Origin of the sequence: Saccharopolyspora spinosa NRRL 18395, assembly GCF_000194155.1 — a bacterium.
Classification (GTDB): Bacteria; Actinomycetota; Actinomycetes; order Mycobacteriales; family Pseudonocardiaceae; genus Saccharopolyspora; species Saccharopolyspora spinosa.
In genome coordinates this window covers 1,145,140-1,202,810 of sequence record NZ_GL877879.1, presented here as the reverse complement: position 1 = coordinate 1,202,810, position 57,671 = coordinate 1,145,140, and the positions used below count along the sequence as shown (strand labels likewise).

49 protein-coding genes and 4 pseudogenes (1 of these 53 running past the window's edge) are annotated in these 57,671 nt (G+C 64.2%); 32 read left to right on the top strand and 21 right to left on the bottom strand.

Features of this window, described 5'->3' with window-relative positions:
• Both SSPN_RS62910 and SSPN_RS45590 read left to right on the top strand, forming a co-directional pair.
• Positions 1-265, top strand: the 3' portion of a protein-coding gene (locus SSPN_RS62910) for a histone-like nucleoid-structuring protein Lsr2 (RefSeq protein ID WP_395475399.1). Its footprint begins 173 nt before the window's first position; only the last 265 of its 438 coding nucleotides appear in the window; the start codon falls outside the window, past its left edge; the stop codon is at positions 263-265.
• A gap of 32 nt (positions 266-297) precedes the next feature.
• The gene (locus SSPN_RS45590) at positions 298-984 is read left to right on the top strand and encodes an ISL3 family transposase (protein ID WP_010310223.1); all 687 of its coding nucleotides are present in this window, start codon (positions 298-300) and stop codon (positions 982-984) included.
• A 135-nt stretch (positions 985-1,119) separates the two neighbouring features.
• Here the strand turns inward: SSPN_RS45590 and SSPN_RS0124600 are convergent, their stop codons facing one another.
• The 5 genes from SSPN_RS0124600 to SSPN_RS0124585 form a co-directional block, all read right to left on the bottom strand.
• Positions 1,120-1,311, bottom strand: coding sequence for a hypothetical protein (locus tag SSPN_RS0124600; protein ID WP_010310221.1), 192 nt, complete (start codon positions 1,309-1,311; stop codon positions 1,120-1,122).
• 135 nt (positions 1,312-1,446) lie between these two features.
• The gene (locus SSPN_RS57015; protein ID WP_010310217.1) at positions 1,447-2,031 is read right to left on the bottom strand and encodes a CYTH domain-containing protein; all 585 of its coding nucleotides are present in this window, start codon (positions 2,029-2,031) and stop codon (positions 1,447-1,449) included.
• Positions 2,032-2,414: 383 nt separating this feature from the next.
• On the bottom strand, positions 2,415-2,846 hold the full coding sequence (locus SSPN_RS51850) for a response regulator transcription factor (protein ID WP_143539713.1): 432 nt from the start codon (positions 2,844-2,846) through the stop codon (positions 2,415-2,417).
• A gap of 112 nt (positions 2,847-2,958) precedes the next feature.
• Positions 2,959-4,785 (bottom strand): hypothetical protein, encoded by a 1,827-nt coding sequence (locus SSPN_RS0124590; protein WP_010310215.1) that lies wholly within the window; start codon positions 4,783-4,785, stop codon positions 2,959-2,961.
• 380 nt (positions 4,786-5,165) lie between these two features.
• On the bottom strand, positions 5,166-5,510 hold the full coding sequence (locus tag SSPN_RS0124585; RefSeq protein WP_010310213.1) for a hypothetical protein: 345 nt from the start codon (positions 5,508-5,510) through the stop codon (positions 5,166-5,168).
• On the opposite strand from SSPN_RS0124585, the gene SSPN_RS55335 reads away from it, so the two are divergent.
• Both SSPN_RS55335 and SSPN_RS0124570 read left to right on the top strand, forming a co-directional pair.
• Positions 5,509-5,784 carry a hypothetical protein gene (locus SSPN_RS55335; protein WP_143539712.1) on the top strand — a complete coding sequence of 92 codons (276 nt, stop codon included), beginning with the start codon at positions 5,509-5,511 and terminating at the stop codon, positions 5,782-5,784. The genes SSPN_RS0124585 and SSPN_RS55335 overlap by 2 nt on opposite strands.
• 1,086 nt (positions 5,785-6,870) lie before the next feature.
• The gene (locus SSPN_RS0124570) at positions 6,871-8,256 is read left to right on the top strand and encodes an NsdA family TPR-like regulatory protein (RefSeq protein WP_010310206.1); all 1,386 of its coding nucleotides are present in this window, start codon (positions 6,871-6,873) and stop codon (positions 8,254-8,256) included.
• A 1-nt stretch (position 8,257) separates the two neighbouring features.
• Here the strand turns inward: SSPN_RS0124570 and SSPN_RS0124565 are convergent, their stop codons facing one another.
• Complete coding sequence (locus SSPN_RS0124565; protein ID WP_010310204.1) at positions 8,258-9,157, bottom strand: phosphotransferase enzyme family protein; 900 nt, start codon at positions 9,155-9,157, stop codon at positions 8,258-8,260.
• Between the two features lie 89 nt (positions 9,158-9,246).
• Here SSPN_RS0124565 and SSPN_RS61775 point away from each other — a divergent pair, with 89 nt between their 5' ends.
• Positions 9,247-9,372 (top strand): hypothetical protein, encoded by a 126-nt coding sequence (locus SSPN_RS61775; protein WP_010310202.1) that lies wholly within the window; start codon positions 9,247-9,249, stop codon positions 9,370-9,372.
• Between the two features lie 76 nt (positions 9,373-9,448).
• Positions 9,449-9,712, top strand: a complete 264-nt coding sequence (locus tag SSPN_RS62905; protein ID WP_420188299.1) for an ATP-dependent DNA ligase — start codon at positions 9,449-9,451, stop codon at positions 9,710-9,712.
• On the opposite strand, the gene SSPN_RS45580 is transcribed toward SSPN_RS62905, so the two are convergent.
• Positions 9,643-9,975 (bottom strand): NUDIX domain-containing protein, encoded by a 333-nt coding sequence (locus SSPN_RS45580; RefSeq protein WP_010310201.1) that lies wholly within the window; start codon positions 9,973-9,975, stop codon positions 9,643-9,645. The two genes, SSPN_RS62905 and SSPN_RS45580, sit on opposite strands and share 70 nt — an antisense overlap.
• 5 nt (positions 9,976-9,980) lie before the next feature.
• On the opposite strand from SSPN_RS45580, the gene SSPN_RS58630 reads away from it, so the two are divergent.
• Positions 9,981-10,403 carry an ATP-dependent DNA ligase gene (locus SSPN_RS58630; RefSeq protein WP_083822094.1) on the top strand — a complete coding sequence of 141 codons (423 nt, stop codon included), beginning with the start codon at positions 9,981-9,983 and terminating at the stop codon, positions 10,401-10,403.
• Positions 10,404-10,653: 250 nt separating this feature from the next.
• On the opposite strand, the gene SSPN_RS0124535 is transcribed toward SSPN_RS58630, so the two are convergent.
• On the bottom strand, positions 10,654-10,920 hold the full coding sequence (locus SSPN_RS0124535; protein WP_010310197.1) for a hypothetical protein: 267 nt from the start codon (positions 10,918-10,920) through the stop codon (positions 10,654-10,656).
• The gene (locus SSPN_RS0124530; RefSeq protein WP_010310196.1) at positions 10,917-11,270 is read right to left on the bottom strand and encodes a hypothetical protein; all 354 of its coding nucleotides are present in this window, start codon (positions 11,268-11,270) and stop codon (positions 10,917-10,919) included. Before SSPN_RS0124530 ends, SSPN_RS0124535 begins: the two co-directional genes overlap by 4 nt.
• 98 nt (positions 11,271-11,368) lie before the next feature.
• Here SSPN_RS0124530 and SSPN_RS45570 point away from each other — a divergent pair.
• Positions 11,369-12,659: pseudogene (locus SSPN_RS45570) on the top strand (IS1380 family transposase); the annotation flags it as partial.
• Positions 12,660-12,692: 33 nt separating this feature from the next.
• Here SSPN_RS45570 and SSPN_RS0124520 read toward each other — a convergent pair.
• The 3 genes from SSPN_RS0124520 to SSPN_RS0124510 all read right to left on the bottom strand — a co-directional run bounded on the left by SSPN_RS0124520 (position 12,693) and on the right by SSPN_RS0124510 (position 15,795).
• A complete protein-coding gene (locus tag SSPN_RS0124520; protein ID WP_010310194.1) occupies positions 12,693-13,613 on the bottom strand; it encodes an IS3 family transposase in 921 nt (306 codons plus the stop codon).
• Positions 13,613-13,936, bottom strand: a complete 324-nt coding sequence (locus SSPN_RS0124515; RefSeq protein ID WP_010310192.1) for a transposase — start codon at positions 13,934-13,936, stop codon at positions 13,613-13,615. The genes SSPN_RS0124520 and SSPN_RS0124515 overlap by 1 nt, the downstream gene beginning before the upstream one ends.
• 749 nt (positions 13,937-14,685) lie before the next feature.
• On the bottom strand, positions 14,686-15,795 hold the full coding sequence (locus tag SSPN_RS0124510) for a glycosyltransferase family protein (protein WP_202798911.1): 1,110 nt from the start codon (positions 15,793-15,795) through the stop codon (positions 14,686-14,688).
• Positions 15,796-16,057: 262 nt separating this feature from the next.
• Between SSPN_RS0124510 and SSPN_RS57010 the strand changes: the two genes are divergently transcribed.
• The 9 genes from SSPN_RS57010 to SSPN_RS49240 all read left to right on the top strand — a co-directional run bounded on the left by SSPN_RS57010 (position 16,058) and on the right by SSPN_RS49240 (position 23,165).
• Complete coding sequence (locus tag SSPN_RS57010) at positions 16,058-16,219, top strand: hypothetical protein (protein ID WP_010310189.1); 162 nt, start codon at positions 16,058-16,060, stop codon at positions 16,217-16,219.
• 187 nt (positions 16,220-16,406) lie between these two features.
• Positions 16,407-17,552: a hypothetical protein gene (locus tag SSPN_RS0124500; protein ID WP_143539711.1), complete on the top strand. Its 1,146-nt coding sequence runs from the start codon at positions 16,407-16,409 to the stop codon at positions 17,550-17,552.
• Positions 17,549-18,232, top strand: coding sequence for a class I SAM-dependent methyltransferase (locus SSPN_RS0124495; protein WP_010310185.1), 684 nt, complete (start codon positions 17,549-17,551; stop codon positions 18,230-18,232). The genes SSPN_RS0124500 and SSPN_RS0124495 overlap by 4 nt, the downstream gene beginning before the upstream one ends.
• Positions 18,229-18,738 carry a glycosyltransferase family 2 protein gene (locus SSPN_RS49250; protein WP_049887662.1) on the top strand — a complete coding sequence of 170 codons (510 nt, stop codon included), beginning with the start codon at positions 18,229-18,231 and terminating at the stop codon, positions 18,736-18,738. The genes SSPN_RS0124495 and SSPN_RS49250 overlap by 4 nt, the downstream gene beginning before the upstream one ends.
• 26 nt (positions 18,739-18,764) lie before the next feature.
• Positions 18,765-18,998, top strand: coding sequence for a hypothetical protein (locus tag SSPN_RS0124485; protein ID WP_158309639.1), 234 nt, complete (start codon positions 18,765-18,767; stop codon positions 18,996-18,998).
• On the top strand, positions 18,995-20,026 hold the full coding sequence (locus tag SSPN_RS0124480) for a nucleotidyl transferase family protein (RefSeq protein ID WP_010310179.1): 1,032 nt from the start codon (positions 18,995-18,997) through the stop codon (positions 20,024-20,026). Before SSPN_RS0124485 ends, SSPN_RS0124480 begins: the two co-directional genes overlap by 4 nt.
• A 74-nt stretch (positions 20,027-20,100) precedes the next feature.
• Positions 20,101-21,498: a tyrosine--tRNA ligase gene (gene tyrS / locus SSPN_RS0124475; protein WP_010310177.1), complete on the top strand. Its 1,398-nt coding sequence runs from the start codon at positions 20,101-20,103 to the stop codon at positions 21,496-21,498.
• 18 nt (positions 21,499-21,516) lie between these two features.
• Positions 21,517-22,188: an HAD family hydrolase gene (locus tag SSPN_RS49245; RefSeq protein ID WP_049887661.1), complete on the top strand. Its 672-nt coding sequence runs from the start codon at positions 21,517-21,519 to the stop codon at positions 22,186-22,188.
• Positions 22,185-23,165, top strand: a complete 981-nt coding sequence (locus tag SSPN_RS49240; protein WP_010310173.1) for a zinc-dependent alcohol dehydrogenase — start codon at positions 22,185-22,187, stop codon at positions 23,163-23,165. The genes SSPN_RS49245 and SSPN_RS49240 overlap by 4 nt, the downstream gene beginning before the upstream one ends.
• Before the next feature lie 585 nt (positions 23,166-23,750).
• Here SSPN_RS49240 and SSPN_RS0124455 read toward each other — a convergent pair.
• Together SSPN_RS0124455 and SSPN_RS45550 are read right to left on the bottom strand one after the other, a co-directional pair.
• On the bottom strand, positions 23,751-25,403 hold the full coding sequence (locus SSPN_RS0124455; RefSeq protein WP_029535682.1) for a transposase: 1,653 nt from the start codon (positions 25,401-25,403) through the stop codon (positions 23,751-23,753).
• 264 nt (positions 25,404-25,667) lie between these two features.
• Positions 25,668-28,574: a DEAD/DEAH box helicase gene (locus SSPN_RS45550; protein ID WP_010310169.1), complete on the bottom strand. Its 2,907-nt coding sequence runs from the start codon at positions 28,572-28,574 to the stop codon at positions 25,668-25,670.
• A gap of 130 nt (positions 28,575-28,704) precedes the next feature.
• On the opposite strand from SSPN_RS45550, the gene SSPN_RS0124445 reads away from it, so the two are divergent.
• The 11 genes and pseudogenes from SSPN_RS0124445 to SSPN_RS0124395 form a co-directional block, all read left to right on the top strand.
• Positions 28,705-30,492, top strand: a complete 1,788-nt coding sequence (locus tag SSPN_RS0124445; protein ID WP_337466352.1) for a DUF2397 family protein — start codon at positions 28,705-28,707, stop codon at positions 30,490-30,492.
• A complete protein-coding gene (locus SSPN_RS45545) occupies positions 30,492-31,814 on the top strand; it encodes a DUF2398 family protein (RefSeq protein ID WP_010310163.1) in 1,323 nt (440 codons plus the stop codon). The genes SSPN_RS0124445 and SSPN_RS45545 overlap by 1 nt, the downstream gene beginning before the upstream one ends.
• Positions 31,807-37,191 carry an SbcC/MukB-like Walker B domain-containing protein gene (locus tag SSPN_RS0124435; protein ID WP_010310160.1) on the top strand — a complete coding sequence of 1,795 codons (5,385 nt, stop codon included), beginning with the start codon at positions 31,807-31,809 and terminating at the stop codon, positions 37,189-37,191. The genes SSPN_RS45545 and SSPN_RS0124435 overlap by 8 nt, the downstream gene beginning before the upstream one ends.
• The gene (locus SSPN_RS45535) at positions 37,191-38,489 is read left to right on the top strand and encodes a DUF2399 domain-containing protein (RefSeq protein WP_044574895.1); all 1,299 of its coding nucleotides are present in this window, start codon (positions 37,191-37,193) and stop codon (positions 38,487-38,489) included. Before SSPN_RS0124435 ends, SSPN_RS45535 begins: the two co-directional genes overlap by 1 nt.
• Before the next feature lie 50 nt (positions 38,490-38,539).
• Positions 38,540-38,857 (top strand): putative T7SS-secreted protein, encoded by a 318-nt coding sequence (locus SSPN_RS0124425; RefSeq protein ID WP_010310154.1) that lies wholly within the window; start codon positions 38,540-38,542, stop codon positions 38,855-38,857.
• 529 nt (positions 38,858-39,386) lie between these two features.
• Positions 39,387-39,662 carry an SseB family protein gene (locus SSPN_RS57005; RefSeq protein WP_158309637.1) on the top strand — a complete coding sequence of 92 codons (276 nt, stop codon included), beginning with the start codon at positions 39,387-39,389 and terminating at the stop codon, positions 39,660-39,662.
• Between the two features lie 28 nt (positions 39,663-39,690).
• The gene (locus SSPN_RS0124415) at positions 39,691-40,032 is read left to right on the top strand and encodes a hypothetical protein (protein WP_010310149.1); all 342 of its coding nucleotides are present in this window, start codon (positions 39,691-39,693) and stop codon (positions 40,030-40,032) included.
• Entirely contained in the window at positions 40,029-41,330 is a 1,302-nt protein-coding gene (locus tag SSPN_RS49235) for a putative T7SS-secreted protein (RefSeq protein WP_010310147.1), read from the top strand. The genes SSPN_RS0124415 and SSPN_RS49235 overlap by 4 nt, the downstream gene beginning before the upstream one ends.
• Before the next feature lie 30 nt (positions 41,331-41,360).
• Positions 41,361-41,768 carry an ankyrin repeat domain-containing protein gene (locus SSPN_RS0124405; protein WP_010310145.1) on the top strand — a complete coding sequence of 136 codons (408 nt, stop codon included), beginning with the start codon at positions 41,361-41,363 and terminating at the stop codon, positions 41,766-41,768.
• Positions 41,765-42,295, top strand: a complete 531-nt coding sequence (locus SSPN_RS0124400) for a suppressor of fused domain protein (protein WP_010310144.1) — start codon at positions 41,765-41,767, stop codon at positions 42,293-42,295. The genes SSPN_RS0124405 and SSPN_RS0124400 overlap by 4 nt, the downstream gene beginning before the upstream one ends.
• A gap of 180 nt (positions 42,296-42,475) precedes the next feature.
• Positions 42,476-43,288 (top strand): annotated as a pseudogene (locus SSPN_RS0124395) (transposase); the annotation flags it as partial.
• Between the two features lie 79 nt (positions 43,289-43,367).
• Here SSPN_RS0124395 and SSPN_RS51840 read toward each other — a convergent pair.
• Together SSPN_RS51840 and SSPN_RS45525 are read right to left on the bottom strand one after the other, a co-directional pair.
• Positions 43,368-44,257 (bottom strand): annotated as a pseudogene (locus tag SSPN_RS51840) (IS5 family transposase); the annotation flags it as partial.
• Between the two features lie 165 nt (positions 44,258-44,422).
• Positions 44,423-44,596 (bottom strand): annotated as a pseudogene (locus SSPN_RS45525) (helix-turn-helix domain-containing protein); the annotation flags it as partial.
• A 996-nt stretch (positions 44,597-45,592) separates the two neighbouring features.
• Here SSPN_RS45525 and SSPN_RS0124375 point away from each other — a divergent pair.
• Both SSPN_RS0124375 and SSPN_RS51835 read left to right on the top strand, forming a co-directional pair.
• Positions 45,593-47,359 carry an AAA family ATPase gene (locus SSPN_RS0124375; RefSeq protein WP_158309636.1) on the top strand — a complete coding sequence of 589 codons (1,767 nt, stop codon included), beginning with the start codon at positions 45,593-45,595 and terminating at the stop codon, positions 47,357-47,359.
• Positions 47,286-48,824: a UvrD-helicase domain-containing protein gene (locus tag SSPN_RS51835; protein WP_083822089.1), complete on the top strand. Its 1,539-nt coding sequence runs from the start codon at positions 47,286-47,288 to the stop codon at positions 48,822-48,824. Before SSPN_RS0124375 ends, SSPN_RS51835 begins: the two co-directional genes overlap by 74 nt.
• Before the next feature lie 729 nt (positions 48,825-49,553).
• Here SSPN_RS51835 and SSPN_RS0124365 read toward each other — a convergent pair.
• From SSPN_RS0124365 to SSPN_RS0124345, 5 genes are read right to left on the bottom strand one after another with little or no spacing between them, the layout of a single operon-like run.
• Positions 49,554-51,041, bottom strand: a complete 1,488-nt coding sequence (locus SSPN_RS0124365) for an SAVED domain-containing protein (protein WP_237710714.1) — start codon at positions 51,039-51,041, stop codon at positions 49,554-49,556.
• On the bottom strand, positions 51,038-51,958 hold the full coding sequence (locus SSPN_RS0124360) for an AAA family ATPase (RefSeq protein WP_010310127.1): 921 nt from the start codon (positions 51,956-51,958) through the stop codon (positions 51,038-51,040). Before SSPN_RS0124360 ends, SSPN_RS0124365 begins: the two co-directional genes overlap by 4 nt.
• A 30-nt stretch (positions 51,959-51,988) precedes the next feature.
• Positions 51,989-52,345 carry an HORMA-1 domain-containing protein gene (locus SSPN_RS62900; RefSeq protein ID WP_420188297.1) on the bottom strand — a complete coding sequence of 119 codons (357 nt, stop codon included), beginning with the start codon at positions 52,343-52,345 and terminating at the stop codon, positions 51,989-51,991.
• Entirely contained in the window at positions 52,342-52,482 is a 141-nt protein-coding gene (locus SSPN_RS58625; protein ID WP_010310123.1) for a hypothetical protein, read from the bottom strand. The genes SSPN_RS62900 and SSPN_RS58625 overlap by 4 nt, the downstream gene beginning before the upstream one ends.
• 2 nt (positions 52,483-52,484) lie before the next feature.
• A complete protein-coding gene (locus tag SSPN_RS0124345) occupies positions 52,485-53,483 on the bottom strand; it encodes a CBASS oligonucleotide cyclase (RefSeq protein ID WP_010310122.1) in 999 nt (332 codons plus the stop codon).
• A 345-nt stretch (positions 53,484-53,828) separates the two neighbouring features.
• Between SSPN_RS0124345 and SSPN_RS0124340 the strand changes: the two genes are divergently transcribed.
• A complete protein-coding gene (locus tag SSPN_RS0124340; protein WP_010310118.1) occupies positions 53,829-55,364 on the top strand; it encodes an SNF2-related protein in 1,536 nt (511 codons plus the stop codon).
• Positions 55,361-56,323 carry a Wadjet anti-phage system protein JetD domain-containing protein gene (locus SSPN_RS0124335; RefSeq protein ID WP_010310116.1) on the top strand — a complete coding sequence of 321 codons (963 nt, stop codon included), beginning with the start codon at positions 55,361-55,363 and terminating at the stop codon, positions 56,321-56,323. Before SSPN_RS0124340 ends, SSPN_RS0124335 begins: the two co-directional genes overlap by 4 nt.
• Positions 56,324-57,671: the final 1,348 nt, after the last annotated feature.

Here is a 57,671-nt window from a genome sequence, read left to right as displayed (position 1 = left end):
CCGGGAACGTAGCCAGGCCATTCGGGATTGGGCACGGAATCAGGGGATGCAGGTTTCAGATCGAGCCGGCCATTGCAGGACGACCCGGCGTAGGCCTTGTCAGGATCGCTTTTTCCGCATCAGGGATGCCTTCTCGATCGCGTTGATCACGTGGTGGAGTTGTACGCGGTCGGAGAGCCAGCCGTGGACGGCGTCGGTGACGTGGGGGAATCGGGGTTCGGCGAGCCGGTTCCCGAGGTTGTTGCCGAGCCACCTAGATGATTGATTCCGTGAAGTTGGTGTTAGTGGTCGTAGGCAATGAGTGATCGTAGCGCTGACGCGGCGCACTGGATCGCCTCGACGGTCACACAACGCGCCCCGCAAGCGATCTTGTGCGCCGACCCGTTTCACATCGTGGCCTGGGCCACCGACGCCATCGATACCGTCCGCCGCCAGGAATGGCGTGCCCTCAAAGCACTCGCCGACACCGAACGCGCAGAACAGGACCGTCGTGTCGGCCGCCCCACTGCCGATGATCCGAAGCCGGAAACCCCACGGCAGGACCTGGCCAGGGAGTTCAAAAACGCCCGCTACTCCCTGCTGAAAAATCCCGACAACCTCACCCAGGACCAAAGCCTCACCCTGAAGTGGATCACGGCTTCCAGCCCCCGCCTCCACGAGGCCTACGCGTTCAAAGAGAAACTCCGCATCGTCTTCCAAGCCAGGGGTAAGCAGGGCAAACGCATCCTCGACGCCTGGATCAAAGAGGCCGGGCGCAGCACCCTGGAACCCATCCAGAAGCTCTGCAAGTCCGTGGTCCGCATCCGCGCGTCCATCGAGGCCAGCCTGGAGCACGGGCTGTCTCAGGGCCTGATCGAGTCCACTAACACCAAGATCAGACTCTTCACCCGCATGGCCTTCGGGTTCCACACGCCCCAGGCCCTGATCGCCCTCGTCATGCTCAACCTCGGCGGCCCGACACTCACCCTCCCCGGGCGCACTTAACCCACACATACGTCACGACCAGCACGTACAGTGCTGTCAGGAGGGTGTCTAGGTCATTGCTCACACATTGATCTTGGACGCCCTCCTCCCATGTCCACATCCCGGCCCCACTTCACATGATCTTCACGGAATCAATCATCTAGGGCCTCGCATTCGCCACGTGTCGATGTCGTCGTCGTGGATCTGGTCGCACAACGTGTCGCGGATCCGCCGTACGGCCCATTCGGACCGGCCGACCTGGTTGGCGATGCGAAAGGGCCGCCCTCCGTCAAGCAGTAGCTGCTCGATCCTGGCGCGTTCCTCGGCGGTGATGGGAGAGGGGGGCATCGCCGCATCACCTCGTGGTGGGGTAGACGGCGACCCATGCGATCGCGTTCAGTATCAATGCCGCCCCGCAGCCGCCGGTGGCACCTCCATGACAGCCGACTGGTGTGCCGCTGTCATCGATGATCAGCGGGGTGATCAAGGGACTGCCGTCCACGGACGCTCTCCTGCCTTTGCTGGTTCGCTGTTGTGGGCTGCGAGATGTGCCAGTACGAGCTCGGGGTAGGGCCGGGGTTCGATCCGGCAGTGGGACAGGCCGAGTGAGTGCTCGGCGGCCGCCAGCCGCTGTCTCGCGTTCGTCATGGTGGAGGCGGTGACCTTGGTCTCGGCGAAGCAGCGCTGGAGGTCGGTGAGTTCGTCGACGGTGACGGTGATGGTCTCTTGCACGTGCTGGAACACTGTTCGGACTTTCTGGACCCGGACCAGGTAGTCGAGGCCGAGTGCGGACAGCAGCTCGTGGGCGGCCACAGCCTGGTCTCCGGAGAGCAGCACGACTTTGGCCGTCAGGTGCGTGACCCCGGTGATGTGGTGGTGTTCCGCGGCTGCTGCGGTGCGTGTGATCTCGGCGTAGCCGTTGCGCTGGCGAATCCGGGTGCCGTCGCTGTAGTAGGTGTCGGCCTCGAAAGCGCGATGCAGGCGGTGAAATTGGAGTTCTGCTAGCCGTTCGGTGAGGGCATTGCCATCACCGCTGGTCAGTTCGTGTGTGCGCTCGCGCTGGAACATGGATGTCGCCCTTGTGGTCACAGGGAGTGCAGCCGGCCACTGAGCGCGGTCGGGTTCAGCGGCCTGCTGCGGCCTTGGAGAGACGGGGTCGCCGGCTGGCGTGGAGCCAGCATTGTGGCCGTTGTCCGAGGAGCGGCCCGAGTACTGCTCAGTCGCGGGGAGTCTCCTCCCTGGACTTGTCTCATTTCGAGGTCCGGTTCTGGTTCTGGTGGCGTCGGCGTGTGTGGTTCCCACTGCGGTATCCGTTGTGGCGCCGGAGTGAACCATTTCGGTGCGGACCGGGGGTGTAGCCGGCGTTGGCCAAAAGCGCGCGGATTCGGAGTGACCGGCTGCGAAAAGTCGCCACGTCGCCATGCCCATCGCCGTCGCGTGTATTCTCAGGATCATCCCGGTTTGCTGTCGATGGCCAGGCTTCGGGAGGCAACAGAAGACGGCTGGCGGGCAACAAGGATGCCATCTTTTTTGGCTTTCTTTTTGTGAAACGGGAAATGATCCCTGCCTATCTCCAGTTCGGACGGGTCAAGCTGACGACTCACCCATCCTGGGCGGACAATTCCTGCTTCGTAGGCGAGAACGACGAGTTCCGCTCTGCAGCGGAGGTCAAACTTTTGGAAGAGCCTGGCAATTTGCGTTTTAATCGTGTACGGGGTAACGAAAAGGTTTTTCGCGATTTGCGCGTTGTTCATTCCACTGATAATGGCGAAAATGATCACTTCTTCCGCTGGGGAAATGCGACTGAGGTGCGATGGCCGAAAGCGGCGTCTTGAATCGCGCGCCGCAGTGATCACCTGTTCGTCCCGGGGGGAGTACTTCACTGGTTTTACCTTTCGCGATGCGCATGGATGAAAAGGACGCTTCCGCTTCAGCGCTCGTGAATTCGCGGTATCGAAAGTTGACGAGCGCGCTGTTGAAGACGGGAGCGCGGGGTCAGAGGGCGGCCAGTGCGGCGGTCATGCGGTCGGCGTTCGTGGTGTCGTCGACCGCGGCGAACAGATCGTGGGCCTGGGTGTAGTGCTGGCGTGCGTCGGTGGTGTGGCCCAGTGCCGCGGCGGCATCGCCGGTGCAGGCGAGGACATCGGCAACGTAGGCATCCGATCCTGAGTCGCGCATGATCTCCAGCGCGATGACCATGTCGTCGAGGGCGAGGTCGGCTTGCCCGTTGGCGATGCGCGGGGCGGCGAGCTTGACGAGGACACCGGCGTAGCCCACTGTGTCGCCGATGGTGTCCATGCGGGCGGCCGCGTTCTCCAGGCACTCGCATGCCTCGGCGTACCGTTGCTGCGCGGTGTGGCACTCGGCGATGTAGCGCAGCCTGAGCGCGATGCTGCGAGAGTCCCCGAGACGTTCGGCGATCGCCAACGACTCCAGGAACCGCTCCACGGCGACGTTGTACTCCGCCTTTGCTTGGTAGGCCCGGCCTTCGGCGGACCAGGCGGTCGATTCCGCCCAGTCATCCCCGGCTTTGACGGCGACCTGGCGGGCGGTAACGGCGGCGTTGATCGCCTCGGAGAGGCGGTCGGTGCGGCGGTAGCCCCAGGACAGGCGCGTGGTCAGGATCGACTCCGCTGGGCTTCCGCATTCTCTCGCGGAGGCGACCGCGAGTTCGTGGGAGTCGACCAGGTAGCGGTTGAGGCGGCCCTTGAGGATGGCACCCCAGCTGGCCTCGGCCAGGTCGCAGACCGCGATGTGGTCGTCGTGTTCGTGTGCCTGGTGCAGGAGTCCCCGGAGGGTTCCCAGGTGGGTGGTGAACCAGGTCATCGCCTCGCGAGGATGACCGAACCGTGATGTGCGGGCCCCGCTGCGGAGTTCCTCGTACACGGGGTTGTAGCGCGGCGGGTGGGGATTGAGCACGTAGTCGGCGTCGACGGCAGCGGGCAGGTAGGCCAGGGTGATGACGCGTGCTCGTGCGGCCTTCCGGGTGTGCTGATCGTCCTGGTCCGCGAGGGTACGGGCGTGTTCCTGGATTGTGTGTGGCATCGAATAGCAGGTGTGGTGATCGACAACCATCCCGCTTGCCAGCAGGATCTCCAACGCCAACTCGGTGGTGGCTCTGGTGGTGGTGTCGAGCATCGCGTCCGCGGCGGCGGTCGTGAAGTAACGGCTGGGGTGGTCGCCGAGCCTGCGGTACAGGCGCTTCGCTAGGGCGGGCAGGGTCTCGTAGGACATGTCGGTCACCTCGTTTGGCGTGGTCTGGGATCGGTTGTGGTGCGTGCCGGTGTTGGCCGGCGCGGGTAGCGCGAGCTGCCCGGCTGTGCGAACGGCCTGGATCCGGAGGCCGCCGGATGTGACGGCGAGAATCTCTGCCGTGACAACGTCGAGTTCGCTGTTGCCCTCGGTGGCGTAGGCGCGAATCAGCCACTCCGTATCGGCGGGCAGCGGCGGCGCCACCTGAGGCGCCGTGTCCGCGTCGTCGATGACCATCGCCAGAGCCCGCGCGGAGGTCACGCTGAGCCAGGTCGGTGGGAGCTCAGCCGATCGGTGTGGGAGGCGGATGTGGCCGCGAGCGCGCAGCCAGCACACAAGCACACCGGCGGCATCCACTTCGGACAGATCCGCGTCAAGCTGGCCATTGGCGAACCGGTTTCTCAGGGTGTGCACCCGCTGCACGGCCAGCGCTGTCTTGCCCACGCCGCCGAGTCCGCTGACCACCACGACGGCTGGACCGCCACGATCGGCATGCTGCGGCAACGCGGTGAGGATCTTGTTGCGATCTGCCCAATGGCATGGCGGCGCGGGCAGTTGCCGCGGAATCACAGTCGGCGCATGGGCGGTATGGACGTGAGCTCCACTATGGACAGACCCGGCCTGAACTGCCACATGAGCCTGGCCGGCCAATGCGTTCCGGGTGCCGTGCTCGCTCATCGACGGCGCTCCGCACGGGCAGGTCTCGGGACGTGTGTTCGGGTCATGGGGTGAGTCCGTCCAGCGGGTCGGGGAGGCCTGAGACCGTGTCTGCGCTGGGGTGCAGTCACAGTTCCAGCCCTCGGCTTGTGGTCGTGGTTGGTGGTGTGGCTGGCTGCTGCCACGTCGTTGGGGCAGCAGCCAGCCCGCGACCCGTCCTGGTGGCGCGGGGACACAGAACGGGCCGAGATCAGTGCGCGGTTACAGGCGGCCGACTGCCTGGTGCCCCTGGATCACGCGATGTGCGCGATCTCCACGGTGGTGGCGATGTGGATCAACCAATCGCCAGCGATCTGGTTGATGCGGTCGCGGAGCGCGTACGGGCCGGCTTCCGCAATGGTGTGGGAGCCGTCTTCGCGCTGCCACCAGACCACCCACGAGTCGGCAGCTCCGGCGTCGATGATGAATAGGTGCGCGATCCCGCCGTCGTCGGGACAACTGTGGTACCGGACGTTCGGCATCGCTCTGTATAGCGCCGTGCGGAAGTCGCCGAGGTACACCGGAGGCAGCAGCGTACGGTGCTGCTGCTGCGCTCGCGCTTGTTCCAGCACGAATGACGGGTGTTCCATCGCGAGCATGTCGATCGACCTCGAATACCAGACTGTCGGTGAACGGAACTCGGGGAATCAATCCGGTGGCGTCTTGGCGATCCATCAGCCGTGCGGCGGTCAGCGGTTCGCGGCTGATGAGATGCCGCTCGATGCGCAAGGCGAGGTCCAGCGAAATCCTGGGACTGGCCAAGCACAGCGGGCACACCGTCAACCAGCTCGGCAATGGAGCCACACGGCGGAAGTGAACCCAATCGTCGCCCAGCCGCAGATCGCACAACGTCCGGTGAACGCCCAGTGGTGAGGTGGAGGACCCCTCGGTGCACACGAGGTGCACGTGGACCACTCGGTGACCGCCGTGCCGCGCGATCCATATGCCGCGCGGGGTTACCGGTGGCACTGAATAGCGGCGCGGAGATTCAGACGACACCGGAGGACGAAAGGACTGGCTCATAGTCACACGCACTCGGACGGTTCCCGCTCGGCCGCCTCTGGCACCGGGATCCGTTTGGCTCGCCGCTCAGCGGCGCGCACGTCGCGCTGCAGCAGTGGAAATCCGTGAATGCACTCCAACCCTGCGGTGCCCTGGGCTTTCCAGCTGGAGCAGCAGTGCCCGGACTTGGTTGCCCGCCGCAGCCGAGCTGAGCTCGGCTGCAGCGTTGCGATGAACGGCAGATGTTCCATCGGTCTACCCCTCGTTGAGATCAATCTGGACGTGAGGTGTCGTTGACCTACACAGGTTCCTGCCATGCGCGGTGGGCCGGGAACGTCCCGCAACCCGAACAATCCGAACTTTTTCATTGACGTTGGCTCCCGGCCTGGCCTGGTGTCACGACACTGATGACGCACAAGCAGAGGCCCGATCAACGTTGGTCATCGGGTCTCGTCGCGCCTCATCAGCTGGGCTGTCCGAGTCATGTTGCCGTGAATGCAAGCATGTTTGCCGAACTGCGTGCGGTAGCGACGACATCCGTGGCCATCGCCGAAGTCGACGGTGGTGGTCTGCAACGGATACTCGCGCAACATCTCTAAAGATGTGGGCACGGTGGTACTCCTCGTGATGGTCGGCCCAAGCAGACCACGTGTTGGGTCCGTCTAGGACCATTCCGTGGCAGAAAGGCGCGAGAGGTGGATCTAACAAGGGTGCCGTTGCCGGCTGGGCGGAGCGGATTCTCCTCACCGGTCCTCTCCAAAGGTCCACCCGCGCCAGTAGAACCGCGGTCAGCAGCGAATGTCGGTGGCGTAGCTCCGTGTTCACGAAGGCCGTCGACGAACAGAGGACCACAGCTGTCGCCGGTCGCAACAGTGTGCGCGGGGTGTGCGTTGTTGCGTGAGGGGTGTGCGCGGGGTGTGCGCGGATGGTGCAAGAATCACCCGTGGAGGATCACCGATGGCCGAGACCGTGAAGAATCCGCACCTTAAAGCTTTGATGGATGCCGCCGGAATGAGCAGCAAGGGGCTTGCTGCTCAAATCAGGGCGTTGAGCATTCGACGGCGCGACGATCCGCCGGTTCGCACTGATCACGCGCGTGTTCTCCGATGGATTGGCAACGGCGCCCTCGCAGAGGTTCGAACACAGAAGTACATCGCGGAGGTGCTCTCCGCTAGGCTCGGACGTCACGTCAGGCTCGATGAGCTCGGGTTTCCAGGAACGAGCTCTCCGTCGTCAGACCTCGACATTGGCGCAGACCGCTACTCAAACTGCGTCGATACTGCGATCTCTCAGCTCACGAACGTGGTCAAGGCTGAGATGGCTGGCTGCCATAGCGGCCCCGACTGGGCCTCGGACACCACCGGGAATGTGATCAGCAGCTATCTTTTCTCGCAGCCCAGTCCTGCCGAGGAATCATTGTCGTCCGCGACCGGCCTCGCCCTGCCGACTCGCATCCGCGACACGACCGCGTCGTTCATGCAGCTCGATTTTCAGTACGGTGGTGGCTATACACGTGGCCTACTGATGAGCTTCTTTCGGGATCACATCGTTACGGTCCTGGGGCAAGATCATCCCGAGCGGGTTCAACGGGAGCTGTTCGCGGCGGCCTCGGAGGTCGCTCAACTTCTGGGATGGGCCAGTTACGATTCTGGCCGCCATGCGGCTGCGCAACGCTTCTTTACGCAAGGGCTCCGACTGGCTCACGAAGCAAACGACCGCCTGCTCGGGGGTCGACTCCTGAGTAACCTCTCGCACCAGGCGAACTATCTGGGGCACTTCCAGGACGCCGTCCAGTACGCACGCGCCGCCCAGGCCGCGACTGCCAACGTCGCCACTCCCACTGTGACCACGATGTTCTTGGCGATGGAGGCGCGCGCCCTGGCCAGCCTCGGCGACGCGCGGAGCGCCGCGGTCGTGATGCATCGTGCAGAGGAGACCTTCGACCGCGCAAAGCCGGCGGCTGAACCTGCGTGGATCTCCTACGTTGACGAGAAAGAGCTGGGGGGCGAATGGGCTCATGTTTTTCGTGATCTCGGACAGCCGGGTCACGCACGGGCGAACGTTGCAGATGCGGTTGACGGCATGCCGGCGCGCACCCAGGCCTTCTTGCGCCTCGTCCACGCGGCGTCGGCGTTGCAGGACAACGACCTGGACAAGGCGATCAGCGAAGCGCACCAAGCGATCGAGCTCGCTGGTGCACTGGATAGCAGCAGGTATCATCGATACCTGCTGGATTTTCATGCCGATCTCGTTGCGCGGCACCCGCGTGATCGGCGCACTCGCGCGTTCCGCGCCTTGGTGTTGGAACGCTACCCGACGCTGTCGCTGACGAAGCCGACCTGAGTCACCACGGGTTCCACGTCGACGGCGCCCGGTCCCTGATCGTCCGCATTCGACTCGCGAACTCCTCTGCGATGTCCGTGCTGTCGCGAACCCGTTGCATGATCCAGGTCGTCATCTTCAGTTCGTGCACTGAGCGAACGGTGGGAAAACCTGGCCATCGCGTGACGTCAAAGCCGTAGCCGTCGACGAACGCTTGGTACTGATCGCTGCGCCACCATCCTGCCGTGCTGTACTCGGTCGCGGTCATGCCTAGGTCCCATTCGGGCTGGCCGTAGGCAGCTCTCTCGAAGTCGATGAGGATCGCTCTGCCGTCGGCCACCATCACGTTTTTAATATGGGCGTCGCCGTGAATCACGGCCGGAGGCAGCACGTAGTCGAGGTCGGCGACCTCGTCTCGGAGTTCAGCAAGTCGCCGCAGAAGGAATACCCGGTCAGGCTCGGAAATCGGTGCCAACTCGACCCTGCTCTGCACTCGGCCGAGGACGTCGTCATCGTGCCGCGTCAGCTCATCGGGAGCCGTCAATCGGTGCAGTCCCCTCAGGAGCGCACCAAGGTCGCCGATCCTGTCATACGATGCAGGCCCACCGGCGATGTAGCGCCAGATCGTCACGGGGTGGCCATCGACTGCCAGAGGCTGATCGATGGCTTCGACGATCTCAGCCGCAGGCAAACCCGCGGAGTGCAACCAGCGCGACACTGCTACCTCGCGTGCCACGTCCGGCCAGTAATCAAGTGTGCGCGCAACACGCACGACCACGCCTTCGGCCGCCACCTTGAACAGGGCATTCTCACCTAAGCGGATCAATGCAAGATCGCGATCTGCGGCCCGCAGGCCCGCCTTTTCACACGCCAACAGCGCGATCCGCCTGGTCAACTCATGGCTAAAGGGCGCGGTAGTCATCCCAAGGCCTTCCACTCCGAGCGCAGCTTCCCCTTGAGGCTAGCTGCGACCCGTCTGCGGTTGACGGACGTTCCTGAAGTCGCCGGCGCATGATGGTGGCGGCGCCGTACGAGGCTGCGAGCGCGGTCGGTATCCAGTTCAGTGCGACCAAGGTCGACGGCAGCGATGTGCTCATCCGCCGAGGCAAGGAACTCGAACGAATCCATCTCGTCTGAAACACACCCCTTCGGCGCCCGCCCGGAAACGAAGGGTGCCGAAGCCTGAAGCCGCGTGGAGATCAAATGGGACGGGATGCGCGCGTTGGTGGTCGCTGGGTCGGAGGGTGTCCGGGTCATCAGCCGCTCGGGCCGGGAGGTGTCGAGCTCGTTTGCCGAGATACGAGCCCTCGCGCATGTCATCGGCTCGCGGCGCGTTGTCTTGGACGGCGAGATTGTCGCCATCGGCGCGGGCGGTCAACCCGACTTCGTGCGTTTACAGAATCGGATTCACAGAACTCGCCTGACCACGGCGCTGCTGCGGGATGTGCCGGTCTGCTTGTACCTTTTCGACCTGTAGTCGAAGGCACCGAGGTAGCCGGTGATGGTTTTGATGGTAAGTCCGGTTTCCTCGAGAACTTCGCGGTGCAGTGCGGTGGTGAGGTCTTCGCCGGGTTCGGTTTTGCCGGAGGGCAGTTCCCAGGCGCCGCCGCGGAAGCCGTTGCGCGGTCGCTGTAGGAGGAGGATCTGTCCGTTGTGGTCGATGACGGCGCCGACGACTTGCTGCTGGATGCCGTCAGCGGTGTCTTGGCGGGTGAGGTCATTGACGTCGGGCAGGCTCATGCCGGGTGGGCCTCCTTGAGGTTGCGGTAGTTGCTGATCACTTTCGTGAACGCCGGAAGGACGAGGCGGACGGGGTGCGTTGGGTGCATCCAGATGACCTCAGGACACTAGCCCAGCTGTTTCGCGCGGGTTGGTGTATCGGCTCGCGGCGCGTTGTCTTGGACGGCGAGATTGTCGCCATCGGCGCGGGCGGTCAACCCGACTTCGTGCGTTTACAGAATCGGATTCACAGAACTCGCCTGACCACGGCGCTGCTGCGGGATGTGCCGGTCTGCTTGTACCTTTTCGACCTGTTGCACCTCGACGGTGCCGACTTGCTCACCGCGCCCTATCTCGAGCGCCGCGAGCAACTTGCCGTGCTCGGCTTGGAGTATGGCCCGATCCGGGTCCCGGAGGCCTGCACCGACCTCACCCGGCGCAGATGCTAGAGATCGCGGCACAGCATCACCTGGAACGAATCGTCGCCAAGCGCCTGACCTCACGCTACGCACCCCAACGCTGCCCTTGCCGAAAACCGCATCCGTGCAGGTCAGCTGCGCGGTGGTACTTGTGGCTCATCTCGCTGTCTGGTGGGCTCGAACCGGAGTTGGTCCGAGCCGACCAGAAGGATTGTCACGTGTTCGTCCGGTGGGTGTGCTGGGTGATCATGGCGATGCGATACATCGTGGACATCGAGCATCAGTAGCGGCCCTCGTCCAGCTCACGCGCCCAGACCTGCGGGATCGCAAGATCAAGGTAGGCGGGACTGGCCAGCAGGTTCAGCACCTGCGCCCGCTCGGAGTCGGTCAGCGCCTGCGGTGGTGGTGTGCGCGGCAACCACGGTCCGTGCGGCCGGCCTTGCGGGTGGGCGTGCCGATAGTGGGTGGCGCGGGATATTTCCGTCAGCACGCACGATTTCTTCACTGACACTCCGGCATCGCGGAGTTCGGCGAACGCGGTCGTCATGATGTCTTCGGCGGCCCGTCGTTGTCCGTGCTCTCGGAGAGTCCTTCCAAGAGCATGCGCGCTTTTCCCATGATATCGAGCGCTATCTGCGTCTTCGCCAGTTCCGCCTTCAATTTCTCGTTCTGGCGGCGAAGTTTCTCCAATTCGATCTGCTCGGCGGACTTCCTCCGTCGCGCCGGGCCCGACGGTGTGTCCGGTGCCACCGTGAGGACACCGGCGTCACGGGCTCGCGTCCATTCGATGACGTGGGAGGAATACAAGCCTTCCCGCCGCAGGAGCGCGCCTTTCTCCCCATTCGGGGCGTTCTCGTACTCAGCGACGATCGCCAGCTTGTACTCCGTGCTGAACACTCGCCGCGTGGGACGCGGTGCGGGGTCGGCCTGGTTGGCAGGGGTGGACGGCCGGGGCTGCTTGCCAGGTGGTGTGGACACGTGTTCAAGGATCTCCGATCCCGCCCTCGCTCAAGACCCCGGACTCACTCAGGGTGTCTCACACCAGCCTGACAAAGAGGGTGTTGCGGGAGTTGGCCGAGGACACCGGACTGATCGCAGGGGTGAATGAGGCGTTGGCCGATACCTATGCGGGTCCGTGGGTGCATGCGCCCGGGCGGGTGTTCACGGATATGGCGGTGGCCATCGCTGACGGCGCGGACTGTGTCTCGCATATTGAGGTCTTCGGTGACCAGCACCAAGTGTGCGGGCCGGTGGCCAGTATGCCGACCACCTGGCGAATGCTCGACCGGATCGACGAAGCGCATCTGCCGGGGGTGCTGTCCGCGAGAGCGGCGGCACGGGGGCGGGCGTGGGCGGCGGGTGCGGGCGGCGGACCTGAACGGGTTGCTGCAGATCGATTTCGACGCCACGGTCACGATTTCCCATTCAGAGGACAAGGAAAACGCGGCGAAGACGTGGAAACGGACGTTCGGTTTTCATCCGTTGCCGGCGTTCCTGGACCGCCCGGAGGTCTCCAGTGGCGAAGCGCCGGCCGGTCTGCTGCGCTCTGGGAACGCGGGCAGCAACACGGCCGCCGACCACATCACGGTGCTGGATCAGGCGTTGGCCGCGTTACCCGAGCACGCCCGGCCACGTCCGGGTGATCCCGGCTCGGTGCGGGTGGTGGCCCGCTCGGATTCGGCCGGCGCCACCCACGCGTTCGCGAAGACGTGCCGGGACCGGGGCGTGTGGTTCTCCTTCGGGCTCCCCGTGGATGCCCGCATCCAGGCCGTCGTCGACCAGGTTCCCGACGATGGCTGGGAATCGGCCATCGACGGCGATGGAGGGATCCGGGACGGCGCGTGGGTAGCTGATATGACCGGGATGCTCGACCTGTCGGCCTTGCCCTCGGGTGTAACAGTGATCGTGCGTGCCGAGCGCCCCCATCCCGGCGCCCAGTTGACGTTCACCGATGTGGATGGGCATCGGATCACCGCGTTCATCACCGACATCCCCGACCGGGTCATCCCGGGACAGACCGCCGGCCGGGAACTCAACCACCGCCGACACGCCCGGGTGGAGGACCGCATCCGTGAGGCCAAGGCCACCGGGCTGCGGAATCTGCCCTGTCGCGGGATCGCGGAGAACACCGCCTGGCTGGAGACACTGCTGGCCGCGACCGATCTGGTGTGCTGGGCGAAACTGCTGGGCTTCACCGGCACACCGGTGCTGGCGCACGCCGAGATCGCCACCTTCCGCAACCTCGTGCTACACGTGGCCGCCAGGATCACCCGTGGTGCCCGGCAAAAGTGAGGTTCCCCCCGAACGGTGGACAGGGGGTCAAGCAGCCTTCGCTGTGCCTGTCAGGGACTGCTCGTAGCGAACAGGGCTGAGCATCCTGATGGCGGAGTGCCGACGCTTATTGTTGTACCACGCAATCCAATTGTCAACCGCAGCAACGAGTTCCGCCTTGGTAGTGTAAACATGCCGGTAGTAGTGCTCGTGCTTAAACGACGACCAGAACGATTCCGCAGGACTGTTGTCCCAGCAGATTCCGGTTTCACCCCTTGACCGTTTCAGCCTGTGTGCGGCGCAGGCTTTCTCGGTCAATATCGCAGTGAACTCGCCGCCACGATCGGAATGCAGCACGGTGCCGACTACACTGCGACCGCGGCAGGCCACCGCCGCGTCGATGGCCTGACAGACCATATCGGCATCGATATGATCGGCAACAACATGCCCGAGCACACGGCGGGAATGCCCATCTCGGATCGCGCACAAGTACATATCACCCTCGCCACAGGTGAGGTAGGTGATGTCGGTCAGCCAGACCGCATCGAGCCGACCCGGATCGAAGCGGCGCCGCACCAGATCCGGTGGGAACGACGCCGCCGGATCGGTCACCGTGGTGCGGACTTTGAAGGTGCGCGGGCTGATGCCCTCGATTCCGATCTCGGCCATGATCGCGGCGACGGTTTTCTCGTTCACCGTCTCGCCGCGTTCTCGCAGCTCGGTGGTGATTCTCGGGGACCCGTACGTGCCGTGGGAGTCGGCGTGCGCGTCGAGGATCTTCACCGCCAGATCGGCACGGCGCTGCTGGCGCGGCGTCAGTTCCGTCGCCGCTCTGCGTTTTCTCCATTGGTAGTAGCCGGACGTGGACACCCCCAGCAACCGGGCCATCCGGGTGATGCTGAACTGCTCCAGTGCGGCGGTCGTGCCGGCCGTGGTGGCGATGGCGTCGGGGGCGGCGTACTTCACCATCAGTTCGAACCGGTTCGGTTGTTCTGCATCGCGGCAAAGTACGCCGAGGCTTTTTTCAGGAACGCAATGTCCTTGTCCTGATCGGCAACTCGTTTCCGCAACGCCTGCAGTTCGGCTCGCTCCGACGCCGATAACGGCTCGTCCCCGATCGCTGCTGCCGCCTCCACTCGGCGGCGTTCGTCTTTGACCCAGACGCTCAACATTCCCGGGTCGATTCCCAACTCTCGGGCAACTTCGGCAATCGTGCGACCGGTGTCGATCACACGATGTGCCGCCTCGACCTTGTACTCGGCCGTAAACGACCGACGCTTGCGGGCAGGCATAACGGACATCCTTCCAGCAGGGCACGGTCCTGCTAAATCGGTGTCCACTACCCAGGGGGAACCTCAAAGTCCGGGTCCGCATCGATGAGACCCGCCGACATGCCAAGGCCATCGCAGCAGGCTGGCTGATGATCCGCGCAGCGTTCACCTAACCCGAACCCGCTGCACCTACGACCCGAAAGACATTGGAGCGGCCGACAGAAGCAAGTCGGCGGACCAACCATGCCCGTCTACCGAACCACCCCAAAACAAGATCAACAGGACCTGGCAACAACATCAACGAGATACCGCGCGAAAGACCGAGGCTAGGTATCCACCCGAGCATGCGCGAACAGATCGGCCATAACCTGGCCGGCACCTACCCCTACTAGGGGTAGATCTTGTCAGAGCACCACCCCGGCTGCGTCCGCTGCTGCCCGCACCCGGGCCACACTGCTGTGGTCGCGCAGAGGGGATTCCGCTAGTTTGTACGCCCGCCCGTGCGTCGTCACGGTCGGAGGATACGACCGTGACGACGCACGGGAAGACTGCGTCACCTCACGGCTGAACACCAACAGCGTGATCCAGAAGACGCCGATCCATAGCCACTACACGGTAGAACCAGTTCTTCGTGTTCTGCCGGCACACCAATATGTGGTGGTCACGCTGGATGATGGCGCGAGCGATCAGTTCGGTGCTCGTAATTTGCTAACCGTGGTCATGGGGTACAAGATACCTTTCTTGGGAATGTCGTTTCCTGGACAAGGAGGCTAGGTGCGAGTTTTGCTGGTTCGTCCGTATATTTGGGCGTGCTGGTTCAGGATTTGTTTGTGTTCTGCCCGCCTGTATTCAAGAAAGTTCGGATTCAGTTCGAGGCTTTCTGTTGCTAGTCGTTCGGCTGCGCGCTCTAATGCGGCGACGAAGCGTTCGCCGAAAAGGTATGGATTTCCGTGCGACCAATCAAACCATTCTGGCTCAATTGCGAATCCTTTGTGTCGTTCGAACTGCTCAGAGAAATATCCTACGGACGAACAGATGGGCAGGAGGTTGAGGTCGAAGGCGAGTTCGAGCTGTCCGGAGTGGCTTCCCCACAGGTAGGGCATCAGCAGCGCGTCCGCGGCTAGTCCGGCAGTGATCACCTCGTCGTCCGTCGGGTAGCCGCGCATGGTGGTCTTGATGCGAGGATCGGTGTGGATCGCATCGAGTAGGCGAGGCACTTGGCTCGAGGGGTCGCTGAAGTGCGCTGGGCTGAATCCTCGCATTAACAGATGTAGCTCGTGTTCGGGTTTCTCCGTAAACAGGCTCCAGTTTACGACTGCGGAGAGTTGGTCGCGGTTGGGACGTGCCGCCCCGAATAACAGGTACCGCTGTCGGCCTTGGGCACGATCGCGTTGTTTGTTTTCGAGAGTAGTCGGGTCGGCGACGTATCCGTGCGGGATCACAGTCGCGTTGCTGTCGCTGTCCAAAAGGCTGGTCAGTGCGTTCGCGGAGCCGTGAGTCAGGCAAATCCAGTCGATGCCGGCGGAATCGAGCAATCGCAGACGCTTCTGCAGCTCGTCGTTACCGCGGAACATAGCATGAATGTCGTGCGCTGTGTGCACGATGCGCACGCCTGCGTCAGTACACGCGTCGAGCAGTCGTTCTAATGCTTCCAATTCTTCCAGCTCGATATGGTGCAAATGCAGCACGTCGAGCCACGTCAATGGGCGATGGTCGAGTAACCACGCGGCTGTCACATCGGGTGGTACGACGCTTCCGTCTCCTATGGCGGCGTTGTTGACGATCTGGAAACGTTGATCGTGCAGTTTCCACACATATGGGGTCCGGGCAGGCAAATGCACAACGCGCATAGCGTTGCTGCTTGCTGATGTGCTCGTCATTAAATCTCCTCGGTGTCGCGGGGTCATCTGGATTAGATGCGGAAAACTGCGTGTCGCGTAATGCGAATGCTCGGCGAATCAAGGGTTTGGGACCGTCTGAAAGTATGTTGCCGAGCACGGCGTTGCGTGGCGCGGCCACGCTGCCGAGATCGGACGTGACGATGCCGTCTGCGAGAATGGGTGATTCTTACCCACGACGAGCTGAAGATCGGCTCCCGCATCACCTGGCGTATGCCGATTTTGCTACCGCGAACGCAACAGGGTGTTCGCAGATCCAGACACGGTGCGCCGCGTCATCGACCACATCCGTCACGAGTCGGCCGCCCAGTGGGTCGAATTCACTGGTGGCGATCCGCTGATGCCCTACGACAACCATCTCGAAGTCGCCCTTCGCCCGATCGTCTACGCACAGCGATGCTACTGATCGACCCCGTGATCAGTGGCCTAACCAGTGTGATCGCTTCGAGTTGCCAGTTGCTCCGTTTGGGTAGCACACGTTCAAAGAACGCCGCGTGATCGCAAGATCCCAATAGGGTCGTCTGGTGTTCAGATTGACACCGTCGGTGAACGCTCGAGATATCCAGAGCAGGGGAGGATCTTCGCTTCCGATCGTGCCCGAGGTACGGCAAATCTCGCCAACGCTGTCCTATAAGGACGCTGCGGGCGAACATGTCTCATCGTCGTTTAACCCCGAGGATCTACCCGCTCCGATCCGTATGGTGCTTGGCCGGATCTCGGTAGGTGATGACGTGCTACCCGCACAACTCTCTGATGCGTTCCAAGCTATCTCCGAGGTGCCTGCGCCGACCCGAGATGTGGTCCTGGGATCGCTGCTGACCGCTGTCATCACGCGAGGCCCGGCGGCTGATGAGGTGGAGGCGCTGCTGCGCAGCGCGCTCGCGATGGACGACGACCCAGCGCCGACGATGCTCGGTGGTGATGGTCGCCGAGTGTTGTTGCTGGCGGGAAGCGGTAAGAAGGGCGTGCGGACACTGAACGTCTCCACCCCTGCCGCGCTGGTCGCTGCTGCCGTTGGCGCACGGGTGATCAAGGTCGGGTCAGCCGCGACATCCTCGACGCTGGGCTCGCGCGATCTGGTGCGTGCGCTCGGGTTTCGTGAGCATCGAACAGCGACGGGCGTGCGTGCTGACCTAGACGCATGCGGGTTCGCTTTTGTTGCGATCGAGCCAGAGATCCCTGCGCTGGACAGCCTTTATGGCGGCCGGTTCCATGCGCCGAATCCGTTCTCCTTCGGGCTCGCGCCGCTGGCGAGCCCGGTTCGGGGAGATGTCACTATCTTCGGCCTGGCCCATCCGCGCGTGGACGTGGCCGCAGAGGTGCTTAGCCGGTTTGGCATGGGTGACGTGGACGCGCTGAGCACGCGGTTGCCCAGTGGCCACTATCTGGACGAGATCGGAATGGTGGGTGAGTTGCGTTGCTGCCGGGTGCGGGATGGTGTCGTGGGGCCGGTCGCGGTAAGCGCGATCGAGCACGAAACTGCCACTGGTGCTGCAGTGGCGGGTCTTCCGGCGCCCTTAGGTTCGGCTGAGGCCGTCGATCGCACGGCAGATCTGCTCGCTGGCAGTGGTCTGGACAGCCACCGCGCCGTGGTCGCTGTGAACAGTGCCTTCCTGCTGGTACGCAGTGGTGTGGCGAGTTCATTGGTTGAGGGGCGGGAGTTGGCCGAGGACGCGCTGCGTAGCGGCACCGTTCTGGCAAAGATCACGGCGTTCCCGGTTCCTAGCGGGAAGGCGTGATCCGCGTGGATTTCGATCCCGATCTTCATTACCTCCGGCATGGCTATACGCCACGCGTGCCCCCGGAATACTTCGTAGACATCGACAACGGGATCACCTGGCAGCCCGATGTCTACCCCGAGGTGCTTGTGCTGGCCCAGCAGCACGACCGCAGGGTGATCATCGATCTAGGTTGCGGACGAGCCGGCAAGCTCGTCGCCTTGGCCGCGCAGCATCCTCATCTGGATCTCGTTGGTATCGACTTTGGCCCCAATATCGAGTGGTGCCGTGCAAACCTGCCGGTCGGGCGATGGCTCGACGCCGACTTGGAGGCAGCGACGACATTGCCGCTCGACACCGAGGTGATTGCCCGATCGGTGGTCGTGTGCTCGGATGTGCTGGAACATCTGATCGACCCGCGCCCAGCGATGCGGTTGATCTGCTGGCTACTTGACCGGGGCGCGGCGTGCGCGGTCGTCTCCACCCCGGCGCGTGACAAGCGGGCTGGCACGGAAAACCTCGGGCCGCCGGCCAACCCGTCGCATGTACGTGAGTGGGCGCAAGATGAGTTCCGGGCGTTTGTCGAAAGCTTCCCCGCCGCGATCGAACGGTTCGGACTGACGCGCAGCGACGACAGCGGCGGCGGGATGACCACGCAGCTCGTCGTACTCGGCCCTTGCGAACGACAGCGTGCCGGATGACGCAGCCTTCGGTAACGATCGTGGTATTGAGCCATAACTATGAGCGCTACGTCGGCGAGGCATTGGAGAGCGCGGTCAGCCAGGAGCCAGGCGACTACGACCTGACCGAGGTAGTTGTCATCGATGACGGCTCGACCGACCGCAGCCACGACGTGTACGCACGTTTTCCCGGCGTCCGCGTCGTGAACAAGGCCCACGAAGGGTTCGCAGCGACGCTCACCCGTGCCGTTGATGAAGCGTCCGGAGAATGGCTCGCCCTACTGGATGCCGACGACGCTTTCACGCCGGACAAGCTGCGCAGACTGGCCCCACATCTCGCGAACCCCGCCTTCCTGCCGTCGATGCCGACGGCTTTCCGTTCGCCGAGCGCACTCATCCGGGCGGTTCGACCAGCACGCTCGTCGTTCGCACCGCTGCCGCGCGGGATCTACTGCCGGTCACCAACGAGTTGTTCTTCCACGTGCTGGCCGACCTCGGCCACGGCATCCGCTTGCCAGAGCCCCTGACCCGCTACCGGGTGCATGAGGAGAGCATGACTGATCGCCGCACACCCGGCGTCTTCGCCGAGTACATGGCGAACGTCAGCGATGAGGTCGCCGCCCGGCTCGACCAGCTCCACGATCGTCCGCCGACCTGGGCACGGCCCGACCAGCTCACTGCTCTGACTGCCCGCTATCACGAACGGGCCGCCGAACACCGCGACAACGCCAAGCATCAGCGCGAGCGCGACGCGCTGGGCACTCCCCAGAAGGGACCCTTCGCGTGACCAACGCTGTGCTGTTTTCAGAGTCCTACTACCGGCAGGTGCTCGCCGAGTTCGGTTACACCCCGTTCGATCTGCGGCAGTTCGACTTCATCCTGGCCGGCCTAGACGCCGACACCCTCAATGCCCGCTACCTGTGCCACCACCACGGTGACCACTACCTGCGTGCTAGCCCGCAACGACGGATCGTCACCACCGGGTTCGGCATGTCCGGCGTGCCGCACCTGGCCACGGTCTCCCATATTCTCAAGATGATCGAACTTCAGCGCGGTGGCGAGCGCTGTCAGATCGTGCTTGGCGACCTTGATGCCTACAACGGCAAGACCAAGCCCTACGCGGAGGTATGCGAGCTGGCCGAGCGGTTTCGGGAGTACAGCCTTCGGCTGGGCTTCGACGACACAGCCGGGATCGTGCGCTCGCAGGCCAGCCATCTGCCCGCGCTGGAAGCGATGTACCTGCTCGGCCGCTACGTCGAACAGGCCGACTTCGACGCCGCCGAAGAAGACAACCACGGCTACTACGTCGACCGCGGGCTGGTCGACGCGGCGATGACCTTCCGCCGTGCCCTCTCGCTGTCGCTGATGGCCGCCGACTTCCTCGCCCTGGGGCAGGACCACGACGCGGTGCTGGTGATGCTCGGTGTGGACGAGCACCGTTACGTGCGCTTCGCCCAGCAGACGCGGGCACGTCTCGACGAACATGTGCCGCTGCGGTCGGACTTCGCGCTCACCGCCGCCTACACCCGCATGGTGCGAGGCTTCGGCGGTCACCCGAAGTTCAGCAAGAGCATCCCCGGTTCGGCTCTGGACGTGACCACCCCGCCGGAGGAAATAGGCCGTCTGCTGACCGCCGAGCCACCGATCCCCGAAGAGTCGGCCACCTACCAGCTCATGTGCCAACTGCCCCGCTACGATGCCGCCGCCTTGCTCGACTTGCACGAATACTGTCGGGAGGCTGGCCCAACCTGGCAGCGTGCTGTGGTCGACCTCACCAACCACGTCATCGACGTGATCAGTCTGTGGCCCTGTTAACCAAGAGGAGTCGGCTCGTCGCGCCCCGCTAACATCGTCATATCACGCGCAACCCGATATCCGGAGAGCTTTCGATGACCCGACTGAGCCAGTCCGTTGACCGGGCCACCGCCCTGCTCAAGGACGCGGACCTTGCGGCCGACGCCACCGTGCGGGAGCTGCTGACCGAGTCCACGCAGCGCCGCAGCCTGGATCTGTCGGACCTGCCCCCGGCGGAGCAAGCCGCCCTGATCGCCGCCCGCTCGCAGGAGCTTCAACCGTCCGCCGACGCGCTCGCCGAGCGGATCATCGAGGCGGACAAGGAAGGCCGCCGGTTCATCGCCAAGCTCGGCATCGACCCCACCGGCGCCGAGGTGCACCTCGGGCACACGGTGCCGATGCTCATCCTCAGCCGCTTTCAGCGGATGGGGCACCTGGTGGTGTTCATCGTGGGCGACATGACCGCCAAGATCGGCGACCCCTCCGGTCGGTCGGACGAGCGACCGGCGCTGACCGACGAGGACATCGCCCGTAACCTCTCCACCTACCGGGAGCAGGTCAGTCCGTTCTTCGACTTCGAGCGTGCCCAGTTCCGGCACAACGGCGACTGGCTGCGGCAGATCACGCTGCCGAAAATGATCGAGATCACCGCGCAGATACCCGTGTCCATGCCGCTGCAACGCGAGGACTTCCGCAAGCGGCTCGACGCTGGGCAAGGCTTGTCGCTGTCCGAGTTGCTGTACTCAGTCGTCATGGCGCTGGATTCGGTGGAGACCAACTGCGACCTGGAACTCGGCGGGATCGACCAATTCCTGAACATGCAGATGTGCCGCAAAGTGATGGACATCTGCGGCCAAACCCCTGAGTTGGTCGTCGCCACCTCACTGATCGAGGGCACCGACGGCTCCGGGACCAAGATGAGCAAATCCAAGGGAAACTACGTGCCCTTGACAGCGCCACCCGGCGAGATCTTCGGCAAGATCATGTCGGTACCCGATCGGCTGGTGGAGCCCTACTTCCAGGCGCTGTCGGAGTGGGTGGACTCCGAACTGGCCGTCACTCGAGAGCGGATTAACAGCGGCTCGCTGCACCCAATGGACCTGAAGAAGATCCTTGCGGGGGAAGTCACCGCCGCCATCCACGGCGTTGACGCGGCGATGAAGGCCCGTGAGGAGTTCATCGCGCGCTTTTCCAAGCGCGCCTTTGGTGAGGTGGACGACCTGCCCACGGTGGCGGACGTGAGCATGTCGATCACCGAGGTGGTCAAGGCTCTGGGCTTCGCTACGAGCAATGGGGATGTACGTCGCGTCGCCCAGCAGAACGGGCTGCGCTTGGTAGTCGAGTCCGATGGCAACCAAGAGCAGGTGACGCTCAGCGCCGATGAGGCTCGCGAGCCGCTGGCGGCCGTGGTCAAGGACCAGCTCGACGGCCAGCTCGGCGACTTCTACCTCAAGGTCGGACGCAAGCTCGCCCGCATCAACCCCACCGACTGACCCTCGCCTGTGGACGCCGTGGCGTTCGATCTGTTCGGCACTCTCGTCACCGCACCTACGCCCCAGGAACGCACCCGCGCGGCCTCTGGGCTGGCAGCCGTGATCGGATGCGGGACCGCGACGGTCGATCAGTATTTCCGTAACACGTGGCATGCCCGCCACAACGGCACCCTACCGACGTTGCGCGACCTCGCCACGCATCTCGTCCATGCCGCCGACAGGCCAGGCGAGGTGATCGGACCGGTCGCAGACCGGTTACGCGCACTTGGGCAGGCCCGTCTCGTGCCGGCACCCTCGGTTGTCTATGCGCTGCAGTCGTTGCGCAGCAAGGGGCTCCGGATTGGCATCCTCAGTGACGCCAGCGCGGAGATCGCCGCCGCATGGCCGAAGAGTCCGCTGGCTGCGCTCGTGGACACAGCGGTGTTCAGCTGCACTGCCGGCGCCCTCAAACCCGACCCACGGCTCTACCGGCGCATCCTGGAGGAGTTGGGCGTGCCAGCGCACCGAACGCTGTACGTGGGAGATGGCGGCGGTGACGAACTGCATGGCGCGCTTGCCGCAGGAATGGCCGCCGTCGCCGTCCGTCGCCGAGGCCCTGCCGATGCCGTTGCGTTCGGCGATACCGACTGGCACGGCCCTGTGCTGGACGCGGTAGAGAGCGTGCCGCCTTACTTGACGGAGCAGAAATGAGGGCGTGGGAGATCCGCAACGGCAAACTCGATCTGCACGAGGTGGCGCCAGTACAGGCGGCCGAGGGTGAGATGGTCGTTCGCATCAAGCACGCCGGCATCTGCGGCAGCGACCTACCGAAGTTAGTGCGTCCCCACGTTTTCGCTCTGCCTGAGCCGTGGAGACCGGGCCACGAAATCGTCGGTACCGATCCCACCGGCCGCGTGGTCGCTATCGACCCGCTCATCTCCTGCGGGACCTGCAACGCGTGTGCGGCAGGTGACAGCCACTTATGCCCGGGCCTGCGACGCCTCGGCTGGGACCTGCCCGGTGCTTTCGCCGAACAGGTCGTCGTACCAGCGGCAAACGCTCACCCTCTGCCGAATGGCGTCGATCCCCTCCACGCCGTCCTTGCCGACCCCGCGGCCGTGGCAATCCACGGGCTGCGCTGCACTCCAATCTCCCCAACAGGTCGGTTGGCCGTGATCGGCGCTGGCACGGTCGGCCTCCTCACCGCGTTGTACGCCAACCAGCACGGGTGGGATGTCACCGTCATACACCGCGACGGCCGCCCGCCACCACGAGCGATTGTCGATGCCGTTCCCGCCACATTCCAGCCGCCACAACTTCCCGAAAACAGCGGCTTCGATGTGGTGGTGGACGCGGCTAGCGGAGCCGACTCAACGCCGCTGGAACTGGCTCTACATCTCGTTCGCGAGAGTGGCACCGTCGTCGTTCAGAATGCCTACCAGTCCAACGTCGTGCTGCCGCTTCCATTGCGGGACATCTTTCGTCGGTCGATCAGCCTGATCGGCTCCTTCTCCTACTGTGGGCGCAGCCTCGGTGACTTTGAAATGGGACTGAAACTTCTCGATCAGTGTTCGAACGCTGCGGGACTTCTGGTCACCCAGGTCGGCGGACTCGCGGACCTGGGCGCTGTCCTTGAACGTCCGAGCCCCCACACCGGCCGTCAGGTGCTCACCGTCAAGGACATCTGATTCCGGCAACCATCCGTGTGAGGTGTAGGGTGCCAAAATTCGGAAACGGGTTTGACCTGGGTTTTCTCACGGGCATCACGCGGCTTGGGTGTACTCGTTGATCAGTCCGTTGAGGACCTTGTGACGTCGGATGGGGCGTCGATCGGGACCACCGTCGTCGGATCGTGTTCCGGGGGTTGTTGGTCGAGGCTTTGATGCGGGCGGTGGGTATTGAAGTGGGTTCGTGTATTCGTTGAGCATTGACATGGAGTGCCGTTCGTTGAAACTCCTGCTCTCCATAGCCTCCGAGGACAGGTCCGCGTCCTGTGGGGCTCGGAAAGTCATCGCCGCAGGTTAAGCGGCGTATCGGTATTCGTTGATGATGCCGCCGAGGACCCGCGTGCGGAGGACTTTGCGGGCGTTGATGTCGGGCATGGGGGCGGGCTGCTGGTCCCGGATCCACCGAATTGGTTTTGGTTTGGGTTGTTGATCAAGGTTGGGGGGGTGTTGATCAATAATGCTGGTGGTGGGTGTGCGGGGTCCGCCGGCCTGGTGGTCCGGCTTATCCACTGCGGTCTCCGGTCGGCGCCTTGTGGGCGGGTGTGGTCAGGGGCAGGCCGTGGTCGGCGGGGAGTGGGTTGCGGTGAACAGGCTGGTGAAGGCCTGTTTCCAGTGCCAGCCGGCGGGGAGGTGTAGCACGATGCGGCGGGCGGAGCGGGCGATACGGGCCGGGATCGTGATGAGGTGCCGCCGCAGGGTGGCGGTGCGGGCTTTGGCGTGGAACTGCGATGCGAGGCTGCCCGCGGCGCGCATCAGGTTGTGGGTCAGGGCGGCCAGGGACAGCCAGGCGCCGTTGGCGGCGAGCTGCCCGGAGGGCAGGTGGGCCGCGGCGGAGTCATTGAGGTCGGCGAAGACCTGCTCGATCGTCCCGGCGCGGCCGCGGTGCTCGGCCTCGGCGGTGAGCAGCTCGTGCGGGGAGTCGGTGAACACCGCGTGATAGCGCCAGACGGGGAACAACTCGCCGGTGGCATCGGTGGTGGTGATCCGGGTGCGGCGCACGATCAGCCGGGCGGTGACCGCACGGTCGGGATTCTGGGTGACGTTGGTGAACGCCTCCAGTGTCGTTTCGGCGATCTCGCCCTCATGGATCCACCGCTTGGCGCGGTCGTCGAAGACCGGCCGGTTGAAACGCACGGTCTGCCATGTGTCCTCGCCGATCCCGGCGATCGCGGCCTTCACGGACGCGGTGTGTTTGGCGGTGACCGAGAAATACGCCCCGGCGTTGCGGATCGCGGCGTCGAAGACCGGCCGGTTGAAACGCACGGTCTGCCATGTGTCCTCGCCGATCCCGGCGATCGCGGCCTTCATGCGGTGGCGAGTGGCAGCGGTGACCGAGAAATACGCCCCGGCGTTGCGGATCGCGGCGATGACCGGGCCGGTAAAAAACGCCGAATCACCCCGCACCACGATCGTCCCCGTCGCACCACACGCCCGGGCCGTGGCGGTGTGTTTGGCGGTGACCGAGAAATACGCCCCGGCGTTGCGGATCGCGGCGATGACCGGGCCGGTAAAAAACGCCGAATCACCCCGCACCACGATCGTCCCCGTCGCACCACACGCCCGGGCCGTGGTGATCGCCGTGGTGATCAGCGTCGCCGCGCCGCGGGCGGAATTGGCGTTACCGCCCCGCATCCGGGTCGCCGCGACCACCGGTGCCGCGGTAGGGGTGGAGATCGTGGCCATCAGATAGTTCAGGCCCCGTACCTTCGTGTACCCGTACGCCGAGCCCTGTTTACCCGCCCCGTAGACCTGTTTGATCTTCGAGTCGATATCGACGAACACCAGCTCATCGGCCTCCGGCAACAACCCGCACCGCCCGGCCAGGCGTTCCAGTATTAGCCTGCCGAGTTTCTCCAGCTGCGCCACATGCCCGTAGGTGAACCCACGCAGAAACGTGCCCAGTGTCGACGGCGCCCGGATCCCGTCGAACAACCGTGGCATGCCACCGTGACGGATCACACCCAGATCCTCGAACGAGTCCGCACCACAGGCCATCCCCGCCACGATCGAGGACACCTTCACACCGGGATTCGCCCCCGCCGACCCCACATCCGGCGACAGTTTCACCGTCTGCTGAGCCAGATCAGCCACACCGACCTGCTCGGCCAGCCGCATCACCGGTACCAATCCCACACATGACACGAGATTCGGATCATCGAACCTCACCGACACTGCGCCGGCACTATGCGATGCTTGCATCCAGCAGATGCCCTCTCATCCAGGAACCGATTGTCTCTCTCACAAAGAACAATCATCCCAGGCCAGAGGGCATCTGCCCCACCACGACACGACCCCCGCCCGCACAAACTTTCACCACAACACCGGTGGATCCGGGTGCCCTCTCATCCAGGAACCGATTGTCTCTCTCACAAAGAACAATCATCCCAGGCCAGAGGGCATCTGCCCCACCACGACACGACCCCCGCCCGCACAAACTTTCACCACAACACCGGTGGATCCGGGCTAAACGAGCCCCACAGGCACTTGGGCGGTGTGTTCCTTGGAATGCAGCCCCGACAACGACGAGGAGGCGTCTCGATACAGGTCACGGAAGAATGGGTTGACCCTGGGGCCGCCTTCTTGATCCAAGGTGCGCCGCACTCGGTCCTCGGTCGGTGACTCACCGTCACCGGGCTCCCAGCGAATCACCGCGGAGCGCAACCGGAAGCCCGCCACACCGTCGGCGTTTTCCGGCACCACCTTGACCAGCAGTCCGCAGTCCTCCAGGACCTCGAACAGGTCTCGGATGATCTCTTGGGCATCGTCGGACTTCAGCCGCGTACCGGCACGGTCGTCGTACTCCCGGCGGATATACCAGCCGAAGGCGCCCCGGCCTGAGAGGTAGGCGTCCTGGCGGGCTCGGCCCGGCTTACTTGGTCCTGGGAAGGCCGCGCCGACCAGCGGGGGCCGTTCTTTGTCCGGAAGCGACCACGGCTCCTTGAGGTGCTGGTCGGACAGCAGCTCGATCTGGCGGAAGCCCTCTTCGGTCAAGCAAGGCACGTCGATCGCGAGGCTACGACGCAGCTCATGTAGCAGTTGGGTCGCGACTTCCTCACGGTGCTGCGGATCGTCTTCGCACAGTAGCTTGTGCCGGCCCTGCCAGTTGTCTTCATCCGCGGCGATTTCCGGCAGGTCCTGGTAGGCCACGCGCAGGAGCGCGGTCTGCTCCAGGTTTGGCATCGTGACCCGCCAGCCGCGCTCCAGGTCCAGGTAGAGCCGGTAACCGATCACTTCTCGCAGCGCCCGCCAGACCTCGTCTTTCTGGCTGTAGCGCGGGTTCGGCGTCGTGGAAAAAACTGCCGGTGTCAGCCCCAGCGCCTCGGTCACACGCTGGGCGACCACCTCGTGGGTCAGCCCTTCAGGCGCAGCACACAGGGCTCGGTGCAGTGCGCCCCGCAGCTGAACGACCTGGACGAAGTCGTTGAAGTGCCCGGCCTGCAGTGAAGCGTCCTGGCGGTTGTCGACGAAGGCCAGCAGCTTCTTGGCGTCGTCTTCCAGGTCCTCACCGTGTGCTCGCAGCGTCCGGACGATGCTCTTGCTGATCACTGAGGTCGCCGAGCTTCGGCCTTCGGCCGAGAGTTTCGCGAGCTTGCCGAAGTCCTGTGCTCGCTGTTGCTCATACGCGGCACGGCAGCGCAGGCAGAAAGGAAACGGGCTCGGCACGTAGGCGGCAGCCGTGGCCTGTTCGGAGTTGGTCTCGATACCATCCACCGTGACCTGCACAGCCTCGGGGAGGTACTTCTCCTTGCCCGGCACCACCACGAGGCTGCCGCCCAGACCGGTGGTCATCCACGACGTGGGCAGCCGCCCCTCAATGAGGGCGTCTTCCAGATCGGTCGGCCACGGGTAGTCCGAGCTGATGAACAAGTAACCGGACGCCTCGTCGCCCCCGCTGGCGTCGATGTCCCGCCGTGCCTCATACCGGGTTGCCCCGGACTCGGTGATCCGGCTCACGGCCAGATAATCCTGGCCACATTCTCGGCAGAACGACAGCGGGAACAGCCGCCGCGTCCGTCCCAGCTCATCCGTACCAGGCGCGGTGACCTGGTACTTACTGGTGATGAAGCGCTCCTCCGGCGGCTCAGCGGTCACATGCACGTTGTCACCCTTGGACAAGAACTGGTGCAACCGGAACGCGAATACCGGGCGGCCGGTCGCCGGGTTGATCACCCGGGAACCGGTCTCCAGCACCGCTTCGATCGACGTGCGGCACTCCTCAAGATCCCCCGAGATCTCCGTTGCCAACAGTCCAGCCGCCTCGCGCGTGGTCAATGAGCGGCGACGTCGGACGAGCTGGCCAGCCGGTCTGTCGGATTCGAACCCCAGCACGGTCTCCACCCATGCGACCAACGGATCACGGACGAAGCCTTCGAAGTCCTCCGGCGGAGCGGCCCCGAGCCGCTGCTTCAGCACATCGGCGTTGACCACGGCGGCATCGGTGACCCGATCCAGGGTCTCGCCGATCACTTGGGCCGGGTCAACGGGGACTCCGAACAGCCGTGACGCCACCTGGGACACCTGTCGCTGCTGCGCGGACCAGTCGCCCTCGGTGGTCATGGTCGCCGAGGTGCCTACGCACTGGATTGCGCCAGCACCGCAGGCGTCCTGCAGGCGTCGGACCAGCAGCGCGACATCCGCTCCCTGCCGACCTCGGTAGGTGTGCAACTCGTCCAAGACCAAGAACTGCAAGCCTTGGGCAGCCTGGACCAGCCCCTGGCGCTCCTTGGGGCGGGTCAGGATCAACTCCAACATCATGTAGTTGGTCAGCAGGATGTCGGGCTTGTCCGACATGATTTTGCGCCGGTCCTCCTCGCTTTCCTGTCCGGTGTAGCGGGCGAACGAGACGGGAGGCCCCTCGGGGAAGCCGATCTCCAGGAACTTGCGCAGTTCCTCGACTTGGCTGTTGGCCAGGGCGTTCATTGGGTACACCACGATCGCCTTCACACCAGGCTGGTGGGTGCCTGCCTGCTTGGCCCGCAGCACGCGGTCGACGATCGGAATGATGTAGGCCAGGCTCTTGCCAGAGCCCGTACCAGTGGTCAGCACATAGCTGTGGCCGGCACGCGCGGCCTCCACGGCCTCGCGCTGGTGCTGGTGCAGCCGCAGCACTCGACCGTCAGGGCTGTGCTCTTTGAGGCGGAAGATCTGCTCGGCCAACGGGTGCAGCACGCCCTCGGTGACCAGGTCCGTCACCGACCCGCCGGAGGCGAAGTTGGGGTTCAACGACAGCCAGGGATCAGGCCACTGGTAGCCCGTCGCCTCCCGGGCCTCGACATGCTCACGGACCCAGCGGTCACGGATGTCGACGAAGCTGGAGGTGAACTCGCGGTAGTCCTTGATCAGGTCGTCGCGAACCCCGAAGATTTCCATCCACGCCCCAGCACAGCACTCGATCGATCACGTCCACCGAGAATTTACCGCTTTGGGCTGACGGCATAGGGGCTGACGGCTAAGACGAGGCGCGTTCGTCGCCGGCGACCTTGGTCGCGTGTCGGTGCCTATGGGTAGATCGCCGCGCTTACCTGCAACAGGCACTGTTGTGACCTGGCTGGCGCACGGGCACTGCAAGCCTCTCGTGCCGTTCCGAGCCCCGGTAGCACTGGCCGGTGCGCGTTGGCCCACGAGCCGAGGTCCATTCCTTCACTTCTGCACGTGTGTCGCACTCCAGACACCGGCGCCACACCTGCCATGCACGGACCCGTACGGGGTGCCACGATCGGGCGATTGTGGCTGCGATCACATATTGTGTGATCATCTTGGAGAGGTCAGGCGGATGGCGGCGACGTGGTGGAAGAGGATCGAACCCCGGCTGTGGCGCTTTGCTGCCGAGCCCGCGGATTCCGTGCGCGAACGATATGCGGCGGTTCTCGGCGCCCTGCTGGTAGCCAGCACGCGAACACCGACAGCGACTATGGCTGACGTTCGGACGTTGTTGTCGGACGTGGGTTATGACGATCCGCTCACCACTGAGGACCTGCGGGATGTGCTTGATCACCTGGCACGGTCGGAGTTGGTCAAGGTTTTTCGCGACTACACCGCTCCCGTCGCCAGCCTCGGCGAAGGTGTGCGCCGCCAGGAAGCCTGGACCCTGACCAAGCAGGGGCGCGTGGTAGTGGGCGCGGTCCATGACGCGATGACGAATATTGATCGTTCGTTGCAGCTGCCGCCCCGGCTTGTCGACTCGGTCGAGGACACCGTGCGCAGACTCCGGGCTCACTTGGACGGCAATGCGGAGCTGCTGGCGACCGATCTTGCGCAGGTGCGCGGGCACCTTGAGCAGTTGCAATCGGCCACAGGCGACTTCTACGAAGCCGTCGCTGCCCTCATCCAACACGACGTGACAGATGACGCGATGTTCACCGCGAGTCGTGAACGTATCTTGGTTGCGCTGCGGCAGTTCACCAAGCACACCGAGCGGTCGTTGACCCGGGTGCGGCGTGCCCTTGTGGAATTGCACGAGGTTGGCTACGAGGTGGTGGTCGAGCGTGCTGTTGCCAGCGCGGGGTTGATCGATGCGAGCGGGCAGCAGGCGTGGCTCGACGAACAGCGCCAGCACCTCGATGCTCTTGACGTGTGGTTTCGGCCCCGTGGCTCGATCGACCGACTGATCGATTCGGCGGCGGGGGCGATCCAAACCCTGCTCGGCGCGATCGAGCGACGCTTCTACGCCACCACCCGCGGTACTGACCTCGGCGCCGACTTCCGGCAGGTCGCCCGCATGCTGCACGCGCAGACGTCGGAAGCGGGGGCCCATCAGGTGTTCGCAGCAGCCTTCGGTATGTGGCCCGCTCACCACCCACGCCGCCCGGACACCGAAGACATCACTCCCGCGCTGACCACTGCTGCTGGCGCCACTTGCCCAGTCCAAGTGACGCTGCACGAAACCGAGCGAGGTGCCCACGCGGCGGGCCGCCCACGCAAGGTCGCCGACGTCACGGCGGACCGAGAAGCGGCCGAAGCCGACACGATGGCCGAACTGACGCGCATGGCAGACCTCTCAGCGAACCTGGTCACCCCTGGCGTGGTCACGCTGACCTACTTCACAGGCCTGGATGCCGACCACACAGCCGTTCTTGCCACCCTGCTGGAAGAAGCGCTAGCCGCCTTCGACGTCGGCGTGGGCAGTGGTTGCGCCTTCACGCTGCAGTGTCAGCTGCGCCTGTGGGTCGGCGAACCGGGGCGAACCGTGGCCGTTCGGCTGGCCGAAGGCACGTTGACCGCCCCTGACCTACGGGTCGAAGTCACTGTGTTGGATCACGACGCCGCGGCCGAGGGCGAGGTGGCCTGATGTGGGACGACGTGGACGTGGCTGGCGGCGACGTTCGTGGTCAGCAGGTCGATGGCGACGGTGGCCAAGTCATCGCATCGTTGCTGCGCGAGCCACTGTTGACCATCGAGGGTGATCCAGATACGTTCCGGCTCGCCCTCTACCGCCGCGAAGAGGTCACCCGCTGGTTTGGCGATGCCACCGGGTGGAAGGTCGAAACTTCCGCTGCTGATGGACTGTGTCGGCTCTACAAACGACGACGCGACCCGCCCCGGGACAGGGCACCGCGCCTGATTCGCCGGGAGAGGTCCGCGCGTCGGCCCGCGTCACCACTGGTGCTCACACTTCTGTGCCTGGTGTGCGAGCAGCTGTGGCGCCACCCGGAGACCGGCTTTAACGATCTCCAGCTCGAGATCGTGCAGAGCTGTGCCACCGAGGCTGACACCAGTCGACTCCCGAGGTTCCAACCTGTGGCACCGGCTGGCCGCGAGCACGCCCGGGCCAACACCCACCGCACCGCGCTCGTCGACGCGCTCCGTCTGCTGGAGAGATGGCGGGTGGCCGCCGTGGATCGCCCGCTGGATGTGGCAGAGCAGGATGATCACGCCGACCTTCTGATCACAGCGCGACGGGACCGCTTGGCCGCGTTGCTGGCCTGTCACCCGCCGGGGCTGCTGGAGGTTGACCTCGACCAGCCCGACACTCATGTGTCGCTGTTGTGCTCGGACCAAGCGCCGCTGCCGGAGCACGCCTCGACCCGGCAGCACGATCTGCGCCGCCGTCACGTTGCCGTCCGGTCTGTGCTCGACGATCCCGGTACTGACCCGGAAACCGACGGCGAAGCTGGCGGCTATCTCGCCTCGACGGCCGGAGGTCGATACGCCCTCGATGCCGCCGCGGCGGCGGGCTTGTGCTGCACCGTCCGCCGGGACTGGTGGATCGTCGCCGACCCCGCAGGGGCCACGACCGATCTCGACTTCCCACACGGGCGGTCCCAGGAACAGCAAGCCGCGATGCTGCTGCTCAGCGAGCTGGCGCGCCGCGGTGATCCCACTGCTGCGGTCACCAAGGCCCAGGTGACTGCTCTCATGCGGGTGCATCTCGATCGACGCCCGTGGTGGGCGGGACGGTACCGCAGCCCGCGCGGCGCCGAGCGACTCGCGGAGCGAGCACTCCAGCACCTCACCGACGCCGGGGTTGTGCACCCGAGCGGGATGACCCCGGACGTCGTGACCCCCACTCCGGCAGTGCGCGTGTGGGTCCTCCGGATCATCGACCCGCACAGCGACCCTGATCCGGCAGACGAAAATCCGGGCAACGGCAAAGGATGCTGTGATGGCTGAGCACACAGAGCCGAATCTTGACCTGACGTCCTTTGTGGGGCGGCTCAACGGCAGCAAGGGCGTGCTCCTCGTCGACCCTCGTCCCGGAGTTGAAGGCCGCTGGCAACCGACCCGGGCCGGCGTCGTCAACTCGTGGCTGTGGTCCGACGAGCAGTTTCTCTTCCAGGACGGGTGGCTGGCGCTAGTCGGCGAAAACGGCTCCGGCAAGTCGTTAACGGGGACAACGTGGTGCCCCACGCTGATCGACGGCGACGTCAGCCGACGAGGCCTATCGGTGGGCGAACGGGCAGCAGGCACGCTGAGCGACCGCCACGTCAACTGGGAGTCCGGACCACCCAAAACCGGATTGTGGTGGAAAGAGCTAGGACGCACCGATGTCGACTCGAGCACCCAGGAGCGCACAACCCGATGGCTGACCGTCGGGTTGTGGCTGCGTAACCGTGGCAGCGACCGCAAGGTTGTCGAACGGGCGTGGTTTTTGGCCCCCGCGCGCGTGGGCGAGAACCTCGCCCTCGTTCGCGACGGCACACCCGTTGATCTTGAGGACCTCGCCCAGCAACTGGCTGAACACGAGGGCCGGTTGTTCACCTCGAACGAACGCTTGGTGCGCGTGGCATCGAAGCATCTGGCCGTCGTGACCGGTGAAGACGAGTTCGAAGAAGCGGTCCGTGGCACGCTGTATCAGCCCCTTGATCCCGACCAGCTCAACGCGCTGACCACCGTGCTGCGTGCACTGCGCCGCGTGAGCGTCAACGACAAGATCAACCCCGACGACATGCGCGCATCGCTGACCTCCGCGCTGCCGGCCCTGGATGGCGCACGGGTACAGCGCCTTGCCGACGCGCTGACGAAGGCCGAGCAACTGGACCGGCGCCTCCAGCATGCCCGCAAGCAGCAAGAGACCCTCGCTCATGTGGCCGCTGCCTATAGCCGCTACGCGGGCGCAGTCGCTGCGCTGATCTCCGCCCGACTGCTCCAGAACAACGACCAATGCGAGCGGATTGCACGTGAGGAGAAAGATCTTCACAGACAGCAGGCCGACCAAGAGCGCATCAAGCAGGAAGCGGAAACCACGACTCAAGAACTGACCCGCCGAATCGAGAACCTCAATCAGACCATCGAGTCGCTGCGGTCCAACCTGAGCGAGCACCCTGGCGCCGGGCTTGATCACCTGGAGCGCACCGCCGACCATCTGGAGACCATCGCCGAGCACGCCGAGGAGCAAGCGACAGAGGCCGAACACACCGCCCGCGCAACCAGCGAGGCCGCCGGCGAACACTACAGCTTGGCCACTGCCGCTGCCGCCCATCTCCGCTCGCTACTCGATCAGATCCACCGCGACGCCGACGAACTCCATGCAGCGGCATTCCATCACCAGTTGGCCACCGTGTCTGGGCCACTTGTGGAAGAAGAGCCGACGGTGCCGCCCGCGGACCTCGATGACCGTGTCGCTGAAGCCAAGCACGCCTTCCACGAGTGGGCCGATGAACGAGCGAGGGCAGTCGAGGCCATCAACCTGGCGATTTCCGACCTCCGTTCCGCACGCGACGCGCGTGAGGCCACGCAGGGCCGCCTCACCGAGGCCCAAAACACTGCCGATGACGCCGAAACGGAGGCAACACAAGCTGCCGAGCAATGCCGCACAGCCGAGCAAGATCTGCTCGACCAGCTGTCCACCATCGTCGCCGGGTTCCGGCACCTGCCAGCGCCACCCGTGAAACTACTTACCTCGCAGCCGTTGGGCATCGACGCGATCGAGCACTGGGCACGCGACGCTCTGGACCACACACTCCAGGCACTGGATGTCCCCGGCGCTGAGTCGCGAGCGGCCGTCGCCACCGACGCGGCAACCTACGCCCGCACCGAAGCCGACCAAGCCCGGACCAACGCCGCCGACACTGCCCGCTCCGCTGGCAGCGCGGCCGAGCCCCTCGCCGGCCTCGCTGCACAACTGCCGGAAGCCCCGCCATCGCTGGCCGATCTCATCGCCGTCGCGCGCAAGGTCGCCGAGCACGCGATCGACTACGACCCCGACCAGCTCAATGCCGTCATCGAGGACATCAGTAACGCCGAAACCAACGCGCGCACACAGCTATTCGAACGTCGCCGCGCACTGCAGCACGCTGCCAGGCTGCTCGAGGAGTGGGAACGCGTTCAGGCCCAGGCGAATCGAGACCAGGCGAGGGCCGAGGAAGCAGAGCGGAAGGCAGCGCAAGCAGAGCGAGCTGCCACAACCGCCGACCACAAAGCGACCACAGCCGCCGACACCTGGGCTCACGACGTCCGCACCTGGATCGACGACCTGCAGGTCGTCGACTCCACCCAGCTACCACTGTCCATACTGGACGATCCATGCCAGGCGGATCCGAACAGCCTGATTGTGGGTGTCGCTACTGCCCACCGCCAGGCTGCGATTACCCTGACCGCCGCACGGACCGCCGCGGAAACCGAAGCCGCTGAACTCGCCGCCCAATGCCGCCGGCTGGACGCGAAGGTCACCGAGGTTGAACAGGGCGATCCCGCTCCCGAGAGCCCGTCATGGCGCGCTGATCGGACGAATCGACCCGGCGCGCCCCTGTGGGCTCTCGTCGACTTCGCCGAGGGACTGCCGCCCGACCAGGCTGGAAAGCTCGAGGGAGCCTTACTTACCGCCGGCCTGCTCGATGCGTGGGTCTCCAGCGATGGACAGCTCACCGACGGTGATCTACACCTTGTCCCGGGTGAACCACTGTCCGGCCCGACTCTGGCGAACCTGCTCGTGCCGGACCCGCGCAGCGCCATCCCGGCCCCGCAAGTCCACGCCCTGCTCGCCTCGATCCGCGTCGCCGACAGCGTCGATGACTGGGAAGCACCCGTGGTCTTCGAATTGGGCGGGACGATGCGTTCCGGGCTGCTCAAGGCATCCAGGCCAGAAGGCTGGACGCCACGACACATCGGCCCGACTGCTCGGGAACGCACCCGCCAGCAACAACTCGCGCAGCTCAGCGCCCAGCGTGACCAGGTGGAAGCAGCCCGAACCGAGGCAGCCAACCGGGCCCAGCAGACCCAGGACGCCCTGGATCGTGCTCAGCAGGAAGCTGCGAGCCTGCCCGATTCCACGCTGCTACTCCAGCACCGACACGAGGCCACCGAACGTCGAGTCACCGCCCACCGACTGCGAGAGGAGGTCCGAGCGGCTCAGACTCTCGCCGAGCACACCACTGCCAGTGCGCACGAAGCCCACTCGCTGGCCCGCGACGCGTACGCGGATGCCTTCCTCCCGCCTGAATCGGATGCCGTCCACAGCGCGATCGGGATCTGCACCGACCTTCCCGACCTGGTAGCGCAGGCAGCCTCCACCAGCCGGGCGGCCACCGCAGCAGCCCACCACGCGTGCGACAACGCGCAACGTGCCAACGAACTGGAACAGCGCCGGAATGCCGCCGTGGCCGCTGCCGCCGACGCACAGCAAGCTGCGACCGAGGCGCGCGCTGAGTATCACGAGCTACCCGATCTCGCTGTCGTTCGACAGACCCGCGAGCGTGCCCAGGAAGCCACGCACACCGCTGAGAACGCAGCCGACGCCGTGGCATCACTGGCAACACAGGCACAACGAGATGAAGCTGCTGTCCGGGGCGCCCTAGAACGGTTGAACAAGACCGTACGAACTCCGGACGGGAGGATGCTCCCCACCGATTCAGCGGAGCTTTCTCACTACCGCCACCAGGTCTCGGCCCTGCGAGACTGCGTGGCCGACTGGGCGCACGCCGCGACCCGGACACACCTGCTCATTGACACTGCCGCACATCACCGACGCGCCGCCGATGAAGCACAACACCGCGCCCAACAAGCTCGAAGCTGGGCAACGCGTACTCGTGACGATGCGCAAACCGCCCGGCACCGATACACCGAGGAATTGCGACAACACGGACGTTCCTACCAAGCACTCGTAGACGAACTTGGACAACGCCGCAGAGAAGGCACCGAGGTCTCTACCGACCTCGACGCGCAACGGGCTACAGCACACCGCGCGGACATCGAGGCCACACGGATCACCACTCAACTGGCCGGAGTCCAACAGCGCCGTGACCAAGCAGTTCGGACCCGAGCCGATTCGCTCACGGCGCTGCAGGAGGTCTTCGATCATCACTTAGCTGTGGAAATCACCGGCGCAGAAACGCTACGGCGGCCACCGCATCTCGAGTCCGGATTGGACACCGCTCACCGGATCATCCAGCTCCGCAACCTCCATGATGTCGACTGGGACGAGTGCGTCCCACGTGCGCAGAGCGCGGCAGACCACGTCTTGCGGGAACTGGACACCCGCGTCCGCAACGTGCGCGACCGCCTTTTCCAGTTCGGCCGGCACATCGAGTTGGAGGACGTACCCCAGGCGGCATGGAAGCGGGTCACCTTGACCGAGCAAAGCCAGGCCGCTGCAGACCTCGCGCCCAGCGACACCAGCACCCAATCACTGCGCACAGTCCTCGAAGACCTCAACCGATCAATTCAGACGCTGCAAACGGACTTCAACGAACAAGTCCACACCGAGATCAAAGGCACGGTGTTTACCGACCTGCGTAAGCACATCAACCTCAAGATCGCCCTCGCCGAGCAGATCGTCGAGGACATCCAGACAACACTGAGCACGGTGCGCACCGGCGTCGCCCGCGTCGGCATCAAGCTCGCCTGGAAACCCCGTGAGGATCCAGCCGCCCACGAAGCCATCTCCCTCATCCGCAAGCCAGACCTCGAGGGCGCCTTCGATCGGATGTATGACTTCTTCATCCGGAAGCTCGACGAAGGCAGCCAGGAGCCCTCCTGGACTGCGCGAGTCCAGGAGGTCTTCGACTACCGAAACTGGTACGAGTGGGAAATTCGTCTGACCCACGCTGAGTTCGCCGGCCCCCACGACGCAGGCGAGGTGTTCCGTACCGTCACACCACGGCACAACCCTCTGGATGCCCTCTCTGCTGGAGAAAAGCGGCTGGCAACCATGTTGCCCATGCTCGCCGCCATCCGCGCCTTCTACTCCATCGAGGGCTACCAAGGCCCACACATGATCTTCATCGACGAACTCGATGCGACCTTCGACCCACCCAACCTCCGCAAAGTCATCGCGCTCCTGCGAGCCTGGGACTTCGACGTCCTCGCAACCCTGCCCTCTATGCGTCCGCTTCTGGTGGCCGAAACGGGATCAGCAGGACTCCACAAGATCAGCAAACGGGGAGACGGGCTGCGCTACAGCATCCCGTGTATCTGGCGAGGCGCAGGAACACCCGTCACGGCCCGCATCGCCGTCGGTGGTGGACACCACTCCCACCACTCCGGCAGCAGTACGCCGCCGCCAGATGCTCCACCGCCCCACCCCTTCGACGGGCCCGCCGGAGAAATCTGATGTCCGACGATCTTACCGACCCAGATATCGCGCCACTGTGGAAAGCGATCGCAGAACGCCTTGCCCAAGGCCACGACCCAGCATGCATCCAGCAGGTCACGCCTAGGTTGTCCCGCGCCGGGCGGGCTATGCTGATCAGCTGGCTTACCCATACCACGCAGAAAGCCCGCCGTCGCAAGATACGGCTGCATACCCGGGACAATAGGACCATCGTTCCAGTACCAGCACTTCTGCAGGCACTGCGGGTGACTCCCCACGATCTGCCGCTTCTCGTCAAGCAAGCTACCGGCGGCTATCCAGATCTCGCCGGTCAACGTCGCAACGCAGCCCTACTCCGCGACGATATCTGGGCGCACGCGACGGCGTTGCTCGCCGATACCCCACGCCTGCTCGCCCGGCTTCGAGCGGCCGGCGTCAGCGATGACAAAGCCGACGAACTTCGCAAATTGATCGACGCCTTGGGGCGCGCTCGACACCTGCTTCCTCTGCCGCGTCCTGTCCCACTCGCGCGCCTGTCACTCGCGTGCGCCGGCAACCCTCATTACTTCGACCTCGACGACACCAGAAACGGCGCGAAACTCGTCCTGCTCGCTGCAGACCTGCTCGAAGTGCCGCTGCCTGACACACCAGCGGCCGACCGAGCCGCACTGGCACGGGTCGGAGTGATCGCCGATCGCCTGTCCCAAACCGTGCTCACCTTCAACATCAACGCGACCGGTAACGGGCCCACCGATCGAGCACTACGGCTGGCCCAGATCGACCGCCGCCCCGTTCATGTGACGCTGCATGACCTTATCGCCTATCCGCCGACGTTCAGCACTGCTGCCTGGCTCGTCGTCGAAAACACCTCCGTTGTTGAAGAGGCATTTACCCGGGGCGTCATGTGTCCGATTGTGTGCACTGCCGGAACCCTGACCGCGGTCGACCACGTTCTCCTCGGACTTGCTCGCGACCAACAGGTCATGATGCGCTACTCAGGCGATCTCGATCACGCAGGAATCACCATCGCCGACACCGTACGAAACCGGTACGGCGCACAACCTTGGCACATGGATGCTGAAACCCTGCACACAGCCACGCACTCAGGCCCGCTTACGAACCAACCACCAGCCGTGCCAGAGCTCAACGGACCGTCTCTCGTACCCCTGCCACCGGAGACACCGTCCACAACAGACCCGCAGAGTATCGCCAGCGCAGACCGACCGCGCTGGGTCGTCTTCCAAGAACACCCCGTCGTCCTCGACCGCCTCCTCGGCCCCGACCCGGATGACCCGTTTGAGCTTCCCAAGAACGCCTGATCATGACGCGAGGCCGGAGCAGGCCTCCAGCGCATCGACACCACCATTAGGTGAAGCCGCCGATCAGTTCCGGTACATGTTCGACGGGGAGCCGAAGAAGTTGGCTGGAGGCCGGAGACTGCTTCCGCACGGCGAGCAAGGCACTGGACGGCTACATCTTCACGTTGATGTGGGCGCAGAGTCAGGTAGCCGAGGCGATCCGGCTGTGGAACGAAGGGCAAGCCGCCACCCGCCAAGCCACCGCGGAGCACGACCAGGCTGTGCGGCAAGCGCCGCACGGCACACCGGTGATTCTGTTCACCGATCCTGGCGAAGCCCAACAGCAGGGTGTTGGCCGTGCGAGCGTGTCAACAGCGGTGTGCCAGTGATCAGTCCTAGCTCGCGCCGTGCGCGGCGCGGTTCAGGGGGCTGCAGGAGTTGGGAAGTTCCGGCGATCAAGCGAACTGGCACCCCTACTACTGCTACGGCGCCGATCACTGGGTCCGTATCGATGCAGAGGCCGCGCTAGCAAACGCGAGTTGCTCTTGCTTCGGTGAGGTGAGGACGAGTTGGGCTGAAAGGGTGAACCCGTGGGGAGTGGCTGAAGCCCCACAATCGCTCTCTTAATATGGCCGTGCGCATGATCACGAGGAGGTGCGTGGTGGTGAGCAACGGCCATCCGGCCGCGAGGTCTGCTGCGGCGGACGTGCGCGCCGACGCTACCGGGGAGACTGCGCTGCTGACAGATCACTCGCTGGAGGAGTCCGAGTTGGTGCGGCTCGCGCGCGAGGCTTACGCAGGTCGACGCTCGGTGCAGGAGGTTTACGCGGCATTCGACGAGGCCGTCGTGTATGCCCAGCGCACACCGCGACCGGGTGTGTTCGTGACCGGTGTCGCGAACCGGGCCGGTGGACGGTGGTGTTCTCGCAGTGGGAACGGCTGGCCGCCCACGCGGGGGAATGCGACTACCTGGCCACCACGGGAGCGGACTTTCTTGACCTCGTACCCGAGGGGGTCGGTGTCATGCTCGACCCCGCCGATGAGCATCGCTTCCCCGTGCTGACGCGCATGGCATCAGCCCAGCAGATCGACCAGGCATGGGCGCGCGTCGCACAGCGCCGAGGATCAGCGCGGGTGGGCGAGAAGGCGGCGAACCCGGCAGGCCGAACCGGCTACGTTCACGGCGGCAACTGAGGACTCAAGCGGACTGGGGAATTGTGCTGTGGACGGGAAAGGGTTCCACGTCGAGATCGACGTGCTCGAGGCTGCCGCGCAGCGGATGCACGAGATCGTTGAGGATCAAGACAACCAAGAGCTCAAGGATCTCGCTGGCGGGGCCGAGCTGTATGGCCACGGCGCTGTTCACGCGGGCATGAGCGAGTTTTGCGGCAAGTGGAGCGTCGGCCTGGACGCCTTGGGAGATCGCTGCCGCTCGATGGGCGGCAAACTCATCAAAGCCGCCCAGACCTATCGCGAGATCGACGAGCAAGCCGCCCGCCACGTCGAGGATCCGGCGGTCGACGCGGTTGATCCACCGAATTTCGAGCCGAGGGGGCACCCGTGACGGCGGCCGAGCTTGGCCAGACGCAGGACCCGAAGGCGCTCGTGCCGGGCGACCCCGAGGCCATCGTCGACAAAGCCCGCCATTTGGGCCTCCGCTCCGAGGACGCCATCGGGGCAGGGGAGGCGCTTAAGCGCATCGACACCGGCGCCTGGACTGGGGAAGCCTCCGCCCGCTTCCACGAAGCCCACCAGACCGACGTCCCGAGGTGGCAGAACGCCGGTGACTCGCTGGACATCGGACGGCAAGCGCTCGAAGATTTCGCGGACTGCCTGTTCTGGGCGCAAGGCCAGGCCGGCGAGGCCATCCACCTGTGGAATGAAGGTCAGGCCGCGACACAGCAAGCCCACGCCGCCCATGAGCAAGCCGTAGCCCAAGCCCAGACCCAGTCCAATGCGAGCCAGGGCGATCCCGCGGTGGTGGCACCTCCGGTGTTCAGTGACCCCGGCGAAGCCAAACGCCAAGCCGCCCGCGACCTGCTCCAGCGAGCACGCCAGCAACTGGGCGAGGTCGGCGATCGCACGGCGCAAGCGCTGCGGGCCGAAGCCGTCCTCGCGCCGCAGGATTCGCAGAAACAGGCCGATGCGAACTTCTACGGCGGGATCTGGAGCAGCGTCGAAGGACTCGGCGACAGCCTGGCCAGTGTGTTCACCGACCCCTCCGGGACGGTCGCCGCGATGGCCCACAACCTCACCCACCCCGTGCAAACCTTCAAGGACGCCGTCGCGTGGGATGACTGGGCCAACGGCCGTGGGGACCGGGCATTGGGCAAGATCACCGGCGAGGTCATGTTGTCCGCGGCGACATTCGGCGTCGGCAAGGTCGCCAAGACCCTGTTGAAACGTAGTGACCACGACGGCGACGGCCCGGAGGGTGACACCACGCCGGACAAGGCTCAGGAGCCGCCGCCGCGCCGGGTGTATGAACCGATCCGCAACCGCGTCAAACTCCGTGAAGGAACCAAGCGAGAGATCATCGACGACGCGCCCAGAACCCCCGACGGTGATTTCATCTGCGAGTCGTCCGGAAAGATCATCCCAGCCGAACGAGGGTCTGACGGCAACCAGATCAAGATCGACCCCGACACCGGAAAACCGGACCCGAACGGCATGACCATCCCGGAAAAGGGCACCTACGACTTCGGCCACCGCGAAGGCCACGAGTGGTGGCGCTACAAGCAGGAAGCCGAAGCAGGCGGCTACACACGGGAGAAGGTCATTGAAGACCAAAACGACCCGAGCAGATATCAAGTCGAGGAACGATCAGCCAACCGAAGTCACCGCTACGAACAACCCCGATGAGGTAGCGTCCGCACTGATGGAGGGAGCGACGTGACCGAGCTGGACCGTGAAGGCCGCGACGAACTGCACTACGCCGCACGCGACAACAACGTCGAGTTGGCGCGTGAGCGCCTGGCCGCCGGTGTCGACGTCAACCTCGCCGACCACCGCTCGAACTACACCCCCCTGCACTTCGCGGTCGACAACGGCGCCGTCGACGTCGCGGCCGTGCTCCTGGACGCCGGCGCCGATATCGACGCCCGCGGGAAACGAGAACTCACCCCGCTCAATTTGGCTGTCGAGCGGTGGAAGCAAAGCCCCGCCGGCGTCATGATCACCCTTCTCGTGAACCGTGGCGCGGACAAGACCGCCCGCGATGCCACCGGGTTCACCCCGGCCGAGAAGGCTCAAGGTCAGCGCAAGTTCCCCGCCGAGCTCAGTGAGATCCTGCAACCATGACCGACCCGCGGATCCCCGAACACCTTGGCCGCTTCCTCGGCCAGGGCACACAGGCCGAAACCCTGCAACGTGGTGTCCAACTGTGGCGCTACGAACGCCCCGAGTTCGTCTCCTTCGCCACCCACGGACTCTCCACCCTCGATGTCGCGGCGTTGAAACCGCAAGAGCTGGTGTGCTCGGTCGAACATGGCCAAGATGGCGCCGCCGCCCATCTCGTGACCACTATGCTCGACATGATCATTAAAGCCGATCACGGTCCTGTTGCCCCGCAGCTCATTCCCGCACAGCAGCCGATCCTCGCAGGCACTCAGATCACCGGCTTGCTGGCCACCAGCCACCCCTACCTCGACGAGCCCTTCAACGCCATCCGCGACGACCACGGCACCATCCAGACCCAAATCATCACCCTGATCCCGCTCACTGGCATCGAAGTCGCCCGGGCCCAATCATCCGGCCTCGACGCACTCGAAGCCTCGCTTGAACAAGCCGACCCGCCCTTGCTGGATGTCACCCGAGCTCCGACCTAGCCCTTCAGTAAGCGTGTCTGGGGTAGTTCTGCCGGTGGATAGATCAAGGGCCTTATCCTGTCTGGGTTTTGCGCGCCAACGCAGCCCAGCTGGAAAGGCCCTTGTGGTGAGGAAGATATCGCATGAGCAGAGTCGGCGGAACTCGGCACGCCGACGGCGGAAGGTGGAGGCCGGCACCGGCTGGCGGGGCACTGGTGTGAGCAGTCCGGGCCCGTATTCACCCCTGGGAAGATCAACTATGAGATCGGCGGTCACGTCGAGGCGACCCCGTTCGGTGGGATCTTCGCGATGCATCGCCTGGTTACCAGGCTCGGTCTGGCAAAGAAGATTGACGCCGACCTGGAGTTGTTGAAGATCCACTTGCCGTATCACGAGTCTGATCACGTGCTCAACCTTGCCTACAATGTGCTCACCGGCGGCAGGCGGCTGGAAGATATCGACCGTCTCCGCAACGATGTGCCGTACACGAACGGGCTGGGTGCCAGGCTGATCCCGGACCCGACGACGGCGGGGGACTTCCTGCGCCGCTTCACCGAGGCTGACCTGCTCACGCTGATGGACGCGATCAACTCGGTGCGGCCGATGCTGTGGCGGCGGCGGGGCGCCGACCTGCTCGGCGAGACTGCCTACGTCGATGTGGACGGCACGATCGTGCCCACCACGGGCGAACTCAAGCAGGGTATGGACATCTCCTATAAGGGGATCTGGGGCTACGCCCCGCTGCTGGTCACGTTGGCCAACACCCGGGAGGTGCTGTTCCTGCTCAACCGGGCGGGCAATGCGCCCAGCCACCTGGAAGCGGCGACGTGGATCGACCGCGCGATCGACCTGGTCTGCCCTTATGCGCCACGGGTGTGCGTGCGCGGGGACACCGACTTCTCCCTGACCGCGAACTTCGACCGGTGGGCTGGGAAGGCCGACTTCGTCTTCGGCATGGACAACAACCCCGCCCTGCGCGGCCACGCCGAAGCGCTCGATGAGAAGGCGTGGACACGGATGGAGCGCCCGGCACCGTATGAGACCAGGACCGGCACGACTCGGACCCGGCGCCACAACCGGAAGAAGTCGTGCTTGCGAGCAGGACACCGCCGAGGAAGGTCAGAGCGTACTTGTCGTAACGCGTGGCTACTCCGCGCCACTGCTTCACACGGCCGAACGCCCGCTCCATTGTGTTTGCGGTGCTTGTAGATCTCGGCGTCGAACGCCGGCGGACGACCACCGGAGGAGCCTTTGGCCTTGCGGGCGGCGATCTGATCCCGCCGTTCGGGGATCGTGTGCTTGATCCGACGTCGGCGCAGCTCCCGCCGGGTCGAGGGGTGGGAATACGCCTTGTCGGCCAACAACCGGACATCCAGCGGCCCGGCGTCGGTGTAGTCGGAGGCGAAGTAGTCATCCAGCAAGGGCAGCAACTGGGGATTGTCTCCGGCCTGTCCGGCGGTCAACCGGACCGCGCCCAGATCACAGGCGGCGTCAGCCAACGCGTGAATCTTGGTGGAAAGCCCGCCCCGGGAGCGGCCCAGCGCGTGATCGTCGGGCTCGACTGCCAGAATCGTGTCATTCGACGGTGCCCCCTGTGTAGCCGGTGGCTGCGGCCAGGTCCCGGCCTGGGACCGTGGGCGCACCCGCGGCGTGCTGGTGCGCGCGCACGACCGAGGAATCGATCGACAGCAACTGAGCGAGGTCGTCACCGGCATCGATGCCGTAGCTGGAGCGCACCACGTCGAACATCCGCTGGTAGGTACCGTCGATGGAGAACCGGTGGTGGTGCTTCCAGACCGTCTGCCACGGCCCGAACTCCGCGGGCACGTCCCGCCACGGCGTTCCGGCGCGGAACCGCCAGGCGATCCCTTCCAGGATCAGGCGGTGATCGGCAAACGGCCTGCCCCGCAAGCCCTTTCGCGAGGGCAGCACCGGCTCGACCAACTCCCACAACTCATCTGAGATCGCATCAGCACGTACCACCAGCCGATCATCACCCACTACCAGGGCAAAAATTCGGAGACACGCCCTAGCCAGGACAGCACCTGAGCTATGAGCCGATAGACCTGACGAACAGCCGCGATCGTCGATCATCGGACGTCACGATCGCCCAGGTCAAACCGGGTGGCCGCATTCTCGACCAGGACAGGCGTCCACGATGGACCCGGCCGGCTTGCGCACGTACTTCGGTGGCGCGTCGGAGGCTAACGCGGCACGGACGGTGTTGCGCGAGATGCCCAACACACGAGCGATCGCCTTGATCGGCATGTCCTCCGACCTGAGCAAACGACGAATCTCAGCCCGATCTTCCACGGACAACACCACCCTTCGTCCTCCCTGACTCGGCTGGAGCCAGGGTCACCGGGCAGGGACACAATATTCGGGTGCTACGCCGTGTTCAGTTTTCGGGCTCCGTCCCACTTTCCGTGAAGCGGACATCGTCCCTGTTGCGGTTCGGGTGTTATGTCTCGTGATGTTGCAGGTGAGGCACAGCGAATCGCGAGGGCGCGGTTGCGGTTTCACGGAAAGTGAGACAGAGCCAGATTTCAGTCGGTGAGTGGGTTGGGCGCTGGCTTGTTCTCCAGCTCGGCATGGGCGGCGGCGCGTTCGACGTGTGCCTCGTTGCTCGCCTCGTTCAATGCCGATCAACACCTGCGCCAATAGCCGTCTGGAAGCGGCGCAGCCGCGCTTCAGCGTCAGCAACCCGCTTCTCGACGGTCCCCAGCGTGGCTGATGTGGTGCAGAGCGCGTTCTGGGAGGCGACCAGTGCGCGACGGTCTGATCGACGTCCTCAGGGGCGAACACGCCACCGAGCCATCCATTGATCTCGTCCCCGATTAAGTCCCTCGAGGAGGTAAACGGCGGGCTCAGGGTGCGGCTGAAGGCGGGTTCCCCAGAAAACCCACCGTTCTCCCCATACCAGTCGATCATCTCGATGTCCGTGGGCGACTTGCTGGACACACGTATGAGGTCGATGAGGACCAGATCGTTCAAACGCGTGACGCATCACGTTCGGTTTGGGATGATCTTAGAGGCTGCAAGACGCTCATAGCGCTCAAGCAGCCACTACGTTCGAAACAGTGCATCGGTAAACATTACGGAGGTCGTGTGCATCTCAGTCGCATTGTAGTGAGTGGGTTTCGGGCAGCGGCTGATGGTGAGCTTGAGTGCCGCTTTCCTGGACGGTTCAGCCTCATGGTCGGAGCGAACAACGTTGGAAAGACCACGATCGGCGATGCCCTCTACCTGGTACACTCACACGTGTTTCCCCGCCTCGGCCGGCCACCATCATCCACCCTGGGTGTGCCCCCACGCACGGTGGAAGTTGAGTATGAGTACGCGGCCGACGCCAACGACGAAGGTGCTCTTGGTCGACTGCTCCACGTCCAGAGCGGTGTCGAGTCGCAGGGCACCGCAGCGGTTTGGTCGAGAAGTCTCAGTCGTAACCTCGGACAAGTTGAAACAAAATCACTGGTGAGCTCTGAGTACCAGGATATGTTCCGACTCATCTATCTGCCAGCACACCGCAACCCTCTGGATGAATTGGCTCGGCGCGAGGCGCGGATTCTGATCGAGCTGTTGCGCGCGCAGCAACAGCGGGTGAACGGCAGTAGAAACCTCGAAGGGCTGCGCAGGAGAGCTTCAGCTTTGCTGGAGGCGCTGACCAGTGTCGGCCTAATCAACGCCGTTGAGGAACGCATCAGTCATCACCTAGCATCGCTTTCAGCCGGGGTCAGCCGACAACACCCATTTATTGGTGGACAAGTCATCGACGATGCCTACCTCGCTCGCGTGCTGGAAATCTTAATCGGTGTCACCGACCAGCGACTGGACGCACGCCGCCTCGAGATTTCGGGGCTGGGCTACGTCAACCTAGTGCACATCGCGGTCACCCTGGCCGCTATTCCGGATCTAAGCGCCCCCAAACAGGATCACGACGCTGACCAGCGCGTGGATGACTTAATAGAGACCACCGGGAAGCCTATTGTTGGGAGTGCACTTGGGGAATCAAGCGATGAAGAGTCTGAGGCTCGGCACCAGGCGGCAACGGCAGACGCAGAGCGAGATTCAGAGGAAGACTCCTTCTTTCCCACAAGCGCTTTCCATGCCACCGTTGTCATCGAGGAACCGGAGGCTCACCTCCACCCGCAACTTCAGCACGGTCTCGTGCGTTACCTGCGTTCGGTTGTCCGAAGCCGTCCCGAGCTACAGGTCATCTTGAGCAGCCATGCAACGGACGTCATTACCACTTGCCGCCCTGAAGAAGTCGTTGTGCTGCGCCGCAACCGAGCCGCACGGCCCGTGGCTCGTACAATCGCGACACTACCCATCCAAGATCGTCCAGAAGTGCTCCGGATGGCACGGCTACACTTGGACGCAACTCGTTCGGCGGCCCTGTTCGCCGAACGACTTGTTCTAGTAGAGGGCGTCACTGACGCCCTCCTGGTAAGGCAGTTTGGCCGAGCTTGGGCTGGTGTTGACGCAGAACGTTTGGCGTTCATCGACGCCCTCACGATTGTAGTCATGGGACACAAGGTTGGCACATGGCCCGTCCGCTTGCTGGCAACGAAGGGATTTGAGTTAGCGGATCGTGTCGCGATCTTGCGCGACACCGACCTGCCGATTACCTCCGAGCCAAAGAATCCACAGTGGCTAGCTGACCACGACGAGAAAATTGTCGGTTATTTCCCTAACCACCCTACCCTCGAACCCGCGATCACTCCCGGAAATGAGCCCGCTGTGGCCGCCGCGCTTAAATCCGTCGGGCTCATGCAGCCTTCCCTAATCACTCGGGAAACTATTCACGACCTTTTTCGCAGCGCGAGGAAAGCTAATGAGAAGACCGGAACACCGTCTGTACCGGCTGGCCCTGGCGCCGGCAAGAAGGGGGAATTCGCGGTCGCGCTGGCTGACGAATTTCTCAGTCGTCTCGATCAGGACCTTGACAGCGTGGTCGTTCCCGATCACATGACCGACATGTTCAACTTCCTATACCATCCGAGTCCGGTCAATGGAAAAGCGGATTCCACCCCGGAGAACCCTCCAGCGGCAGAGGAGCGTGTTCCCAGTGTTCACACTAACTGAGCAAGCCCTCACGGGTGAGCAGGCCAGAGCTGCTGGAAGTACTGCCTCACGGACCTACATAGAGGCTGCCCCAGGTTCCGGCAAGACCACTGTAGCGGCCGAGCGATTCGGCATGCTTCGCTTTGCCCCTGACCGAGACGACCGTGCCGTCGTTGCGGTCAGCTTCACACGCTCAGCCACAGCAGAACTCAGGCAGCGTATCCGGCTGAGATGGGGCCCAAGCGCACTGGTGTGGCCACACCGAGTCGTCACTCTCGATACGATCCTATGCGACATGCTCTCCCATCTGCTGCGTCGCAGGCTTCTGCGCTGGCCTGGCGGACAACAGGAACTGGTAGTGCACGACACCTGGAAGGTTCGCCTCAAACACAACTGGAAACGCCAACAGCCCTACCTAACCCTGAACGGCGACGAGGTATCCGTCAGTATTGCTTGGCCACGAAGGCCCGAGAACCGAGTCGATCTCGAATCGTTCAGGGAAGCCATTAAAGATGGTGAATGTACCCACGACGACGTACGCACGATTTTAGCCGCTGCCCTCAATCAGTCGGCCATCGCACGCGTCGTAGCGCAAAGATTGCGCGAAACAGTTCGCGCCGTAATTGTGGACGAGGTATTCGACGCCAATTCTCTCGACCTCCTCCTAGTCAAAATTGCTTGCGACCAGGGGATCGGGACCACCATTATCGGCGATCCATGGCAGGCGCTTTACCGCTTCCGGGGCGCACGACCCGAGCAGGTTCCCGCCTTGGTGGATGAACACGAATTCAGTTACAATCCGCTAACAAAGTCATTCAGGTTCCGTACCCATGCGGCAAATGTTCTGTCGACGGAACTTCGATCTGGACACCCGGTCGTGCTACCCAAAGCAGAATCTGCACATGCGGATGTTGTCCTTTCTGGAAAATGGAACGATCTTTGGGACTGTGGCGAGAATGTACTGCCGTTGTCGTTCGGTAGTACGCCGGAAAGTCCCCCCGAATCCGCTGCGGTGCTTCTGCTTGATCAGGTAACCCAAACAACCGTTGGTCATCACGCAGTTTTTCTGCAAGATGCGCTGACCAACCTGGGCATAACTGATCCAGAAGCCTTACGCCGCATGGCTCAGCCCTTCACCAGGATTCTAGAAATTCTTCGATCCGACACATCAGAAGCCGCTGACACGGCTTGGAAACAGCTCTCGGCCGTTATCAAACAGGAGTCGCCGAGGGAATTTCCCAGAAAGCATCCCGTACAAGTCGCTCGGCTGAAAAAGATTCGTCAAGTCCTGCGAAGTAAGGAACGCAGATTCATCCCTGGGCTCACGATCCACCAAGCCAAAGGGCGAGAATGGGGCACCGTCGCTGTCGGGATCACCGACCGTGAACAGACAATGCTCGCCACCGGACTCGATGTCAGGAATGAAGAACATCGTAAGCTCTACGTTGCGCTCACACGTGGGCGTGATCGCACCATCGCTATCTGAACTAAGGTGAGCAGTAGACGTCAGCCCGCACCGTGCCACAAACCTCACCAGGCGATTCAATGCTGTCGACGGCACGCAAAAACTGGCTCTGTCCCACTTTCCGTGAAGCGGTCATCGTCTCTGTTGCTGTTTGGAGTTGAGTCGGCCTGGAGCGCGGTGCCGGAATTACTTCCGGCCCGTTTCCCCAGGCCGCTCGCCGAACCGGCCGTGCCGTAGCGAGCAGGTAGATCATCTGTACGAGCACAAGTACGCAGCACTGAAGGATTTCTGAAGCGCTACGGGCGTGTCGGCGCTCGGCTTCCCGGAGCCTTTCTTTCTTCGTTTCCAGCGCATCGTGTGCGGCAAGCTGAGCCAGTTGTGATGCGTCCGCGGGCGCGGTCGCAGAAGGTGTTGCGGTGTTGGTCGACGTCGATCTCGCGTGCCCGGTTCTGCGCGGCTTTCGGGTTGATGAAGCCGCATTCTGAGGCCACGGAACCGTCCTCGCGACGGTACCGCACTCGCCAGTGCTGGCCGCTGGTGTGCTCTACCCAAGACATCAGAGTCTCTTGTCTGTGCGGACCGTGTGCGTGTGGCACACGGTTTCGGGTTCCCTGCAGGCGCACCGAGCCTGCGGTACCTGCGCATCAGACATATTGAGGACGAGAACCCACGCGGATCCCGGTTATTTGGTTGCTCTCCGCCAGGAACACCTGAGCTATGTCGGCATTTTGCGCTCCCAACTCGGGCCCCTTATGCCTCCACGGTGAATGCCGGTTCGTATCCGTCGTCGATCTTGATGTCCTCGTACACGACGGTCTGGCATAGTCGGTTCCACCGGTTGCCCAGTAGAACAGCAAGTCCCATGGGGCAGGCGAGGAAGAGGTGCATGCGCCGGACGCGACGGGTGGAGCGGCGGAGATGGTCGCGGATGCCGACGGCCAGGGCGTTAGCGGCGGTGCTGTCGGGGAGCGAGTTGTCGTTCGCTACGCCGTCCGGTGGGGTGAGCACGATGAGCTTGCGGACGGGGATGTTCTGCTCGCGCAGGTACTCCAGGACGTCCTGAGTGGGGTCCGTCGCGACGGCGATAGCAACAGCGATCTCGTCACCTTGGCCGATCTCGTCTTCGCTGACTCCTGGGACCAGGGCGGTGTCGGATGGGTCGTTTGTGGACCAGAGCTGGCTGCCGGCCCTCCCGCGCTGGACTGCCGCGAGGTCGGTGCCGGTGACCATGCGGAACGTGGTACCGACCAGGAAGGCCGGCGCGAGACGGATGCTGCCCGTGACTGAGACGGCGGTTGTCTCGGCGGGCAGACGTCCCGGCGCGGCCTCGATGTCCGCCTGCAGCTGGGACCAGGTGTTCGGTGACAGGGGACGACGCTTGGTGTACGCGGAGTCACCGTCGAAGCGGTCGATCCAATTGATGGCATGGTCGGCGTCGGACGCCAGCGGGTCCGGTTTGAGAGTGGCGATTGACAAGACGGCCCGGGCAGGACCGGCCTTTAGGTCAAGCTCGGCGACAGCGGTCTCGATCATCGTCAGCGTGAGCTGACGTTGGCCTTCGCGGATCATTTTGGCGACCCAGCCGGCCCCCTCCTCGAGCGCCCGCTGGTCGTGGCGAAGCCCGGTGACAGCCATCAGGAGTCGGAGGTGCTCCTGGTACCAGACCATGTCCAGAGGCAGGTCGAAGCGGAGCACCGACAGGAGATCGATGAGTTCCGCCTCGGTCAGCCCCGCTTCCTGCGCCCACCGGGCACGGGCCTTACCTCGGTCCGACTTGGCTCCGCCGACGGCTGCTTTGGGCATCAGGAGGCCGGTGCGGGAGTCGCGCCCCGCCATCAGGCCGTCCTCGGAATCGGCGGCGCGGTTGGTGACCAGGCGCAGATCGGCGCTGCCGCCGTCCGCGGTCAACCCTTTCCACGTCTTGGCGATCTTCGCGAGGATCGACGGACCACCGTTGGCGCTGGGCTTGGTCAAGTACTCCTCATTGACCGGCGTAGCGCTGTCAACCGCGTACTTCACCTGTTTGTAGGTGTTCGGACGAACGTCACGCAGTAGGACAACGTCGTCGAGGTTACCCACGCCGTTGAGTTCGACACCGACTGCGCGGACGGGGTTGTGCGAGCGGGCGGCGGTCTCGCGAAGGAGGGCTAAGCAAGCTTCCCAAGCGACGAGCCACTGGTAGTAGTCGCCGGTGGTGCGAACGCTGGTTGGGCTGGCGGTGGGGAGATGGGCCATCATCTCTCCTCGGTGAAGACAGGGGCGGGCTCCAGTTCCTCGGCGAGGGCGAGGAGGTCTTCGTCGGTGACCGGCCGGTCGGGGAAGGCTCGGAAGACGGCGGACGGGACCAGGCGCTGGGTGAGGTCGGAGAACGTGCAGCCAGGTCGGTCGCCGGCGGGGCCAGTGAGCTTGACGACCTTACGGACGGTTTCCGGCCGGATGCCGAGCCCGTCGAGTGCCTGGGTGAGGACCGCGTGGCGCTGCTCGTCGTCGGGGCGGGTGAGGGTGAAGGTGGCCGCAGCGCGGCGCATGACGGCTGGGTCGAGGGCGCCGAGCCGGTTGGTGCACAGTACGACGACGACAGGGAGCCGGGCACCGGCCAGGTTGTCGATGCCGGCCAGGAATGCGTCGACGCCGGCCCGGTCTTCGTGGTGCATCTGCTGGGCCCCGCGGGACTGCACCAGGGCATCGGCCTCATCGACGACGAGGATCTGCACGGCGCGCGCACCCTGGGAGCCGGACATGCGCTTGCCCACCGTGTGCATGTGTGCGAAGGCGTCGCCGATGAGCGAGGTCATCTCGCCTACCAGGCCGCTGCCACGAGTGGCGAGCTTGAGCCTGTACAGGTAGACGGGCAGGTCGAGAAAGTCAGCGAGGTCGCAGCCGAAGGACTCGGCCAGGGCCGACTTGCCGGAGCCGACGTCACCGGCGAAGACGAACAGCGGAGCTCGGTCGGCGAAGAGGGTGAGAGCGGCGATATCGCCGCCGTAGTGGTTGGCGGCCCAGACCTGGAGTCGGCGCGGGTCCGCGAGGAGCGCGGCTTCCTTGCGTAGACGGAGCTTCGTGTCGTCCAGGCCGACCAGGCGGTCATAGCGGGCGCGCCGGGTGGGCTCGGGCAGTTCGATGACGGGGTGGAACAGGTCGTCCTGGTTGGTCACGTTCTTATTCCTCCTACCGATGGCGCTGGACTAGTGGGCGACGTAGATGTCGCGGGAAACACCCGCGCCGTTGCGGGCGTAGCTGTGCCCCATGGTGGTGGTGCCCGACAGGGCGGCGCTCGGGGCGGTGCCGGTCGTCCGGGAAACCGGCAGGGTCTCCTTGATACCGGCCTGTTCGCTGCTGGTCAGGAGCCAGAAGGTGGAGCTGTAGGTCAGGGAGCTGTGGAACCCGTAGCCGGTGAGGTCGACCGGGTCCGGGAAGCTGCCGGGCCGTGAGTCGGTGAGCTGGCCGCTGGCCGTGGCCTTGTAACGCAGGCGGAACTTCCAGGTGTTGGTGCTTGTATCGCGGAAGCCGTAGTCGACGGTGTCGAGGAATCCGCGGTTCAGTCCTCGATGCGGTCGAGGTCGGGCTTGCCGTAGAGGTTGTGCAGGAGGCGCAGGTCGGCGCCGACTCTGCCTCCGACGTAGCGGGCGTCGGTGATCGTGAACGAGGCGGATGCGGATCGAGTGTACGAGCCGGACATGGTCAGTCTCCCGGGAAGGCGGGGCCGAACAACTCGCGCCAGGCGTCGACCGCCTCGCCTTTCGTCGCCGCGTGGGCGGCCATCGAGATGGTGTCGAGTGTGGTCTTAGCGTGGTGCACCAGCCGCTGTCGATCCTGTTCGGTGTAGCCGCGTGCGACGTTGTTCTCGGGGTTGACCGGGTCCCAGACATGGATGGGGTCCGCCGTCGCATTCACCGTCTCGGCCTTGTAGTAGTCGGTGAAGACGATCGGCGTCCGCAGGCCGGTACGGACGATGTAAGAGAGGACCTGCTCGATTGCTGCCGAATAGTCGTCGACCTGGAGCGGCTTGCCGTTCCAGCCGACGTCGCACAGGTGGGCCACCAGGAGCTCGATCAAAAATGACTTGCAACGCAGCTCCGCATCGACCTCCTTGCTTTCGCGGATCCACGCCTTCAGCAGCCGGATCACCTCCCGGTACCCGTCGCCAGCCTTGTCCTTGCGCCTCTGGATGAACTGCAAGTGCAGCGTGACCGAGGTGAGCACCTTGGTGCCGTCGGCGGTGACCAGACACCCCCTGTCGTCCGGTTCGCCGGTGTAGAGCACGGGCACAACGTCGATCTTCAAACCGCTGCTCCGCATGGTGATCCCAACGGCATGGTCCGACGGCTTGAAGTCGTCCGCGTCCTTCGTTGCGCCATAAACCTCGATGCAGCGGTCTCGCAGCCAGGTCAGCATCGTCGAGACGTCGATGTCTGTATCCGTGGTGCGCAAGTAGGCGGCAACGTCCGCATCAGACCCTGTGCCGCTCCTGCGTCGGATCGCCGTGCGCTTGGCCGTGCTACCGGATGCCCGGAGCTTCACCAGGTCGAAGTCCGGGTGGGCCGCGATATAATCCTCCAGCCGCTCTCGCAGGTGATTGACCTGCCGACGGCGCTCCTTCGCCTCCTCCGCCGGCACGTTCACCTTGCTCTGCGCGAATGCCTTGAGGACCTTGTGGTGGACGTAGCGCTCTCCCGCCATATCTGTGTTCGCCCTTCACCCGAGAAGCTGATCGACAGAAGAACAGGCCTACCACTCACTACCGACAAACCTCGATCCAAGCGATGTATTCGTCAGTGTTCCGGCGCGCGGCATGCGTGTGTCAGCGGCTGGTCGTGGTGCTCTTACCCCGTCTGGGAGGTGCATCGGTGCAGGTCATGGCGCTGGCAGTCAGCTAGTCTGATCGTTTCCGGCGCCGTTCTGATCATGGATGTAGCGCTGTGGCCTCGACTGTCGATACGTGATCACAGCGCCATTACGGATCGGCATGGGCGATTTGGGGGAACCGCGCCAGTAGAACACGATCATTCGGCTACCCTCCAACAGGTGGTTGAAGCTGTACGGAAGCCGGACATCGTCGCCGGCGCGCAGATCGTGGTTCGAGACGAGGACTGGCTGGTGCGGTCGGTCCGCCGGACGGAACGCGGCGATCTGCGGATCGAGGCGACCGGCGTTTCGGAGCTGGTTCGCGACACCTACGCGGTGTTTTTTACGGGACTCGACGACGTGACAGTGCTGGATCCCCGGGCGACGCGGTTGGTGCCTGACGACAGCCCGAGCTTCCGGCAGGCTCGGCTGTGGCTGGAGTCGCTGCTGCGGCAGAGTCCGGCGTCGTCGATGGACACCGACATCATCTCGGGTCACTGCGGTTTGGCCGACCCGATGGATTACCAGCTGCGGCCAGCCCATCAGGCACTGTCGAATCTGCGTCCGCGGATCCTTATCGGCGACGCGGTGGGTCTGGGCAAGACCCTCGAGATCGGCATTGCGTTGACCGAGCTCATCGAGCGTGGCCGAGGCGAGCGGATCCTCGTAGTCACACCGCGGGCGGTGCTGGAGCAGTTCCAGCGGGAGATGTGGACTCGGTACGCGATTCCGCTGGTGCGGCTGGACTCAGACGGGATCCAGAAGGTGCGGCAGACGCTGCCCGCGTCGCGGAACCCGTTCAGCTACTACCGACGCGTAATTGCCTCGATCGACACGTTGAAGAACCCTGCGAAATATCAGCACCACCTCAAGAACCAGCGTTGGGACGTCGTGGTCATCGACGAGTGCCACAACGTGATCAACCCCGGGCGGCAGAGCAACGACCTAGCGCGGATGCTGGCAGCGCAGACCGACGCGTTGATCCTGGCCAGCGCCACCCCGCACAACGGCAAGCCGGAGTCGTTTGCCGAGCTGATCAAGCTGCTGGATCCGACGGCGATCGCCGATCCGAAGAACTATCAGGCCAAGGACATCGAGCACCTCTACGTCCGTAGGCACCGGAACTCGCCGGACGTGCAGCAGGAGGTAGGGCAGCAGTGGGCGGCCCGGCGGGAGCCGGTAGTTGTGCCGGTGACGCCGACTGATGCCGAGCAGGCGGTGCTCGACGAACTTAAGACGGTGTGGCTGCGTCCCAGCAGTGGCAGAACGCCGGTGACCGGCAAGGGCCAGTCGCTGTTCCCGTGGACGCTGTTCAAAGCGTTCCTGTCGTCGCCCGAGGCACTACGGGTCACAGTGCGACGCCGCCTGAAGACCATCGAGGGTAAGTCCGAGGCGGCACAGGAGACTACCGCGCTGCAGCGTCTGGGCGAGCTGGCGGAGGAAGCCCACCGCAACGATCCGTCGAAACTGGAGGCGCTGCTCGAGCACCTGACGGCTATCGGCGTCGGGCGAAACAGCGACACCCGGGTGGTCGTGTTCACTGAGCGGATCCAGACTCTGGAGTGGCTGGAGATCGAACTCGCAAAGCGTCTGAAGATGAAGTCCGGAGGCAGTGGCGCGGCACCACTCACAAGGAGGTGCCCATCGACGACGTACGTCGCTGCTTCAGTGCTGTCTACCAGCGCAGGGAAGGAGACGACAGGGGCACGACGATGATCCGCGAGAGTCTGTCCGTTCTGATCAAGCGCGAGCAGGTGGTGCCGGTGAAGGCCACCAATCTTGTGAAGATCGAACTGCCAACGAAGATCAAACTCGTCCCCACAGTCACGAAGGCGACGAAAACCGTCCCTCCGATGCCGCGATGGCACCGGTTGCTGTACGACTTGGAGGATGTCTGGCCGAAGGCTACGGACAAGCAGCGTGTCCGCTACGTGGCGATCAACCGGTGGTTGATGAGCGATCCCGACAGGACGACCATCGTTCCACTGCGGGAACGCGCTTTGGAGGTCTTCAGCGCGTTAGGCGACGAAGAGGACTTCGAATCACCCGAGAAGGCGCTGGACGGGATGCGTGACGGGCCGCTGTTCGGTAACCAGGAACGACTCCTACACCTGCTGAACGCCGTGGCCACCCCGCCACCACTGCTGAGCAAACAACTGCTGGAGGAGGTCGCCCCGAACCAATTGACGCGCGTTGGCGACGGTGACCTGCTGCTGGTGGTGGAAAACAGCGCGACGTGGTGGTCGATCGTGAAAGCCTTGCCAACGCGGCACAACATAGGACACGTCGCATGGGGTTTGGGCGCGAGCTTCATGTCGTCGATCCGGTCGATCGCAGACAACCACGAGATTCGCCGAATCCGATACTTCGGCGACCTCGACCTCTCCGGTCTGCGCATCCCAGATTCCGCCCAGCGCACGGCGCGCACCGCCGGCTTGCCGCATGTCCGTCCCGCAGTAAACCTATACGCCGAGCTGTTCGCTACAGGCCGGAGTTGGCGGGCCAGCGACAAGGCTGTAGACGAGTACCGCGCGCGAAAACTGGTCTGCTGGCTTCCCGAAGAACACCATGAAGCCGCCACACGGTTGCTCACAGAAGGACGCCGCATCGCCCAGGAGTGGGTCGGGTACCGGCATCTAACCCGCACCCAGAAGTGGCATGCTGACCTCGTATGACCCGCGCTGAGGGAAAGCACCAACGTTGCCTGACTGTCTCGCGATCCGAGCATCCTGGTCACGTGGTGTACACAGGCGCAGCGTGGCGGTGGACCTGGTCACCACCGGCCAGTGTCGAGAGCTGCGTCGTGGGAGCGAAAACGGGTAGTGATCGGGATGCCGGCACGTCGCGCCGGCATTCGGATCAGCGCGCGTGGGATTCGTACCTTCGGAAGCTCATATAGAACGACGTTCGCGCGCAGCACCACCTGTCTGGGACGCATGCAGCCAGGAGTTGATCGCCGAACTGTCGCACAGTGTGTCGTTCGCTGTGTCTGGCCTGACTGGCAGGAGCAGGAGCGAATCTGGAGCGAAGGATGTACCGTAGTTGTAAGGAACTGCAAGGAACTGTCTTGGATCGACGTGTTTTGTACTGCGGTTTCTCGGTTTTCGCAGGTGAGTGTCTACATGGGACCTGACTGGGGGTCAAGGGGTCGCAGGTTCAAATCCTGTCAGCCCGACGTTGGCGGAAGCCCGCTGACCGGCACGTAAGTGCAGGTCAGCGGGCTTTTTCGTGTGCTGTTGTGGATCTTGGGTGATCGTCCCGAAGTGTTCCGTCTCGAATTTCGGCGATTTTTGGGCTCTCCTGACGTATGTGTGGGTTAAGTGCGCCCGGGGAGGGTGAGTGTCGGGCCGCCCGCTGTGTAGTAGTTGGTTAAGTTTCGGCAACAGATCCGAACTGCGGTGATGGGCGTTGAACGGCGGTGCGCTGGTTGGCGGCGGTTGTCGCGAGCCTGAACGCGGGTGCGAGTGGGTGTGTTCCGTTCGCGGTGGTGATGTGCGGAAGGGGGCAGTCGAGGGCTGTTGAGATTTGCAGCTGCACCTGCAAGCTCCCACAAGCGATCGGGTACCGGGTCCCGAAGGCGTGGATAGTTTTTGTGGTGGTCAAGTGTGGTTGGCAGGCGAACGATCACGGAGCGGTCGTTAGCAGGGGGACAGGAGAATCCGGATCTCATGGCCGTTGGCGTAGCCTCGGTGCGGTTGCGAAGACTCGAACCTAGCTAGCCTGGTCCAGAAGCCCACGCCGAACACCTGAAGAAGCCGAGAATTGCTGCAAATGCTCGAACCTTGACAAGATCACCATGCTTGCGACCAGCAGCTTTACCGTCGGGTCCGCATCGCCCCTACGAGGGGTAGCAACATGCAGTCGACCGTCCACAGCGGAAGGCCGGTGTCGTCCGCATCGCCCCTACGAGGGGTAGCAACAACAGCAGCAGGACGTGCGCGTGGAGGTGCCAGCGTCCGCATCGCCCCTACGAGGGGTAGCAACTGACACCCTGCACGCCACCGTCGCCGCCGCGCTCACGCG

What these genes read in the sequence shown, in the direction of transcription:
- SSPN_RS45590 (WP_010310223.1), top strand. Translation starts at nt 298, where the DNA reads ATGAGTGATCGTAGCGCTGACGCGGCGCACTGGATCGCCTCGACGGTC.
- SSPN_RS0124600 (WP_010310221.1), bottom strand. Translation starts at nt 1,311, where the DNA reads ATGCCCCCCTCTCCCATCACCGCCGAGGAACGCGCCAGGATCGAGCAG.
- SSPN_RS57015 (WP_010310217.1), bottom strand. Translation starts at nt 2,031, where the DNA reads ATGTTCCAGCGCGAGCGCACACACGAACTGACCAGCGGTGATGGCAAT.
- SSPN_RS55335 (WP_143539712.1), top strand. Translation starts at nt 5,509, where the DNA reads ATGTCGATCGACCTCGAATACCAGACTGTCGGTGAACGGAACTCGGGG.
- SSPN_RS0124585 (WP_010310213.1), bottom strand. Translation starts at nt 5,510, where the DNA reads ATGCTCGCGATGGAACACCCGTCATTCGTGCTGGAACAAGCGCGAGCG.
- SSPN_RS0124570 (WP_010310206.1), top strand. Translation starts at nt 6,871, where the DNA reads ATGGCCGAGACCGTGAAGAATCCGCACCTTAAAGCTTTGATGGATGCC.
- SSPN_RS0124565 (WP_010310204.1), bottom strand. Translation starts at nt 9,157, where the DNA reads ATGACTACCGCGCCCTTTAGCCATGAGTTGACCAGGCGGATCGCGCTG.
- SSPN_RS61775 (WP_010310202.1), top strand. Translation starts at nt 9,247, where the DNA reads ATGATGGTGGCGGCGCCGTACGAGGCTGCGAGCGCGGTCGGTATCCAG.
- SSPN_RS62905 (WP_420188299.1), top strand. Translation starts at nt 9,449, where the DNA reads ATGCGCGCGTTGGTGGTCGCTGGGTCGGAGGGTGTCCGGGTCATCAGC.
- SSPN_RS45580 (WP_010310201.1), bottom strand. Translation starts at nt 9,975, where the DNA reads ATGAGCCTGCCCGACGTCAATGACCTCACCCGCCAAGACACCGCTGAC.
- SSPN_RS0124535 (WP_010310197.1), bottom strand. Translation starts at nt 10,920, where the DNA reads ATGACGACCGCGTTCGCCGAACTCCGCGATGCCGGAGTGTCAGTGAAG.
- SSPN_RS0124520 (WP_010310194.1), bottom strand. Translation starts at nt 13,613, where the DNA reads ATGGTGAAGTACGCCGCCCCCGACGCCATCGCCACCACGGCCGGCACG.
- SSPN_RS0124515 (WP_010310192.1), bottom strand. Translation starts at nt 13,936, where the DNA reads ATGCCTGCCCGCAAGCGTCGGTCGTTTACGGCCGAGTACAAGGTCGAG.
- SSPN_RS0124510 (WP_202798911.1), bottom strand. Translation starts at nt 15,795, where the DNA reads ATGACGAGCACATCAGCAAGCAGCAACGCTATGCGCGTTGTGCATTTG.
- SSPN_RS49250 (WP_049887662.1), top strand. Translation starts at nt 18,229, where the DNA reads ATGACGCAGCCTTCGGTAACGATCGTGGTATTGAGCCATAACTATGAG.
- SSPN_RS0124485 (WP_158309639.1), top strand. Translation starts at nt 18,765, where the DNA reads ATGACTGATCGCCGCACACCCGGCGTCTTCGCCGAGTACATGGCGAAC.
- tyrS (WP_010310177.1), top strand. Translation starts at nt 20,101, where the DNA reads ATGACCCGACTGAGCCAGTCCGTTGACCGGGCCACCGCCCTGCTCAAG.
- SSPN_RS49240 (WP_010310173.1), top strand. Translation starts at nt 22,185, where the DNA reads ATGAGGGCGTGGGAGATCCGCAACGGCAAACTCGATCTGCACGAGGTG.
- SSPN_RS0124455 (WP_029535682.1), bottom strand. Translation starts at nt 25,403, where the DNA reads ATGCAAGCATCGCATAGTGCCGGCGCAGTGTCGGTGAGGTTCGATGAT.
- SSPN_RS45550 (WP_010310169.1), bottom strand. Translation starts at nt 28,574, where the DNA reads ATGGAAATCTTCGGGGTTCGCGACGACCTGATCAAGGACTACCGCGAG.
- SSPN_RS0124445 (WP_337466352.1), top strand. Translation starts at nt 28,705, where the DNA reads ATGGGTAGATCGCCGCGCTTACCTGCAACAGGCACTGTTGTGACCTGG.
- SSPN_RS45545 (WP_010310163.1), top strand. Translation starts at nt 30,492, where the DNA reads ATGTGGGACGACGTGGACGTGGCTGGCGGCGACGTTCGTGGTCAGCAG.
- SSPN_RS0124435 (WP_010310160.1), top strand. Translation starts at nt 31,807, where the DNA reads ATGGCTGAGCACACAGAGCCGAATCTTGACCTGACGTCCTTTGTGGGG.
- SSPN_RS45535 (WP_044574895.1), top strand. Translation starts at nt 37,191, where the DNA reads ATGTCCGACGATCTTACCGACCCAGATATCGCGCCACTGTGGAAAGCG.
- SSPN_RS0124400 (WP_010310144.1), top strand. Translation starts at nt 41,765, where the DNA reads ATGACCGACCCGCGGATCCCCGAACACCTTGGCCGCTTCCTCGGCCAG.
- SSPN_RS51835 (WP_083822089.1), top strand. Translation starts at nt 47,286, where the DNA reads ATGGAAAAGCGGATTCCACCCCGGAGAACCCTCCAGCGGCAGAGGAGC.
- SSPN_RS0124365 (WP_237710714.1), bottom strand. Translation starts at nt 51,041, where the DNA reads ATGATGGCCCATCTCCCCACCGCCAGCCCAACCAGCGTTCGCACCACC.
- SSPN_RS58625 (WP_010310123.1), bottom strand. Translation starts at nt 52,482, where the DNA reads ATGTCCGGCTCGTACACTCGATCCGCATCCGCCTCGTTCACGATCACC.
- SSPN_RS0124345 (WP_010310122.1), bottom strand. Translation starts at nt 53,483, where the DNA reads ATGGCGGGAGAGCGCTACGTCCACCACAAGGTCCTCAAGGCATTCGCG.
- SSPN_RS0124335 (WP_010310116.1), top strand. Translation starts at nt 55,361, where the DNA reads ATGATCCGCGAGAGTCTGTCCGTTCTGATCAAGCGCGAGCAGGTGGTG.